Genomic DNA, 57,671 nt, shown 5'->3' with positions numbered 1-57,671 from the left:
CCAACCCAACAGTGCAAGAGCTGCTCAACTACAGGCCATTGAACCATATAAAACAGTTGAACCAGGTAGACCAAGAGCTATACCAGCTCTTTCAAAAATTAGAACCCTTTGAAAATAGAATCTATCAACTTGGAAATGAACGGGGAAAACGGGATTTAAGTATTAAATGTACCCCATTGACCATTGAAGGACAAGATTTATTATTGGTTGTGGTGCACGATATACATCGGGAATTGGACGAAAAGGAAACGGATTCTTGGGTAAAACTGATTCGGGTTCTCACCCACGAAATCATGAACACCATTACTCCTATCACCTCAATTTCGGAATCCATCCTTAAGTATTTCAAGAAGGGAAGTTCCAATACCCATCCTACCGAATTTAGCAAAGACCAAATAAAAAATACGGCAAAAGGATTGGAGGTAATCAAGGACCAAGGGAATGACCTTATGAGTTTTGTTCAATCCTACCGTAAATTCCTTAGTGTACCAGAGCCAGAAAAAGAGCTTGTTTCCGCCAAAAAACTTTTGGAAAGGGTAAAGCTTTTGTTAGAGGAACAGACGGATGAAAATCCGGTAAAAATAGAAATTGGGGTCCACCCGAAAGAACTGGAACTTTATATTGATTCCCAACAAATATCGCAAGTGTTGCTAAATCTGGGCAAGAATGCCAAACAATCCATGGAAGGTCAAGAAAATGGAAGGATAAAATTCATTTGTGGTATCAACGAAATGAACAAGAAGTATATACAGGTCTGGGATAATGGAGCAGGAATCCCTCCTGAATTGTTAAATGAAATTTTTGTTCCCTTCTTCACTACAAAAAATTCCGGAACAGGTATCGGGCTAAGTCTTTCCAAACAAATCATGCGATTGCACGGGGGAAGCATACAGGTGCTTTCAGATGAAAACACAGTATTTACCTTGATCTTTGATTAATTGGTTTCTCTCAATTCTTTCCAAGGATCCCAAAAATGTTTTTCCAAATCCTGTATCTGGTTGTCCCTGACCTTAACACCTTCACTTTCCAACAATTGCTGCATGAGATTTGTTCCCTCAAAATGGTGCTTTCCCGTTAAAAGTCCCGCTTTGTTGACCACCCTATGGGCGGGAATGTCGTCCCTGGTATGGGAAGCGTTCATGGCCCACCCTACCATTCTGGCACTGCGGGCGGCCCCTAGATATTTGGCAATGGCACCATAGGAGGTAACCCTACCATACGGAATTTGCATGGCGACCTCGTAGACCTTTTCAAAAAAATTATCGTTATCTGCCATATCACTGCCTGTTTAGCACCCGTACCACGGTGATGATCAACAAAAGTACCATGAGAAAGGAAAGGATGTAGTTCGCATTTTTTTCAAACCGATTTGTCTTGTGCTCCAATTTGTCAAAGTAAAAAACGTACAGGTACAGCACCGAAAACGTGCCCAAACCGGCCGCCAGAACAAAAATGGCAATATCCAAAAACATGAACTTGATCCAGCCCGATGCATTCCACATAATATTGAGTCCGCTGTAGTAGGGAATGGTCAAAAAATTAAGGGTTGCCAAAAACATACCCTTGAGGTAGCTGTTTCGCTTACTGATTTTGATGGCCTTGATCTTGGTTTTTTTATTACGTTTTCCCGCTACAAAAAAATAGACCGCCAAAGCTGCAAAGACAGCAATGGCAACTTCCAAAAGACGGGAAACAACTTCAGGATTCCTATCCAAAAATTTAGAGATGAATACCGCAATGGTGGCCTGCAACATAATAACGGTGGACACGCCCAAACTAAAGATAACACCGTTCAATTTATCCTTTTCCACACTGGTCTTGGCGGCATTTAAATTGAGAAGCCCCGGCGGTACCGTGGCCATAAAGGCCGCCGAATAGGTAGCGAAGAAAAGAATGAGTAAATGTTGCATCTACTTAGTGTATCCTAAATTGGATATAGGTTATGGGTTTGCCTTTCTCAAGATACTGATTTTCATAGAATGTCTGAATTTCCAGAACATCCTTGGGACTGCCCTCATTTTTATACACATCGTGATTGGCGTAGACAACCTCCAGTCCCAAACCATGCAGGAGTCCCAAGGTATACCCGTGCATGAATTCGCTATCGGTCTTTAGGTGCATCAATCCATTGGGTACCAAAATACGCTTGTACTTTTCCAAAAAGGCCGCGTTGGTCATCCTATGCTTGGTCCTTTTGTACTTTATTTGGGGATCGGGAAAGGTGATCCATATTTCCGAGACCTCTTCCTTACCGAACAAAAGGTCCACCAGTTCTATTTGGGTCCGTAAGAAAGCGACATTTTGCAAACCTTCCTCCAAGGCGGTTTTGGCTCCCCTCCAAAATCGGGCTCCCTTAATATCGATCCCTATGAAATTTTTATTGGGATTTTTTTTTGCCAGTCCTACCGTATATTCGCCCTTACCGCAGCCCAGTTCCAAAACAATTGGGTTATTGTTTTTAAAGTGTTCCTTCCAATTTCCTTTTAGTACAAAACCATCGGTAACTTCTTGCCGAGTTGGCTGTATCACATTTGAAAAGGTTTCGTTCTCCTTGAATCTTTTTAGCTTGTTCTTGCTGCCCACTTGGTTCCTTTTATAATGGCAAAGCTAAGAAAATTGATTCCGGTCACTATTTTTTGGGGTTGGTATTTTCGGTTTTACTTTTCTCCAGGGTGAAGGAAAATTCGGAGCCCACATCCTCAGAACTTTCCACGTAGATTTTTTCACCGTGTGCCTCTATTACATGCTTTACGATAGATAGACCCAGGCCACTTCCTCCTTCCTTTCTACTTCCACTAGGGTCCACCCTATAGAAACGTTCGAACAATCTGGGCAGGTGATTCGCCGGGATGCCCTCGCCGTTATCGGTTACCCGAACTATAACTTTATTCTTGACCAAATTCTCCACACTTACCTCCGTAGTACCGTTCTCGTTACCATATTTAATGGAGTTTACTAAGAGATTGGTCAATACCTGCTGGATTTTTTCCTTATCGGCATATACCATGATCGGATTGGGATAGGCCATATCAAAGGTGAGGACAATTTTCTTTTTGCTGGCCTTCATTTCCAAGAGGTCGAACACATTTTGAATGAGCTCCACAATATTGAAATTCTCCTTTTCCAAACGCAGATCGCCCACTTCTAGTTTGGTGATCAAATCCAGGTCCCGTACAATGTAAATAAGTCGCTCCACTGCCTTGTTGGCCCTGGAAATATATTTTCTTCGGATATTTTTGTCCTCTATGGCCCCGTCCAAAAGCGTTTCCAGATAGCCCTGTGCGGTAAACAATGGAGTCTTTAGCTCGTGCGACACATTGCCCAAAAAATCCTTACGATACTCTTCCCTGATCTTAAGCGTATCGATTTCTATCTTCTTGTCCTTGGCGAATTTCTCAATTTCCGCGGTCAAGGTGCGCATGTCGGTAGTTACGGGGTTGGTTGCCAAGGGCGTGGACTCCAACAGTTCCACATCGTCATATATTTTCTTGATACGGCGGTATATGAAGCGTTCAATTCTGAACTGAAGGGCCCCGAAAGAAAAAATAAAAATTAGCAAGGAGGCAATGGCCAAAAACATCCAGTTCATCATATTGAAGAGCCACAGCAGACTCCCAATAACAAAAAAGGAAATAACGCCTATATAGAAAGCAGACCTGAAGGCAAATCTATAGGACTTTTTGGATCGAATGGCCATTATAATACAAACTTATAGCCTACCCCTTTAACGGTCTTAAAATGATCTTCACCTATTTTTTCCCGTAGCTTACGGATGTGTACATCGATGGTCCTTCCGCCAACGACCACCTCATTGCCCCAGACCTTATCCAAAATTACCTCGCGTTTGAAGACTTTATTGGGCTTTGAGGTCAACAGGGCCAAAAGTTCAAACTCCTTGCGGGGTAGGATTATTTCCTCGCCCTGATTAATGATCTTGTATTCTTCCCTGTTGATAACAATGTCACCAACTTTTGTAATATCCTCCCTGGGACCCTCCTCTTTGGATAACCTTCTTAAGAGCGCATTTACTTTGCTCACCAATACCTTTGGCTTTATGGGCTTGGTAATGTAGTCATCGGCCCCGGCATCAAAACCGGCCACTTGGGAGTAATCCTCTCCGCGTGCGGTCAAGAAGGTAATTATGGTATTTTCCAATCCGGGTGTCTTCCGCATGATTTCACAGGCCTCAATACCGTCCATTTCGGGCATCATAACGTCCAGAATAATCAGATCCGGTTGCTTCTTTTTTGCTTTGGATACGCCCTCCGCACCGTTTTTGGCCGTGATTATCTCATATCCTTCAGAAGAAAGGTTATAACTCAAAATCTCCAAAATATCCGGTTCGTCATCCACTAAAAGTATGGTAATATCCTTTTTCTTCATCTTTTCCTTTGGTTTGGTCTTTTTAGGTCCGAGTCAACTAAAAGTATTAAAAAGCAACGGTTTAGCAGTATCCCCGATCGATTTTTGGACGTGTTAATTTTTCAAAAGTACAGATTAAACCCGTATGACAAAATCGCTTAACGTTGATTTAATATAGTAACGTTTAGGTAACATTTTTGCAAAACACATTTAACTTGACCGTAACCCGACTTTTACAACCCCTATCGTTCTTTGCGACGTAAATCAAATTAAACTATTATGAAAATTAAAAACGTAAATTCTATGAAAAAGCTCTTGGGTCTTTCCCTTATATGTTTTTCATTGGCCTTTGTTGCCTGTAGCGACGATGATGGTCCTATTGATCCTGTCGTTATTACAGATGAGGATTTTGACAATGATGGTGTAAACAACGATGTGGACAACTGTCCAGGGACAGCGAATCCAGACCAGGCCGATTCTGATGGTGATGGTATAGGTGATGTTTGTGACCCAACCAATAATGGTGCCACTGACCCTGTTGGACAAACTGTTGTAGTGGATAGCGATATTACAGAAGACACTACCTGGAGTGCCGATAATCTTTATAATTTGGATGGTAGGGTATTCGTTACCAACGGTGCTACTCTGACCATTGAAGCTGGTGTTATCATCAAAGCAAACGCAGGTTCCGGTGTAAACGCATCTGCGCTTATCGTAACAAGAGGAAGTAAGATTGAAGCGGTAGGTACTGCCAACGCTCCAATTATTTTTACATCTGCGTCAGACAACATCGCTTACGGCGAAACTGCTGGTACTAACTTAACCGAAAATGATAGAGGTCTTTGGGGAGGTTTGATCGTTTTAGGTAACGCTCCCGCTTCTTTTGATGGTGATGCCGTTGCAGCACAAATTGAAGGGTTGCCAACAGATACGGATGGTGATAAAGGTTTATATGGCGGTACTGATCCAGCCGATGATTCCGGTACGCTTCAATATATCTCTATTCGTCATGGTGGCGCCTTGATCGGGGAAGGAAATGAAATCAATGGTCTTACTTTGGGAGCCGTTGGTACAGGAACTACTATTGACAATATTGAAGTTGTAGGTAATGTGGATGACGGCATCGAATTTTTTGGTGGTACGGTAAACGCTACTAACCTTTTCGTTTGGGCACAAGGCGATGACGGTTTGGATATTGATCAAGCCTATTCCGGTACCATCGATAATGCCATGGTCGTTCAGGGAGCTATTTCCGATCACGCCTTGGAAATTGATGGTCCTGAAGGGTCGCTACAGGGAGCTTATACATTAACAAATGCTACTTTGGTTGGTCTATCCAACAATGTTGAAAATGGAGAAATAGCTGACTTCCGTTCCAATGCACAAGGTACCAATAGTAATATTTTGGTTACCGGTTTTACAGGAATAGGTACAGACTTACAACTTTCAGATGTAGAATTGGATAACGCTGGTGTTGCCGCCAACTACACAGCTGGAACTTTAGTTTTCACTAATTGGGAAATCGTATTGCCCACAGGTGTAACTACCTCTGCTGAAATCTTCAATGATACTACGGATAGTACAACGTTTGAAGCTGATGCCGCTACCTTCTCTTCGGCTGTAACCGAGGGTACAACCGGAGCGGATACTTCTGCTTTTGCTTGGACATACTCCAATGCCAAGGCAAGTTTAGGCTTCTAACAAATACATAAAATCAAGTATATATACTTTAAATTAAACAGTTGCTCGTCTTACGATTTTGGTAAGACGAGCAACTTAATTTCTATAAGAATACCTGTTATAACTCAACTCACATGAAAATTAAATCGCTTTTAGTTTTACTTGCCGCATTTTCCATACAGTCCATTTTTGCACAAGATGGCATTATTTCGGGAACAGTGATGGATGGTGAATTTAATGACGTATTGCCTTTTGCGAATATTACCATAAAAGGCACTACCAAAGGAACGACCTCGGATTTTGATGGAAAATACGCTTTGGAGCTAGAGCCCGGAACATACACGGTAGTATTTTCGTTTTTAGGATATGAGACCAAGGAAATCTCCGAGGTAGTCATTGCCCAAGGTGCGGAGGAAATAATCGACGTTACCTTGAACCCGCTTCCAAACGCTTTGGACGAAGTGGTGGTAACCACTACGATTTCCAAAAACACGGAGGCCTCCGTTCTGAATCTACAAAAGAACTCGGTAGCCCTTCTGGATGGTCTGTCCATTCAAAGTATTAAAAAATCAGGTGCGGGAGACATCGCCAGTGCCATAAAGGCCGTGCCCGGTGTATCCGTACAGGGAGGAAAATTTGTCTATGTTAGGGGTTTAGGTGACAGATATACAAAGTCCATTCTTAATGGTGTGGACGTACCCGGATTGGATCCAGATAGGAACACTCTTCAATTGGATATCTTCCCTACCAATATCTTGGACAACATTATTGTGGTAAAATCCGCAACGGCTGACCAACCGGCCGACTTTACGGGAGGTGTTGTGGATATTGTGACCAAAGATTTCCCTTCAAGGGCCGAGTACAGCGTGTCAGCAGGTCTTGGGTATAATTCTTCCATGCATTTTAAGGACAATTATTTGACTTATGATGGCAGTGTTTCAGACCCCTTGGGATATGATGGAGGAAAGCGGGATTTGCCCATTTCACAAAATTTTGAAACCCTATTGCCACAACAAAATGGACAGGTTGCTAGAATTACCACACAATTGTTCGACTCCAACTTAAAGGCCCTACAGGAGCAAAGCGGTATGGATTTCAGTTTTGGCCTTACGGCCGGAAACCAATACAATGCGAATGAGGATGGCACCAAAAAAATTGGCTATTTGGCATCCCTATCCTATAGAAACAATACGGAGTTTTACGAAAACATTGTCAACGGTCAAGTCTTTCGCAAACAAGATCAAGACCCCTCCGTTTTGGAATTGATTGACGATAGAACACAGTCCGGCGACGTGGGTGTCAATAATGTACTGATTAGTGGTTTAGCTGGTGTTTCCTTTAAAGGCAGGACATCCAAATACAAATTGAATGTTTTACACATACAGAATGGGGAATCAAGCGCAGGCTATATTAGGCAAGATAATTTCAGTGTAAATTCCAATACGATTTTTAAGGATGTACTGACCTATACACAACGATCCATTACCAACGCATTATTAAATGGCGAGCATTCAAATGAGGATGGTTCTTGGAAAGTTTCTTGGAAATTGTCACCAACCTTCTCAAAAATATACGATAAAGACCTAAGAACAACACCGTTCAGGTTCAATACAGAAACTGGAAACTTTTCCATCTCTCCCAGTGAATCTGGTGAACCTAGCAGGATTTGGAGGGATTTAGAGGAAATCAATCTCGCAGGAAAACTGGATTTTTCTAGAAGGCATCAATTTTTTGGTAGGGAGGCGAAATTAAAGTTTGGGGGAGCCTACACTTTGAAACAACGGGAGTTTGTGGTTGATCAGTTTTCTCACCCCGTACAATCAAGACAAGGTAATTTCAGCTTGGGCTTTGGCGGCGATGCGGACCAGGTATTGGCCCCTGAAAATATCTATGACCCAAGTACTGGCGAAGGAACCTTTGTGCGCAGGGATTCCAATATTTCTGATTCCTTTGACTCCGAAATGTCCGTAGCCGCCGGATATGTTGGTGATGAATTTAAACTATCGGAAAGACTGAACGCCATACTGGGCGTACGTTTTGAGAAGTTCGACCTTTATTATTCTGGCATTAACCAGGACGGGGAGGTTTTTGACAATGTGAACCTTTTGGACAAGGCAGATTTCTTTCCATCGGCCAACCTGATTTACGACCTTAACGAAGAGGCAAGTAGGAAATTTAGGGCTTCCTTCAGCAGCACCACGGCAAGACCTTCTTTCAAGGAAGCTTCCAATGCCCAGATTTTTGATCCTGTTTCCAGTACCTTTTTTATTGGAAATATCAATATCCAGCCTACCTATATAAATAACTTTGATTTACGGTTTGAAGCCTATGGCGAAAGGACCAATTTCTTTGCTGCTAGTGCCTTTGCAAAGACCTTTGATGATCCCATTGAACTTTCTTTCATCCGGGAGGCACGGGGTCAGTTCATTCCCCTGAACTTGGGAGATGCCGTGGTTTTTGGTGGTGAGCTGGAATTTAGAAGAAGTATGGACTTTATTCCTGGCTGGCAGGATTTTTCCTTTAACGCCAATGTTTCCTTAATCGAGTCCCGTCAATCCTTTAGTGAAGATGAGGAGGAGGCAAGAAGGGACAACTTGAGGGAAGGTGAGGAATTTAAGGATTATAGAACATTGCAAGGCCAATCACCCTTTCTGTTAAACGTTGGATTCAACTATGACAACAATGACAATGGATGGCAAGGTGGCCTAGTCTATAATGTTCAAGGGAAAACCTTGGAAATTGTAGGAAATGGGGATATTCCAGATGTATTTACCCTGCCCTTTCACAATCTTAAATTCAATTTGAGCAAAGAGTTTGGCGAGGAGAAAAACAGCAAACTGACCCTTCGTTTTGAAAACGTGCTAAATGACAAGATTGAAAGCGTGTACCAATCCTTTGGTGCTACGGATAGGCTATTTTCATCTAGATATCCAGGTCAGGCCATCTCCTTGGGATATAGCTATCAATTTTAATATTGATTAAAGAATTTAAAAAAGCCCGTCCCGATACCATTCGTGGACGGGCTTTTTGCATTTCATCGAAAAATTTAAAGAAAGAGTCCTATCCTATTGACGTCCAGAGGCTATAATTCCTATATTTGTGGCATAGCATTTGTAACCTGCTATATATGAAGCAACTTTACCTTGTTATTTTCTTTCTTTTTTGTGCTGTTGGTTTTGGACAAAGTCCAAAAAACCAAGGGGATATAGAAGGTTTTAGCATGTATCCAAACCCGGTTACGAATGGTAAGGTCTATATTACAACGGCCAACAATAGTCCTAAGGAAATTTTTATTTATGATGTTTTTGGAACATTGATATTAAAAACGACCATTCTAGGGAAGGAACTCTCCCTAAACGATATGGATGCCGGAGTATACGTTCTACGCGTATTTGAAAAGGACAAAATGGCCACCAGAAAGCTTATCGTCAAGTAAGTTTTACTCTTATATCTTATTTATTTCTTGTCGATAATCGGTATGAAAAATCCGATGTATTGCAAGTGCTATCTTGTTGACATACAAAATAATATCGTTTACAACATTTTTATATTGAACATAGCGGATTGAAGTAACTTTAGGGTGTTGATCCCAAATCGATGCCCAATGAAAAAAATCTACTTTATCCTCTTAATGGGATTTTCCTTCATGGTATATGGCCAGGACTCCATTGATTTTCGAAATTTAAAAAATGAGGAAATCTCCGGTTTTAAACTATATCCCAACCCTGCAACGGCAGACATGGTTTATGTGACCACGGAGAACAACGACACCAAGGAAATACGAATCTATGATGTCTTTGGTGAGTTGGTTTTGACCGATCGTATCTCGAACAAGACCTTGGACATCTCCAGACTTTCACCTGGTGTTTATGTTATCCAAGTAACCGAAAACAAAAAAACGATCAATAGGAAATTGGTGGTAAAGTAACCGTTTTAGAACTCGATTTACCCTACTTTTCAAGATACATTCTATAGGGTTCTTTACCTTTACGGGGAATTGAATATTCCATGGGCCCAAAAGGTATTTTTGATATTTCATCCAAAACTGAATTTGAAACCAAATGTTTGGAAATATTTCAGTTTCAGTATCAAAATAATGGGGTTTACCAAAGGTTCTGCGATTATTTAAATGTAAAACCGGAGCGTATTGATACCCTAACCAAAATTCCATTTCTACCCATTCAATTCTTCAAGGAACACAAGGTTGTTAGTACTTTGGATGAAGAAGAAATCATTTTTACCAGTAGTGGAACCACGGGCTCGGTCGCGAGCAAACACTATGTAACGGACCTAAGCCTATACAAACAAAGTTACCTCAAAGGCTTTGAAAGTAGCTACGGGCCTATTAAAAATTATTGTGTTTTAGCGCTTTTACCCTCTTATTTGGAGCGCGATGGTTCTTCCCTGATTTACATGGTGAACGATTTAATCAACAAGAGCAAACATCCCTTTAGCGGATTTTTTCTCAATGACCTACCCAAATTGGAATCCGTTCTTAGGGAACTGGAAGCCCAAAAACAAAAGACCCTTTTAATTGGTGTTTCCTTTGCCCTATTGGATTTCGCCGAAACGTTCAAATTAGAACTGGAACATACCATTGTGATGGAGACTGGCGGTATGAAGGGACGTAGAAAGGAATTGATACGTAAGGAACTGCACGAACAACTAAAGCGGGGATTTGGTGTAAAACAAATTCATTCCGAATACGGTATGACGGAACTCCTTTCACAAGCCTACTCCCTAGGGGATAGTCTATTTAATTGTCCCCCGTGGATGAAAATTTTAGTAAGGGATACAGAAGACCCTTTATCCTTACTACCAATAGGAAAGACTGGAGGCATCAATGTAATCGATCTTGCCAATGTGAACTCCTGTTCGTTTATAGCAACCCAGGATTTGGGGAAATTATATGAAAGCGGAAAATTTGAAGTCCTGGGGCGTTTTGACCATTCGGATATCAGAGGGTGTAATTTGATGGCGCTTTAATCATCTTCCTTTTCATAGAAGAGACCAGGTCCGTCACATGCCATCCATGAACTTTGAAGCCTATCCTCGGCAACATATTGCAAGGTTTCCCTGCCAAATCCATAACAACCGCCAGCCAACTCACCTCCTGTCTCGAAAAGTAGCTCCAAATAATCCGCATCATCATTATCGTACTCGACCATCTCAAAGGTTCCTGTAGCTTCCAAAACGGCTCCATCCCGCTCCCTGCTTTTAATAAATGAACCATCTGGATTGAAAATATAGTATTCCTGCCAATCCATAGCCTCGCCCACAGTTGTTGAATTAACAAAACTCCCAGTCATTTGAACCAATCTCCATTTTTGACTTGAGAATTGCAAATCCTTTCCCTTTAGCACCAGATCATCGCTGGTGCATCCTGTCGTAAAAAGTAGGATAATCGTAATTAAAAACAAAAATCGGTTTTGCACAACTACCAGGGGTTAACTAATTCTACCTTAAGATACTACAAATCAAAATGGGTTCCGTTAAGGGAATGTGAAGTATTTAAAAATTATCCTGTTTAAGACCGTCTAAAAGAGTACACCACCTCATCATCCGCAATCTGAGGGTTGTCCAAGTAGACCAAAGTCAATTGGTTTTCGGCAACTTCGAATTGATAGCTGGTATTATCGGTAAAATCTAGAACATTGTTCTGACCGCCATACCGGTATACCCCCGATTCCTTGAAAAACCGATCGGTACCCTCATTAATGACGGTAAGGGTATTTGTATCGGTTTCGAAAATCAGCCTTGTTTCCGAAAAATCAACATTGGCATCAAACGCGCAGAAACAGCTCACTTCCTGTAATATCCATTCCCCGTTCAAACCGGTGTCCTGTATAACGGGGTCATTGTCCGAATCACAGGAAATCAGATAAACCAACATCATCAGCCCTAAAAATCGTTTCATAAAACCATTTTTTCTGTAGATGTCAAAATGCTGCAAAGGTTGCCTATTCCGTTACCGTAAGTACGAAATAATTCTTTTTGCCGCGCTGAAGCAGCACAAACTTTCCGTTGATAAGATCTTCCCTTCCTATCAAATAGTCCTCCTGCACCTTTTCCTTGTTTACGGAAATGGAATTCTGTTTCAATTCGCGCCTTGCCTCTCCATTGGACCCTAAAAACCCCGTCTGTGCGGATAGGGCCGCGATCATATCCAAACCGCCTTCCAAAGAGGCCATGGGAACCTGGGCCTGTGGAACCCCTTCAAAAATATCCAAAAAGGTTTTTTCGTTCAACGCTTTGAGGTCTTGGGATGTGGACTTACCAAAAAGAATCTCACTGGCCTTCATTGCATTCTCCAGTTCTTCCTTTGAGTGTACCATTTCAGTTATTTCCTCGGCCAATTTCTTTTGTAACAACCTTAGATGGGGGGCCTGCGAATGCTCCGCGACTAGATGCTCAATTTCTTGCTTGGAAAGAAAGGTGAAAATCTTGATGTATTTTTCCGCATCGGCATCAGAGGTATTGAGCCAGTATTGATAAAATTTATACGGGGAGGTCCGCTCTGCATCCAACCAGACGTTTCCGCTTTCGGTCTTTCCAAATTTGGAACCATCGGCCTTGGTTATTAAAGGACAGGTAAGGGCATAGCCCTTGCCTCCGCCAATTCTACGAATCAGTTCCGTGCCTGTCGTTATATTCCCCCACTGATCGCTACCGCCCATTTGTAGGGTACAATTATGGGTTCTAAAAAGATGGAGGAAATCGTACCCCTGCACAAGCTGATATGTAAATTCCGTAAAGGACATTCCTTCTTTGGCTTCGGCGGAAAGTCGCTTTTTAACCGAGTCCTTTGCCATCATGTAGTTTACCGTAATGTGTTTACCAACGTCCCGGATAAAATCCAAAAATGAAAAACCCTTCATCCAGTCGTAATTATTCACCAAGACCGCCGCATTATCGGCATCGCTTTCAAAATCGAGAAATCTGGAAAGTTGGTTCTTCAAGGCTTCCTGATTATGTCTGAGCGTAGCTTCGTCCAATAGATTTCTTTCCGAGGATTTTCCGGACGGATCCCCGATCATACCGGTTGCTCCACCTACTAGGGCAATGGGTTTATGTCCTGCCAATTGGAAGTGTCTCAACATCATGACACCCACCAAATGACCAATGTGCAAGGAGTCTGCCGTTGGGTCGATGCCCACATAGGCAGATTGCATTCCCTCCATAAGGTATTCTTCCGTTCCGGGCATTGCATCGTGCAACATGCCCCTCCATTCCAACTCCTTTACAAAGTTTGAAGCCATTTTTATCTATTTCATTTTAATTCATTGCAAATATAAAAGGAAATACACCGCAGATCATACCTATCCAAGGAGGAATTTATCCGAGTCTATTTCCTACATTTGAAAACTCATAAAGGAATTTGGCAGGACAACCTAAGATATCCAAACAAAGGTAATTGTTTAAATATCAGTTTGTTGAATTTGCTTTAAACACATGGAATATGGTTTTAGTTACCGGAGGTACAGGCTTGGTGGGGTCCCACTTACTATTAAGATTGGTCCTGTCAAAGGTAAAAGTCCGAGCTATTTATAGGTCCGAAGAAAAACTGGGGGACGTTAAAAAAGTCTTCTCCTATTATGAGGAAACTCCAGAAACCATTTTTAATCAGATAGAATGGGTACAGGGAGATATTCTCGATGTGCCCTCCTTAGAATCGGCCTTTTTAGGCATTGAACAAGTATACCACGCTGCGGCACTTATTTCGTTTGACCCAAATGATTTTAAAAAATTACGAAAAGTGAATGTGGAGGGAACGGCGAACATTGTAAATCTCTGCATTCACCATAATATAAAAAAACTCTGTCATGTAAGTACCATTGGAACAATTGGAAGAAGCATTGCGGGCAAGGAAGCTACTGAGAGCAATGATTGGAACGAATTGCACACGAACGTCTACGCCCTTACCAAATATTCCGCCGAAATGGAGGTGTGGCGGGGTTCCCAAGAAAACCTGGACATGGTAATCATAAATCCTGGGGTAATCATAGGTCCGGGATTTTGGAATAGCGGCAGTGGCAAGTTGTTTACCACGGTAAAAAAGGCCTATTCCTATTACCCGCCGGGAGGAACGGGATTTGTATCGGTTTCCGATGTTGTTACCGTTATGACGCGTCTCATGGAGAGCACTATTAAAAATGAACGATTTATCCTTGTAGCGGAAAATCGTACCTACAAGGAAATAATGACCTCCATAGCCACTGCCCTAGGTAAAAAGCCACCCCGGAAAGAACTTAAAAAATGGCAGTTGGAGATTGGCAGGTATTTTGATTTCCTCAAAACCCTGTTCACTGGAAAACCAAGGACCATTACCAAAAATGCGATCTATTCCCTCTTACATCCTGAAAGTTATTCCAGCGAGAAAGTAAGGACGTTGCTTCACTACGAATTTGAACCGCTGGAAAAATCCATCGTATTTGCTTCCAAAAAGTTTATGGAAGACTATCCTTGACAGTAGCGGGTTTAGTTTTCAAACTGTCCAGAACCCCTTCCTTATTTCGCTTGCTTTCAAGAAGTTTCAGACTATCGGTTATTTTCTTTTCCTGTTCCAGGGCGATTCTTTTGGCTTCCAACGAAGCTTCCACTTCGGTGTAGATGGTCTCATACTCCGCTGGCAAGGAGGCATAGTATCGGTCACTTATCACAAATTGTGCGCTATCTATCCCAAACTTTTCAAAAACATAGGTGGTAGGCTCCACACCGTTATCCTTTAAAATACCCAAATTCACGCCCTTGGCGGCATTTATCAATGCCATCTCCTGTAAAATCAGGACCATCTTATCCTTTGGGATAAGGTTCTCCGGCTTTTCTATGAGTTTTTCACCACAAGCAGCTAAAAATAACACTACGAGTATGGCAATCCTAAAACTTTTCACACGTTTAAAATTAGGTTAATAGTTTGATTCTTAATCATTTCCTTTTGTATAGGCATTAAACTTACCATAAATAATCCCTCGATGAGGGTTTCATCTGTTTATATTTAATATTATTAAAAGGTCAGATGCAATTATTCACATCGCTGTTTATTGTATTTTCAAAAGGTGTTCATGAATCTTTGATTTCGCCAATAACCATCAAGGTGGGTATTAAGACTTGTTATGGCTCATTTCATGGGGTAAATAATTATAATTGCTCCTTTATCTATTGAAAGTGAGCCTTTTGGCATTTCTTTTATCCGACAATTTTCCGTTTTCATACGCCAAATGTCCGTTTACAAACGTATGGGTAACACGGGCCTTGAACGAACTTCCTTCAAATGGTGACCAACCACATTTGTACACGATATTCTCCTTGGAGACCTGCCATGGGTCGTTTAGGGAAACCACGGCCAAATCGGCAAAATATCCTTCCTTGATATAGCCCCTTTTGTCTAAATCGAACAATTTGGCCGGATTGTGGCACATTTTTTCTACGATTTTTTCCAAACTGATAACACCTTCCATATGTTTCTCCAATATGGCGGGCAACGCATGTTGCACTAAAGGACCACCACTGGGGGCACTCGTATAAGGATTTTCTTTTTCCGACAGTAAATGCGGGGCATGATCTGTTGCGATTACATCGATCCTGTCATCCAACAAAGCTTTCCAAAGTGTATCCCGGTCCTGCGCAGTTTTTACCGCCGGGTTCCATTTGATCAAGGTTCCCTTGTCCAAATAATCGGCATCTGAAAACCAAAGGTGATGGATACAGACCTCCGCCGTAATTTTCTTCTTTTCCAGAGGGATGTCATTTTGGAACAAATCCGTTTCCTTCCCAGTTGAAAGATGGAAAACATGCAATCGTGCTCCCGTCTTTTTAGCCAGGGCAATCGCCTTTGAAGAGGATAGATAGCAGGCTTCCTCACTTCTGATCAAAGGATGGTACTGAATTGGAATATCCTCACCGTATTTTTCCTTGTATGCTTCCAAATTCCGACGGATGGTAGTTTCATCCTCACAATGGACGGAAATGACCATCTCAGTATTACTGAAAATACCTTCGATTACGGCCTCATCATCCACCAACATGTTTCCGGTAGATGACCCCAAAAACAACTTGATTCCGGAACAGGCATTTTTGTCCAAACGTTTCAGTTCTTCTAGATTATCGTTGGTTCCCCCAAACAAAAAGGAATAATTGGCATAGGAAGTTTCCCTTGCCATGGCATGCTTTTCCTCCAATTTGACAATAGTTGTGGTCTGTGGGTTGGTGTTGGGCTGCTCCATATAGGTGGTGATACCCCCGGCCACGGCCGCCCTGCTCTCCGATGCAATAGTGCCTTTGTGCGTAAGGCCCGGTTCCCTAAAATGTACTTGGTCGTCAATGATTCCCGGTAGTATATATTTCCCATTTAAATCGATGACTGTTGCTTCCGCATCGGATATATCCTTGGAAATTCGGGAAATATAATCCCCCTCCAAAAGAAGGTCTAGTTCCTCAATGATACCTTCATTTACGACCCTCGCGTTTTTTAATAATGTCTTACCCATTCTAAAATCTATTTTTTTGGAAAAGGCTGCGGAGTTTCATCACAAAAACACCCCAGATAGCTTCGCTGATGATGGAGGAACTCATTTTGGACTTACCCTTTACCCTGTCCTTAAAGATAATGGAAACCTCCTCTATTTTATAATTCTTCAGGTAGGCCCTGAACTTCATTTCTATCTGAAATGCATACCCCACAAATCGAACGGAATCCAGATTGATACTTTCCAAAACATACCTTTTATAGCAAACAAACCCGGCAGTTGGATCATGCACCCGCATACCCGTAATCATTTTCACATAGAATGATGCCCCATAGGACAACAACACCCTATATAACGGCCAGTTGACCACGTTCACTCCTTTTTTATACCGAGAGCCAACGGATACGTCCGCACCTTTTTCACAGGCCTTGAGCAATCGTAAAAGATCGGTTGGGTTGTGGGAAAAATCAGCATCCATTTCAAATATATAATCATATTTTTTGCCGATGGCCCATTTAAATCCATGGATGTAAGCAGTGCCCAACCCCGATTTCTCCTGCCTCACTTCCAAAAACAGGTTGTCCTTGAACTTTTGTTGCAAGTCACGTACACTCTGCGCCGTACCATCGGGTGAATTGTCGTCCACAATGAGTACATGGAAGTCTTTTGGCAATTCAAAAACAGCATTGATTATCGCGTCAATATTCTCAATTTCATTGTAAGTAGGAATGATAACAACACTGTTGGACATCGGTATATGCTATATGGGCACAAAAGTAGTGTTTTAATCCAAAAGATTTCGGGGAAGCTGGGGATAGGGGTTTTCCTTTAAGATGTCATTTCCCCAGGTTCGGAAATTATTAATACAGTTTCAGTACCTAACGGAAATGTTTTAAATCAAAGAGTTGTGAACAGGACGAAAATTATGTAATTCAACAACAAGAAGTGATCATCAAGACCTGGGAGGTTTTGAAAACCTGTCAGGTCTAATTCCTAAAAATAGGCCCTTCTACATCTTACATCTTTGGACCAATTATTTCTCCTGTACTAAAATCAAAGAATAAAAACGAAAACCATCGGAATTTGTAATTTTACGGGCATAAAAACCGCCCATGTCCGAAAAAATCCCAAGGCAATTCTATTATTTTCTTACGGCATTTTTTGTTCTCAACCTTATACAATCCGCGTTTACGGAATTGATTTTTGATGAGGCCTATTACTGGTACTATAGCCAGAATATGGCCTGGGGGTTTTTTGACCATCCCCCTTTGGTTGCGCTGCTTATAAAAATTAGCAGTCTGTTTTTTAACGGGGAACTTGGGGTGCGCTTTATGAGCTGTGTAATTTCCGCACTGAATCTTGTGATTTTATGGCTGCTGATCGATAGACCGGAAAAGAATCGATTTATCCCCCATTTTTTCATACTGGTGTTTTCCATGACCTTGTTGAATGCCTATGGTTTTTTTACCCTTCCGGATACTCCATTGCTGTTTTTTACCTCCTGTTTTCTACTTACGTATAAGCATTTCCTAAAAGACCCGAAATACTCTACTGCTATCCTATTGGGTATATTTATGGCGGCCTTGATGTACAGTAAATACCACGCCGTCCTGGTCATCGTTTTTGTGTTGCTATCCAACCTAAACCTTGTTAAGAGCAAGTATGCCTGGCTTAGCGTTTTGGTTGCCTTACTCTGTTATGCCCCACATTTTTACTGGCTGTATGAAAATGATTTTGTCAGTATCAAATACCATCTTTATGAACGACCCAACGATGCCTATCAGTTCGAGAAATATACGCTGGGCTTCTTTGTAAACCTGATTGCACTGTTTGGGCTTACTTTCCCGCTTATTTATTATGCCTTATTAAAAACCAAGGGCAAGGACTTGTTCAATAGGGCGCTCTTGTTCTTGACATATGGCGTAATCCTGTTTTTCTTTATTTCCAGCTTCAACAGAAGGGTACAGACCCAATGGATCATTATTATCTGCATTCCCCTGGTGGTCATCGTATATAATTTCATGTTGGAACATAAACAGGTCCTCAAATGGATGGTTCGCTTGGGCATCATCAACGCTTTCCTGATTCTTTATTTACGAGCCGGACTCATTTACCAACCTTTACTTTTTGATTTCCATTACGAAAGTCATGGCAACAAGACCTGGGTCGATGGAATTCGCGAGGAGGTTGGGGAAATTCCCGTGGTTTTTGAGAATTCTTATCGTAACGCACCCATGTACGAATTTTATTCGGGAGGAATACCTACCTTCTCCCTGAACAATGTGATGTACCGGAAAAACCAATATTCCATTGATACCTCGGAAGAACGGGTACGGGGGAAAAAAGTGGCTTATCTTTCCAAATATATCAATGACAACACCTTTTCCTACACCAAGCCCGATGGCTGGGTATATAAAGGCAAGTATATTTCGGATTTCGACTCCTACAGAAAACTTGAATGCACACTGAAGGAGGAAACTGTTTCCTTGGATGGTTCCGATTATCATCTACAGGTATTCAATCCCTACAATTTTGACATTGAACTGTCCAAACTTAAATTTTCTGTAGCCTATTTGAGTCCCTATAAAAATACCTTGGGCCTAAAACGGATTGCCCCGAAGCCCGTGGAGGAAAACCTGCCCTTCCTAACCAAAAAGGACACAACCCATTTTTTAGTGGAAATACCTCAGTACGATACCGAAAAAGTAGGTTATATTAGAATCGTGATTTCGGAAAACGGATTGTATCCGGGCTTGAATTCAAAACCAATTCCCGTAAACTAATGGAGCCAATTAACAGGTTTACCGAAAACTTGGACTGGATTACCCTCATTTTGTTTGGCAGTCTCCTGTTGGTCGCTATTGCCAAAAAAATATTCTATGCCAGATTTTTGAATTTTATCATTCTTCCCTTCAACAACAAGTACATCATCATGTACAACAAAAAGGAGAAGCTTTTCAATTGGTTCCATATACTACTCACCGTTTTCCAGATCATCAATACCTCGCTGTTCGCCTTTCTAGCATGGAAAAGTTATGCAAGTCCGGAAATATCCGTGTCCAATGTCACTTTTTTGGCGATCATTGGATTCCTTTTTCTTTTTGTGCTTATAAAGATGTTCCTACAACTGGGGAACGGTTTCATTTTTGGATCCTACGCTACCATTAATGAACTACTGTTCAAAAAAACGTCCTATTTGAATTACAGCAGTATTGTTCTTTTTCTGGCCAATATTTTTTTGACTTTTGTATTTATTAACTCGATTACCGTTGTTTTGGCAGCGTTTGGGCTCTTTCTGCTAATTAATATTATAGGCTGGGTTTCAGTGATTAGGATTCATCAAAAATACATTAGTTCCTACTTTTTCTATTTTATTTTGTACCTTTGCGCACTCGAAATTGCACCCCTAATCATATTGGGAAGCTTTCTAAAATAGTGTAACCTATGAAAGTAAAAACAATTTTGGTCTCTCAGCCCGAGCCAAAAATGGAAAATTCTCCCTATTCCAGGCTCATCGACAAGGAAAAAGTAAAGGTCGATTTTAGACCCTTTATTCATGTGGAAGGAGTAGATGCCAAAGGTGTCCGTCAACAGAAAATCGACCTAAAGGATTTCACCGCCATTATTCTTACAAGCAGGAATGCGGTGGACCATTTCTTTCGAATTGCGGAGGAGATGCGTTTCAAGGTGCCGGATACGATGAAATACTTTTGTCAGTCCGAGGCTGTGGCATACTATCTTCAGAAGTACGTGGTATATAGAAAAAGAAAGATTTATGTGGGTAAACGCTTGTTTTCCGATTTGTCCCCGATGATCAAAAAATACAAGGATGAAAAGTTCCTGTTACCATCCTCTGATGTTCTTAAACCCGAGGTTCCCGAGACCTTAAACGCGCTCGATATAAGCTGGAAACGGGGTATTTTCTACAAAACGGTCATCAGTGATCTATCCGATTTAAGGGATGTATATTATGATATTTTGGTATTCTTTAGTCCATCGGGTATTGAATCCCTGTTACATAACTTTCCGGATTTTAAGCAGAACGATACTAGAATAGCGGTTTTTGGTAATTCTACCGTAGAAGCTGCTACAGGTGCCGGACTTAGAATTGACATAAAGGCGCCCACTCCAGAGACACCGTCCATGACCATGGCACTCCAAAAATATATTACGAACGCAAACAAATAAGAGTTGCTTCTGAATCTATAACAAAAAGGCCCTTCAAAATGCAGGGCCTTTTTTCATGTTTAATGGTGCATTTAAAAAGCGTACCGTTGCGGTCCACCACGTCTAATTTCCTCATTGGCATATTTTTCGAACTTTTTGAAGTTTTCCCTAAAGGCATTGGAAAGCTTAAAAGCCGTGGTGTAATATTTTTCGTCATTGTTCCAAGTCGCCCTTGGACTCAATACACTGGTAGGCACTCCGGGACATTCCCTAGGTTGCGCCACCCCAAAAACGGAATGAATGTGGTAGGTATCATAGGAGTACAAACCTAGATCGCCATTGAGCGCCGCACTGATCATGGCACGGGTGTACTTTAACTTCATACGGGTACCAACACCATAAGGGCCGCCGGTCCACCCCGTATTAACCAACCATACGGCCACGCCAGTCTCCTTCATTTTTTTGCTCAACATCTCCGCATATTTTGTGGGATGCAAGGGCATAAAAGGTGCACCAAAACAGGCCGAAAAGGAAGGTTGTGGCTCAACGACCCCGGCTTCGGTTCCGGCAACTTTGGCCGTATAACCCGAAATAAAATGATAGGCCGCCTGACTAGGAGTTAGCTTGGAAATTGGAGGCAACACCCCAAAGGCATCGGCCGTTAAAAAGAAAATGTTCTTTACGTTTTTCCCAATGGAAGGCTGCTGAATGTTATCTATATGGTAAATAGGATAACTTACCCGGGTATTTTGTGTTATGGAGGTATCCGCATAATCCACATTGCCGTCCTTGTCCAAAATCACATTTTCAAGAATAGCTCCAGGTTTTATGGCATTGTAGATTTCGGGTTCCTGTTCTTGGGATAGGTTGATGACCTTGGCATAACACCCTCCCTCAAAATTGAACACTGTATTTCTGCTGGTCCAGCCGTGCTCATCATCGCCGATCAATTTCCTATTGGGGTCTGTGGACAAGGTTGTCTTCCCGGTCCCTGACAACCCGAAGAATATCGCGGTATCCCCGTCTTCCCCCACATTGGACGAACAATGCATGGGCAAGGTTTCCTTAAATACAGGCAATATAAAATTGAGCGCCGAAAAAATTCCTTTTTTTATCTCGCCGGTATAGCCTGTGCCACCAATTAGGGCGATTTTTTCAGTAAAGTTCAGTATGGCGAAATTGTGTTGCCTTGTTCCATCTTCTTCGGCATTGGCCATGAAGCCAGGTGCGTTTATAACCGTCCATTCCGGACTGAAATTCTCCAATTCCTCGTCGGTTGGCCGTAAAAACATATTATAGGCGAACATGTTGGACCAAGGGTATTCGTTTATGACCCTGATATTGAGTTTATACTCCGGGTCCGCACAGGCATAGCAGTCCCTCACGAAAAGTTCCTTTGTGTTCAAATAAGCAATAACCTTGTCATACAACGCCGTAAACTTTTCCGGTTCAAAGGGAATGTTTACCGAACCCCACCAGATTCTATCCTTGGTAATAGCATCTTTTACGATAAAACGGTCTTGTGGAGACCTACCCGTAAATTCCCCCGTATTGACGGCAAGGGTACCATTTTTGGTCTCCGCTCCCATGCCAAGGTCGATCGTAGCCTTCTGTAGTGCTTGAGGCGATTCCTGATAATGAAAATTATCATGGTCAATTCCATAATTCTTTAAAGATATCATCTTCGATTGGTAGGATGAACTATGCATAACTCGAAATTTTATTTCTCCAAAGCTATTAAATTTAACCTTGAAGCCCTTGGAAATCAAGAGGTATTCATGTATTTATCGGCAAGAAATATGAAATCTACGATGAATGATTGGATTTTCAACAAATAATCATCGGTTTAAACACTGTTTAGTAAACAAATTGCAAATTACTAGGTGCTAAACTATTAAATCGATAAAATAATATGGATTTACTGCCGATTACATAATTAAAAACGAGCGACTTTCCAAAATGTATGAACCTAGATTAAGGATTTAAAATACTCATATACCCTTCTTTGAAGCAGGTCCTTGGCATTTTGCATATTGTATCCCAACGATTTGTTGGGGTCCCCAATTTCAATAACATCTTGAACGCCACTTGAAGTAAGCCTTTCTAGGGGAACGTCCAATTTGCCACAAACGGCCAGCACTGGAATATTGTAACTGTTGGCAAGTTCCATAACCCCTTGAATCAATTTTCCCTGAAGGGTCTGATCGTCGATTTTGCCTTCACCGGTCACGATGTAATCGAATTTTTGGGTATCCAACACTTCTTTTATACCGGATAGTTCCAAAATAAAAGTGATTCCACTGAGAAAATCGGCCTTAAAAAAGGCCTTGAGACCAAATCCGGTTCCCCCGGCAGCTCCTGAACCTGGTACTTCGGAAAAATCGGAACCAAATTGTCTTACATAGACTTCCGATAAATTTCGCAATCCTTTGTCCAACTCCGATATCATGGCAGCATCGGCACCTTTTTGGGCGGCGTATACAAATGCGGCCCCATCTTTTCCGAATAGCGGGTTTTTGACATCGTTGATGGTAAAGAATTGTATCCCTTTGATTTCCATATAATTATAGGATTGGGTAATCCTTTGAACCTCACTTAAATTCTTTCCAATGGGTTCCAGCGGATTGCCATTAGAATCCAAAAATTCAAATCCTAAGGCATTTGCAATGCCAATTCCCCCATCGTTGGTTGCACTGCCCCCCAAACCGACATATATTTTTTTGGCACCTTTTTTTATGGTGTCCGCAATTTGTTGGCCGCTGCCAAAGGTCGAGGTCAAGGAGGCGTTTCGCTCCGAAGGTTCCAAAAGTTCCATACCAGAGCTATTGGCCAGTTCTATGTAGGCCGATTTTGATTTCGCATCCAACAGATAGTACGAGGAAATTTCCCTACCCAAGGGATCCAAAGTTTTCATTGCTACCCTTTTGCAGTCCTTGTACATTGAAATAGCCTCCAAGAAACCATCGCCCCCATCCGATGCCTTTACAAAGTGAAAGGACGCATCGCTTAGGACTTGCTCCACTCCCGTTCTGAACGATCGGTATACCTCTTCGCTCGTCATGGAACCTTTAAATTTATCGGGGATGATTAGGAATCGCATACGTTTAAATACATGTTAACAATTTGATTATTAAATATTTATATTCATAGAGGTATTAAACTTGCCATGATAAATCCCTCGATGAGGGTTTCATTTTTTTAGATTTTCCGGAAATCCATTAATGACAATGTCCCACAGTTGGGGCAATAAAAAATAAACGAAAAGGCTCAGCACTATGATGGACATGATGTTCATAAAAAAGCCTTTTCGGACCATATCTGGAATCCGTAGGTAACCGGAACCAAAAACCACCGCATTGGGCGGGGTGGCAACGGGCAACATAAAGGCACAGGAGGCTGCCACGGCGGCACCCACCATTAACACGAACGGATGTACATCTATGGAAAGGGCCATGGGCGCCAAAACAGGCAACAGCATGGCCGTTGTGGCCAAATTGGAGGTAATCTCGGTCAGAAAATTTACCGCAGCGATCAATACCAGCACCAAAATGAAAATTGGTAAGCCGGACAAGGAGGTCATCTGCCCACCGATCCAAACGGCCAAACCACTTTCGTCAAAACCCTTGGCCAGCGCCATTCCACCTCCAAAAAGCAGAATGATTCCCCAAGGCATCGTAACGGCCTCGTCCCAATTTAGCAACTGTTGCCCCTTTTTTTTGGCCGGAATCAGGAAAAGTAAAATGGCAAAAAAGATGGCGATGATGGTATCGTCCAGACCCGGAAACAGTTTCTGCAGCAGAAAGGAGCGTGTAATCCAACAAAAGGCCGTGGCCCCAAAGACGAGGGCTATCAATTTTTCCTCATACGTGATTTTCCCCAGGCCATTCTTAAGTCTTTTTATTTCTGCCCTACCTCCGGGAAATTCGACTTGTTTGAAAGAAAAAGCAAAGCGCGTCAAATATTTCCAACAGATGAAAATCAGCACTACGGAAATTGGCAGTCCGAACATGAACCACTGCATGAAGGTAATTTCATAACCGTAAGTATCCAATACCACCCCTGCCAACACCAGATTGGGCGGGGTACCTATCAAGGTTGCCATACCGCCAATGGAAGCACTGTAGGCAATGGCGAGCATCAGGGATTTTCCAAATAACAGATTCTCGTCCTCCACCGTAGCCGGATTATCCTTTAATTGTTTGATGATGGCCAGACCAATGGGAAGCATCATGACCGAAGTTGCCGTATTGGAGATCCACATGGATAAAAAGGCCGTCGCCACCATAAATCCCAAAATAATTTTACGGATATCCGCACCTATCAAATGAATAATGTTCAGGGCGATGCGTTTGTGCAGGTTCCATTTTTCGATAGCAATGGCGATAACGAAACCGCCCATATAGAGAAACACGTATTTATGCCCAAAAGACCCTGAGGTAGCGGTAAGGTCCAAGCCGCCAGAAAGTGGGAAAAGCACGATGGGCAGAAGTGCGGTAACGGCAATGGGAATGGCCTCCGTAATCCACCAAATGGCAATCCAGGCCGTGGATGCCATAACGGCGTTCGCTTCCTTGGACAATCCCTCAGGATGAAAAAAACTAAGGATCAATATAAACGAAACGGGACCTAATATGAGTCCCAAAAGCTTTGTATTGTTCATAATCTATATGTCATTTTAGGGTCGATGTATAGATTTGAAATCCCAAAAATCCCCAAGCTGCCAACAAAAGTGTTCCGCCAATAGGCGTAATAAATCCAATGGTCGTAAAATCGAAGGCCGTAATACTGTTTATGGCCAACAAATAGATGGAGAAGGAAAAGAACACAACGCCAATAAGGATCAGCCAATATGTTAGTCGTTGGGACTTAGGGGGTATTCCCGGCAATACACCTAAAATGAACAGAAAAAAGGCATGGTACATTTGGTAGCGGACACCTGTTTCAAAAGTAGTCACGGCATCCGGGGGAACCAATTTCTCCAATCCGTGGGCTCCAAAGGCGCCCAGGGCGACCGCTAAAAACCCAAAAATACATGCAGTAATCAATATTGTTTTCTTCATAACACCAAATCTACTGGAAATACATGATTTACGTTATAGTTTATTTAATTGTTGGACAGTCATTCAAAGTTGATAATATAACTTTATCGATACATATTCTTACATATGTAACAAATTGATACCTTAGTAGCAACATTCAAACTTAAAAGTACGCAATAAGCATGGTGCGAAAAATTTTGATCATAGGGGCAGGCAAATCCACTTCCTTTTTGTTGGATTATTTATTGGAAAAATCGGATTCAGAAAATCTAAAAGTGACCATTGGCGACCTGGATACGGCTTCCATCCCAGAGCATATTAAATCGCACCCCAATTGCTCGGTTCGCACCTTGGATATCTTTAAGGAAGATGAGCGAACATCGGCAATACAGGAGTCGGATTTGGTAATTTCCATGCTACCCGCACGCTTTCACATCAAAATTGCGGAGGACTGTCTAACGTACAAAAAGCATTTGGTAACGGCATCCTACATCAGTCCGGAACTAAAAAAACTCAATGAAAAGGTCACAGAAAGCAATTTGGTCTTCATGAACGAAATAGGTCTAGATCCAGGCATTGACCACATGAGCGCCATGCAGGTCATTGACCGTATACGGGACAAAGGCGGAAAAATCCTATTGTTTGAATCTTTCTGCGGTGGACTTGTCGCGCCCGAATTCGATAACAACCTATGGAACTACAAGTTTACGTGGAACCCCAGAAACGTGGTGCTGGCCGGCCAAGGAGGTACGGCGAAGTTCATACAGGAGGGAACGTATAAATACATTCCCTACCATAAATTGTTTAGGCGTACGGAATTTTTTGAAGTGGAGGGATACGGCAAGTTTGAGGGCTATGCCAACAGGGACTCCCTAAATTATAGGGAAGCCTACGGTCTACAGGACGCGCTCACCATTTACAGGGGCACAATGCGACGTGTTGGCTTTTCAAAGGCTTGGAACATTTTTGTGCAACTGGGGGCCACGGACGACACCTATACTATCGAGGATTCGGAAAATATGACCTATCGGGAATTTATCAATCTCTTTCTTCCCTACTCACCTACGGATTCTGTGGAACTGAAACTGAGGCATTATTTAAAAATAGATCAGGACGATAGTACTTGGGAAAAGCTTGTGGAACTGAACCTTTTCGATAAAACGAGGACTATTGGTATCCCTGATGCTACTCCGGCACAGGCTTTACAGAAAATTTTGGAAGACAAATGGACCTTGGGCGAAACCGAAAAGGATATGATCGTTATGTACCATAAGTTTGGATACGAATTGAACGGCGAAAAAAAACAAATCGATTCCAAATTGGTCGTGATTGGTGAAGATCGGGTGCATACCGCCATGGCCAAAACGGTAGGCTTGCCCGTAGCCATCGCCGCCTTAAAAATCCTGAACGGAAAAATCACCACGCCCGGAGTTCAAATGCCCATTTCCAAGGAAGTCTATCAATCCATCCTCAAGGAATTGGAGACCTTGGGCATCAATTTCAAGGAATACGAAGTTCCCTATTTGGGCTATAATCCCGATTCCGTAGCGAGTTAAACTCACATATTCATGGTGTTTACGTATTTTTGATTTCAATTTGAAATTGTAATCATGAAGTCCGATAACAAAAACACTAAGATTGACGGAATAGACAAGAAAATATTGCGCTTTTTAATGGAGGATGCCCGGAAACCGGTATTGGAAATCGCACGAAGCATCGGTATTTCTGGGGCGGCCATTCATCAACGATTGCGAAAGCTGGAAGCATCGGGATTATTGAAAGGCTCCAAGTTTATTATAAACCCAAGGGCCATGGGCTATACTACGATGGCCTATATCGGTATTTATCTGGACAAGGCGATGAGCAATCCCGCTGCCGTAAAACAATTGGAAAAAATCCCAGAAGTTTTGGAATGCCATTATACTACGGGCAACTGGTCCATCCTAATCAAAATTCTTTGCAAGGACAACGAACATTTGATGCATGTCCTCAACAAGGAAATCCAACAAATAGAAGGGGTTTCCAGAACGGAAACCTTCATATCATTGGCACAGCAAATAGACCGACAGATTACCATATAAAACCCTCATCAAGGGATTGACTATCACAACCGAAACAATTTCACAAAAGGAAATGGTTCATAATCCAATGTCTGCCTAAAATTTGAACAAATAAAAAGCCTTCCCAATCTTGGAAAGGCTTTGAAAATTGTATCGAGAGAAGTTAATCCCTTCCTCCAAAAACCTGAAGTCCCCAATAGACCAAGGTAGCCAAGGAACCAATGGCCGCTACCAAATAGGTCCTAGCGGCCCATTTTAGGGCATCTTCAGAACCTGCATATTCTGACTGAGTCACCATATTCCTATTCTTGAGCCATGCCAAAGCGCGGTTACTGGCATCATATTCTACCGGTAGGGTGATAAAACTGAACAACGTGGCCATTCCCATCATGATCAATCCGGCCACGGCAACCCAATATCCAAATCCTACTCCTGCAGCGGCACCTAGGGCCAATCCGCCAAAAACGACCCATGTGGACATTCCTGATGTTACACTGACTACTGGCACCAGTTTCGAGCGCATGGTCAACCACTCGTAGGCCTGTGCATGTTGTACAGCGTGGCCTACCTCATGCGCTGCAACCGCCGCTGCTGCGGCATTTCGCTGATTATACACACCTTCACTCAAGTTCACCGTTTTATTTTTTGGATTGTAATGGTCTGATAACATCCCAGGTGTAGAAACCACCTTTACATCGCGAATACCATGATCCGCCAACATTTTTTCGGCTATCTCGGCACCGCTCATGCCATTTTGTAAATGGACTTTAGAGTAATGTTTGAACTTACTTTTTAATCGGCTACTTACAAGCCAACTTACCAAGGCAATAGCACCGATCAATATATAATATCCCATCATAACGTTTCAATTTTTAGTTTCAATAAATATACATAAGATTCCTTTGTTTACGGGAATCGAATACTGAAAAGCAAAAACCCCGCCAAACCCGTAAATTAGTCGGTACGGGCTGTTGGGGTCTTCAAAAACTGACAATTTGTACGATTAGGCAAAGGCCTCCTTCCAACCAAAGGCCTCTATGATTTCTTCATACACCACCTTACCGGCCACAATGTTCAATCCCTTTGCCAAGGAAGCATCTTTTTTACATGCGGCTTCCCAACCCAAGTTTGCGAGTTTGAGCGCATAAGGCAAAGTAACATTGGTCAATGCCATGGTAGAGGTATATGGAACTGCACCGGGCATATTCGCGACGGAATAGTGAACCACATCATCTATGATGTATACCGGGTCTTCATGAGTGGTAGGTCTTGTAGTTTCTACACATCCGCCTTGGTCTACGGCCACGTCCACTATTACGGTTCCGGGTCGCATGTCTTTCAACATGTCCCTAGTGATAAGGTTCGGAGCTTTTGCTCCTTTTAATAGCACCCCACCAATAATTAAGTCGTGGGTTTTTATATGCTTTCTGATATTAAACTCGTTTGAAAATTCGGTGACCACATGCGGAGGCATCACATCGTTCACGTAACGCAAACGCTTCATATTGATATCCAAAATGGTGACGTGTGCGCCCAGACCGGCTGCCATTTTAGCAGCTTGTATCCCAACGACACCCGCGCCTAGCACCAATACCCTACCCGGAGCAACCCCGGGAACGCCCCCCAATAGTACACCGCGACCTTTAACAGGTTTTTCCAAATATTTTGCCCCTTGCTGAATGGCCATTCTACCCGCCACTTCAGACATTGGGGTCAACAACGGCAATGTCCCATCTTCGTCCTCCACGGTTTCATAGGCGATGCAGATGGCTTTCTGACGGATCATGGCCTTGGTCAATGCTTCGCTCGATGCAAAATGGAAATAGGTGAACAAAATCTGTCCCTCTTGAATCAGTTCATACTCTTCTTCTATGGGCTCCTTGACCTTGACAATCATTTCACTCATGGCATATACCTGTCCGATGGTATCCAAAATGACGGCCCCGGCCTGTTGATAATCCTTATTGAAAAAACCGCTTCCCTTCCCTGCGCCAGATTGCACGTACACGGTATGGTTGTTCTTTACCAATTCAAAAACGCCGGCCGGTGTCATCCCAACCCTGCTTTCGTTGTTCTTAATCTCTTTTGGAATACCCACAATCATACTAGTCTATTTTATAATTATGGGGTAAAGGTGCGATAATTTTAATTTTTACAGAGCAATTATTCGATAAAAGGAGGGGTTAATCCGAATTAAATACGTTTTTTGACTATATACCCTTAGTTTTTATAGGGGTATATCAAAATAAAATATACATTTAACAAAACACCCTCCCTCTTTAGTATACCTCTAAAGAAGGAGGGTGCGAATATTAAAAAAACCGATGGAGGCTAGTAAATTATAACTTATTATCTACTAGAATATAGTTCAGAGGTTACCCAAGTTTACCACCATAAAATGAGGTCTCGAATTGAAGTTTATCTTGAGCGTAGTCGAAAGACTAGACCTGACAAAAATTGTCATGCTTCGCTCCGCTTAAAAATGGGCTAGCCTACAATGTTTACAATTTTTCCCGGAACTACGATGACCTTCTTTGGGGTTCTCCCTTGTAATTGTTGTTGGGTTTTTTCATGGGCCATTACGGTAGCTTCAATTTCCTCCTTGGTCATATCCATAGGCAGTTCCAATGTAAACCGCATCTTCCCGTTGAAAGAAATGGGGTATTCCTTGCTGCTTTCTACCAGGTACTTTTCCTCGAATTTGGGAAAAGACGCTTTGGAAATGGACTCCGTATGGCCCAATTGCTCCCAGAGTTCCTCCGCAATATGTGGTGCATAGGGGGAAACCAAAATTGCCAAAGGTTCCAAGATGGCCCTGGAATTGCATTTCTGCGAGGACAATTCGTTCACACAGATCATAAACGTGGATACCGATGTATTGAAACTGAAGTTCTCGATATCCTCCTCCACTTTTTTTATGGTTTTGTGCAAGGTCTTGAGGGCCTCCCCCTGCCCCTCCGAGGGAGGGGCGTCCGACACGTAGAATTCTCCGTTAGGACCGGAGTGATAAAGCCTCCAAAGTTTTTTCAAGAAGGAATGCACGCCTGTAATTCCTGCCGTATTCCAAGGTTTGGACTGCTCCAAAGGCCCCAAGAACATTTCGTACAACCGTAGACTGTCCGCCCCATATTCCGCACAAATGGCATCTGGATTGACGACATTATATTTGGATTTGGACATTTTTTCGATTTCGCGGGATACTTTGAACACACCCCTTACTCCCCCCTCAAGGGGGGAATTGGCATCGTGTATCTCGCCATTTTCCAAAATGAAAACGGCATCAGCATATTCTGGACGCCATTTTTTAAAGCCTTCTATGTCCAGTTCATCGGAGGCATTGACTAGAGAGACATCGGCATGTATTTTTAAAAGAGAATTAGGACTGTCAGAAATAGTCAAAAAGCCCCTTTTATTTTGGTCATTTTTATGAAAACTCGTGATTAGTATTCGAAGATTTTCATAATTTTCAAAAACATCTTCAAGAAAAACCGATTTCTTGGACATTTCTTGTACAAATCCCTCAGTTACAAATACTGATAATCTTTGTGCTTTTTTATTTTCCAAAATTTTGTAGTCCCATCTATATACAAACGCACTCGTCCCCGTAATCATCCCCTGATTGATCAACTTTTTGGCAAACTCGTCCTTGGGCACCAAGCCTTTATCGAACATAAACTTTTGCCAAAAACGGGAATACAGCAAATGGCCGGTGGCATGTTCGCTACCGCCTATATATAGATCCACATCCTGCCAATAGTTGATGGCTTCTTGGGAGAAAATGGCCTCGTCGTTATGCGGGTCCATATAGCGATTGAAATACTGGGAACTCCCCGCCCAACCCGGCATGGTGTTCAGTTCTAAAGCCCCTCCCTTAATTTCGCCACTTCGACTACGCTCAGTGTCCGAAATGGCCTTCTCAAACTCTTCTTTGGATACAACTTTTCCTTCATCACCATACTGCAGCCAATGCCATTTTTTGGCATTTCCCAAGGGTGGTTCACCGGTTTCGGTGGGCAGGTATTTGTCTACCTCGGGCAGTTCCAAGGGCAGGAATTTTTCGTCCAACATCTGGGGCATCCCATCCGCATCATAATAGACCGGAAAGGGTTCGCCCCAATAGCGCTGGCGGCTAAAGACGGCATCGCGCAAACGGTAGTTCACCTTTCCTTTTCCCTGTTCTATTTTTTCCAACTCGGCTATTGCCTTTTTGGTAGCTTCCTTATACGCCAATCCGTTCAAAAACCCGGAATTCTTCAATACAAACCCGGATTTTTCGGCATAGGCTCCATTTTCCAACAGCGTATCAGCATCCTCAGTTCCCCCTTCGGGGGTTAGAGGGCTGAATATATTAGGAATAGCTATCCCAAAATGGGTCGCAAAATCGTAATCACGCTGGTCTCCGCAGGGCACGGACATTACCGCACCGGTTCCATAACCCGCCAATACATAATCGCCGATCCAAATAGGTACAGGTTCCTTTGTAAAAGGATGCTCCGCATACGCCCCAGTAAAGGCACCGGTGATGGTCTTTACATCGGCCATACGGTCACGTTCGGAACGCTTTGCCGTGGCCTCGATGTAGGCCTGAACCTCATCTCTTTGTTCAGGGGTGGTGATTTTGGACACCAATTCATGCTCCGGTGCCAAGGTCATGAATGATACACCAAATATTGTATCGGGACGAGTGGTGAAGACCTCAATGTAGAGTGCAGAATTATGAGTGTTGAGTGAGTTGTCTATTTTATCAACTTTTGATTTTGAACTTTGAACTTTGAACTTAACGGAAGCTCCCTCACTTCTTCCAATCCAATTGGTCTGGGAATCCTTTAGAGGCTGCGGCCAATCGATTTTGTCCAGCCCGTCCAGCAAACGTTGGGCATAAGCGGTGATGCGCATGCTCCATTGCGTCATTTTTTTTCGGATGACCGGATGGCCACCACGCTCGGAAACCCCGTTCACAATTTCATCATTGGCCAATACGGTTCCCAAAGCGGGACACCAGTTTACCTCACTTTCCGCAAGGTAGGTCAGCCTATATTTTAACAACATCGCCTGCTTATCCTTGGGGGAAAAAGAATTCCAATCCTCCGCGGAAAATATCGGGGTGTCGTCGTCACAAACGGCATGTACGCTTTTGTTACCTTCGGTTTCAAAAATTTTGGTCAGCGTCTCTATATCCTCGGCCTTATCGGCATCGGTATTGTACCAGGAATTGAACAGTTGAATGAAAATCCACTGGGTCCATTTATAATAGCTGGGGTCCGAAGTACGCACCTCCCGGCTCCAATCGAACGAAAAGCCTAATTGGTCCAACTGCCTCCTGTATGTCTTGATGTTCGCCTCTGTAGTAATGGCAGGATGTTGCCCAGTCTGAATAGCGTATTGCTCTGCCGGCAGACCAAAGGAGTCATATCCCTGCGGATGCAACACGTTGAACCCCTTATGCCTTTTATAACGGGCATAGATATCACTGGCGATATACCCTAACGGATGTCCCACATGTAGTCCTGCTCCTGAGGGATAGGGAAACATATCCAACACATAGAACTTCTCCTTGTCCGATACATTTTCGGCTTTAAAGGTTTGATTATCCTCCCAATATTTTTGCCATTTGGCCTCAATTTCGTTGAAATTGTAATTCATTCTTTCGATACTAATACAGAGGTCCAGCCAGATTTTAGCCACATAACTATCACATTCCAGACCTTTATTTTGTTAGGCCACAAAAATAGACCTATTCGACGAAAGTTGAAAAGATATTGACGAATTACCCCTTTAACTTCATTGAACCAAAAAAGCGCTGCTTTCTTTTCCAAAAACGTACCTTTAGTACCGTGAATACCAAAAGTCCCAAATACTTTCTTTGTTTTGTCCTCTTTCTGGTTTTGGCGGCCGTGAAAGGAAGGGCGCAGTTAGGTTTTTGTACGGGCAGCTCTGGAGACCCCATTTTTACGGAGGATTTTGGTTCTGGTACGGTGGACGGACCTGAACTTCCGCCCGGGACCACTACCTATAATTTTACCACGGGAACGCCCAACGATGGCGACTATACCATTTCCAGCACTACCAATTATTTTGATTGGCAGAACGTACAGGACCACACTCCCGGAGACACCAACGGAAAGGCTTTTATAGTAAATGCCAGTTTTACGGCCGGAGAATTTTATCAGCGTACCGTAACAGGTCTGTGTGAAAATACCACCTATGAATTTTCCTCTTGGCTCATAAATCTGCAGCGTACGGGTGGTTGCGACGGAAACAATATTCCCATCAACGTTCGCTATCAGATCTGGGACGAAACCGACACCAATCTTTTGGTCCAAGGGGATACTGGAAATATTCAGGCCATGACCACGGCAGCCTGGCAACAATTTGCCTTGGTATTCCAGACCCTGCCCGGGCAGACCTCCGTCATCCTCAAAATGCGGAACAATAGCAATGGTGGGTGCGGTAACGATCTCGCCATTGACGATATTGTCTTTAAATCCTGTGGCGATAGCGTAAGCGTGGCCACGGACCAAGCCGAGGATTTCATTGTAACCTGTGAAAATCAAGGTTCGGTATCTGCAATATTGGTGGCCAATCCTGATAATTCCATTTTTTCTACCCATGCCTATCAATGGCAGGAAAGTACGGATAATCAAGTTTGGACCGATGTACCCGGTGAGACCTCAAACACATTTACCACCCCACTGATAAATTCGACCCGTTTTTACCGCGTAAAAGTAGCGGAGGACCCGATCAACGTATCCAATGACCTTTGTAATGTGCTATCCGATGTTTTTGAAATCAATATCGTGCCCATACCGCCGCCACCCACAAACAATGGCGACGTGTCCGTATGCGAGAATGAAACCGCCACTTTAATCGTGGATAGTGCTGATATTTATAGTGTAAATTGGTATGATGCCCCTACTGGGGGAAACCTACTTTTGGAAAACAACAGGGAGTTTTCCCCCACCGAAGCAGGCACCTACTATGCGGAGGCGAATTCGAGTGAAGTCGATTGTCCATCCGCTACCAGAACGGCAGTCACCCTGACCTTTAATCCTTTGCCCCAAGTTTTTGACAGCACTGAAACTTTTTGCGAGGGGGATACGGCCTTTTTATCGGCTGAAATTGACAATGTTAGTTATACCTGGAGTACAGGAGAGACTACACGCGATATTTCGGTTAACGCTCCCGGGGAGTATTCCGTGACCGTCACTGATAGCAATGGATGTTCCAGTACACGGACCATTACATTGAACCAAATTGATGCACCAAGATTGGATTCGATTACTTCCAACGGACGCTCCATCATCATTACGACCCAAAATTCAGGGGATTTCGAATACTCTTTGGATGGAAGTAGTTTTCAGGACAGCCCCGTTTTTGAGGCCGTTACGGGAGGGCCGTATACCATATCCATTAGGGACAAGACCAACTGTGGCATCGTCACGACCGATTATCTGCATATTGTTGTCCCCAATTTCTTTACACCGAACGGCGATACCTCCAATGACTTTTTAATTCCGGAAGGCATCGAGTCCTTTAACAATGTGGAGCTTTCCATCTATGATCGGTATGGGAAATTATTAAAATTTGGCAGTGGTACAAATGCCTCTTGGGATGGAAACTTCTTGGGCGCTCCCATGCCGGAATCGGATTATTGGTACCGGATAAAATTGGACACCTTGGTCCGTACCGGGCATTTCACCCTAAAGCGGTGAGTGTTCCTATTTTTTATGATTCAATTCACATTACTTTTCTATTTTTACATGCCGATACGTTACTATGAGCAAAGCATTTGAAAGATATCAAAGAAGGAAATTGATCTCGTCCTATTTCTCAGTCGTATTGAGTATCGCCTTGGTACTGTTTCTTTTGGGCATTTTGGGATTGCTGGTCCTAAATACCAAAAAAATGGCGGACCGATCCAAGGAGCAGATTACCATTTCCATTTTTTTAAAGGAAGATGCCAAGGATATGGAGGTGGAGCAATTGCAGAAAACATTGGCAATGTCTGAATATACGAAGTCGGCCACCTATGTATCCAAAGAAGAGGCCGCAGCCCAGCACAGCAAGGAAATAGGGGAGGATTTTGTGGATTACTTGGGCTACAATCCGCTTAAGAATTCCATAGACGTTAAATTGAATGCCGATTTTGTCACGGCCGAAAAGGTCGCGGAAATAGCCGCCACCCTGGAAGAGAAAAGTTATGTGGACGAGGTAAGCTACGATCGGGTATTGGTAAGTATGGTCGCCAAGAGTGTAGAAAAAATAGGATTTTGGATTTTGGTGGCTAGTGCCATTTTTACCGTAATCGCGGTATTATTGATCAACAGCTCCATACGGTTATCCATCTATTCCAAAAGGTTCATTATCAAAACCATGCAAATGGTAGGGGCCACAAAAAGCTTTATTCGAAAGCCCTTCCTATGGCAGAACATCAAATTGGGTATGTTGGGGGCGCTCCTTGCGCTTTTGGCCATTGCAGGGGTAATTTATTACGTGAACACCAATTTTCAGGACTTGGGACTTTTGGAAGACCCTATCATCCTGGTTATTCTCCTGGTTGGTGTGTTTCTTTTGGGAATTGTTATCTCCCTCCTCAGCACCTACTTTGCCACCCAGCGTTTCTTAAATCTCAGAACAGACGAATTATATTACTAAATTTGCCAAATGAGTAAGAAGGACAAAGTAAACCAGAACCCTAGAGGGGAATTTATTTTTCAGAAAAAGAATTACCTTTTCATGTTCATTGGCGTTGCGTGTATCGCCTTGGGATTTATACTGATGAGTGGCGGTGGTAGTGATGACCCAAACGTTTTTAACCCGGAGATCTATAATTTTAGAAGAATCCGCCTGGCACCTACCTTGGTATTGATTGGCTTGGGAATAGAGGTCTACGCCATATTATTGAATCCTCACAAAAAGAAAGACTAAGTTGGATATTTTAGATGCAATCATACTCGGAATCGTTCAAGGTTTGACCGAGTTTCTTCCAGTTTCCTCTAGCGGACATTTAGAATTGGGCAAGGCAATTTTGGGCGACAATTCCGTTCCCGAGGAAAGTTTGCTGTTTACCGTGGTGCTGCACTTTGCCACGGCTTTGAGCACCATTGTGGTGTTTAGAAGGGACATTGGGGAAATCATTAGGGGACTATTTCAATTTTCATGGAACGAGGAAAGCCAATTCAGTTCCAAAATCATCGTTTCCATGATTCCCGCAGTTTTGGTGGGCCTGTTTTTTGAAGAACAGTTGGAGGCTTTTTTTGGGGGTAACGTTATGTTCGTTGGTTTTATGTTGTTGATTACGGCCGTATTGCTCTATTTTGCCGATAAGGCGAAGGACACGGATAAAAAGGTAGGCTTTGGGAGTGCCTTTGTCATAGGAATTTCCCAGGCCATTGCCATGCTGCCCGGGATATCAAGGAGCGGGGCCACCATTTCCACATCGGTACTTTTGGGCGTGGACAAATCAAAATCTGCCAGGTTTTCCTTTTTAATGGTGGTACCCCTGATATTCGGTAAAATCGCCAAGGACCTGTTGGGGGGCGAACTTACGTTTAACGGCGAAAACAATATGGCCATGGTAGCCGGATTCTTGGCCGCCTTTGTTGCAGGACTGGCCGCTTGTACCTGGATGATTCAACTGGTGAGAAAAAGCAAGCTTTCCTATTTTGCCATCTATTGTCTAATCGTGGGCCTAATTGCTATCATCTTCGGACTTGCAAATCCGTAGACCTTAAATACAAAACTTTAATGGAGACCTTGACCAAGGAAGATTATTTGAACGGTCAGCTATTACTTATAGACAAGCCTTTGGGCTGGTCCTCATTTCAGGCGGTGAACAAGTTAAAATGGGCGATTCGGAAGAAATTCGGGCTTAAAAAAATAAAAATTGGCCATGCCGGTACGCTGGACCCATTGGCCACAGGACTACTTATTATCTGTACCGGAAAGTTCACCAAAAGAATTCCGGAGTACCAGGGTCAGTCAAAGGAGTATACCGGCACTATTACCTTGGGCGGTACCACACCTTCCTACGATTTGGAAACGGAAATTGATGAAAAGTTTGCCATCGACCATATTACGGAAGCGCAAATCATAAAAACAACTTCAGGGTTCATTGGGGAAATCGAACAGGCGCCGCCTGTTTTTTCGGCCATAAAAAAAGATGGTAAACGCTTGTATGAATACGCAAGGGAAGGAAAAGATGTCGCCATCAACAAAAGAAAAGTGCACATCCATTCCTTTGAAATAACGGATGTTCGATTGCCTGAGGTCGACTTTAGAATCTCCTGCAGCAAAGGAACGTATATCCGTTCCATAGCGCATGATTTTGGCAAGGCCTTGGGCTCTGGCGGGCATCTCTCCGAGTTGAGAAGAACCAAAATAGGCGATTTTAACGTAGATATATCCCAGGACCCATCGGATTTATCGGAACGGATTTTGCAGTAATCGTTATATCGATGAATTTTTAGTAAATTCCCGTTCGTCGATTTACTGAAATATTTTTGGGAAAAATCGGTTATATACACATGAATTTCAACAGACAACAACTCTCTTTTTTGATTACCCTGTTTTCCATGGGTATCGTTGTCTTGACATTGTACAATATCCATTTGGGCGGCCAAGAGGAAGACGATGACGACTACGTGGTTGAGATGGTATTGGAAGAACCCGAAGAACTTACTGAGGAAGAGGAAAAAATGCTGGAAGAACTTGCCAATACCGAAGCCATAAAAAGTCATATGGCCTTCAATGAAACGGCCAAACCGAGTGTTGGCAATCCGGAGCCTTTGCAAACTCTAGAGGAACTCATGGAGGAAAGGGCCATGGAAAATAATGGGGAACTGGCCGAAAACCTTATGTCTGACGGCGATTTTGTTGAACGTGTTAAGGAACTCGCAAAGAAAAGAGAAGAGAAAAAGCAACTATTGGGTGAAAAAGAGGCTAAAAAAGAGGAATACACCAACTACCTAGCGGAAAGGCGTACCTCCATTTCCTTTTCCTTGATCGATAGAAACGGATACCGTTTACCTCCCCCTATTTATACGTGTATCGAAGGCGGAAAAGTTGTGGTGAATATAGAAGTCAATAACCTGGGTCAGGTAACCGATGCCAGTTTTAACGAAAAAAGCTCCGGCACTTCAAACGGCTGCTTGGTAGACAATGCCATTGCCTATGCCTATAAGGCACAATTTAGCGTTTCCGATAAGCCAAGTCAGAAAGGCACGATCACGTATCTATTTCAAGGAAAGTAGGAGTAAAAGGTCCTCCAGTATACTCTGTCCCTTATCCTTATTGTACCACATCTGAAGATACTCCCTAAAGGCAATGGTCAAAGTACCATGCTCCTTTTTAAAGGCCTCTACCAATTGGGTCGCGTTGGACGAACGGGGACCCCAGGTACCAAGAACCCTATTGGATTCAGGTTCAAGTTGTACCAGTTTTGGAATGGACCACGCACCATTGGTCAAAAATTGCTGCATGAGCTGCGGATGTTCGTCCCTTAAAATGATTTTAAGGGAAATGTTGGGATTGATTTTTCCAATCTTGTTCATAACGGGCAATGCGGGCGATGCGTCCCCGCACCAACTTTCCGTAAACACCAACCAATTTACCTTATTTGGGAAGGATTTCAAGAGGCTCACAGATTCCTCGGAAAATTTTAAGGTCTTATCCCATCGCTGCATGCGCTTTGCGTTCAACTTGGTATAATTTATATAGGCCTCTGTAGCATCCTCTCCCGTAGATTTTCCCTCGTTAGCCAAGCTTTGCACCAAGTGCAAATATTCATCATATGTAAAAGCGAGTTCAAGTGCGTTGGCCAAAGATGTCTTTGTAAATACTTTCACCTGTATATTTTTATTGTTTTTCATAGGTCAGATGCAATTATTCACATCGCTGTTTATTGTATTTCCAAAAGGTGTTCATGAATCTTTGATTTCGCCAATAACCATCCCGGTTGGTATCAAGACTTGTTATAGCTCATTTCATAGTATCTTAAATTCAAAATTGATTGGTTGAAATTATTTACCATACCTTACATATTATTACGGACAAAAAAAAGGGCCGGTCTTTAAAGAAGAAACAAGACCGACCCAAACTAACCAAACCAAACAAAACTCACATTCCCAAATAAGGATTAAAATTCTTTGGCAAATAAAGTGAGGTATCAAAATCCAGGATAACCTCATCCTCATCCTCCATAAGTATTAACGAATCAATGTTCAATTCCATCCCAAAATAAGGGTCGAAATCCGGGGACAGAAACAAGTAGGGGTCAAAACCAAGGTCTACCTCATAGTCCACCTCTATTAATGACGGCCCCTCATTTATTAACAACTTGGGGGTGCTAAGGGCTCTACAATCCAATAGTTCGCATTCCTTGGAGACCTTGCTATGTATAGGTTCAACGTTTTGATCTAGCTCTTTGGCATGGACCATTGAAAAAGTTAAAAACGAAATCAACAAAAAATAAAAATTATTCTTCATATATATTATTAATTAATACTGTGCAAAGATACTGACAGCAAGAAGAATTTAAAATATATACTATGTTAATTGAGTGTTAAACTTTCTTTTTTAATAGTATTACTATTATTTTATATTTCTCTTTTTAATCATCCCACCCCGTGTGTCGTTTATTTTGCTCATAACTACGAAGGCCTTTGGATCTATTTTGGAAATTTCAATATTCAATTTCCGAATCTCCAACCGCGTAATTACCGTAAAAAGCACATCGTATTCGTTATGAGCGCCATTCTTTCCATATCCTCCCTTTGCGGGATAAATAGTCACTCCCCTTCCCAAAACATTGATGATCATATCCCGAAGCTGTTCGCTATAATCCGAAATTATGGTAACCCCTGTGTATTCCTCGATACCTTCTATTACAAAGTCCAAGGTTTTGGATGCCGCCAAATAGGTTAACATGGAGTACAGGGCGGACTCCACTGAAAGCAAATACGCTGCGGCCATAAAAACCAAAACATTGATGAGTATGATGATGTCCCCAATGGTCGTTCCCATCTTCCTACTCAAGTAGATGGCCAAGATTTCGGTTCCATCCAATACACCACCACCCCGAACGGAAAGTCCTATACCTGCACCCAGAAAAAAACCACCGAAAACGGCTACCAAAAGTTTGTCTTGGGTAACTTCTGGGAAATCCAATGTTACCAAAACAAAAGCTAATCCCACAATGGCTATGGTGGTCTTAATCGTAAATTGTCTTCCTATGACCTTATATCCCAAAAAAATGAAAGGTATATTGACAAGAATAATCAGTACATACAAAGGTATTTCATAGACCTCCGCCAAGAGTAAGGAGATACCCGTTGCACCACCATCAATAAATTGATTTGGCAATAGGAAACTTTCCAATCCAAATGCGGCAGCGAGAATTCCGCTCAACAAAAAAAAGGCGTCCTTGACAAATTGCTTAAGATTTGGGCCTATATGTACATTTGATATTGCCATAAACGGGAAAATTAAAGATTCACGGGGTTCACGGCCAAACTGTTGAAAAGCTTTGCCTTGGCCGTATAATATTTATTCTGGACTTCATTCTGTTTCAGTACCGCATCGATAAGTTTACTTTCCCTTGAATTTATTAGGAAAAGAGAGCTCTCACCAAAACTAAACTTTCGTTCTTCGGCCGTCAATAGACTTTGATAGTTTGTAACAATATCCAAAATCAAACGGTTTTGATCTTCAAATGAATCCAACTCATTATAGATGGCTATTACCTTATTTTGTATGGCCATCTCTGCATTGTCATATTCCAACCGTGCATCCTGTAATTTGATTTTCGCCAATCGTAAATCGCCGCGTTCCTTTCTAAGGAATAAAGGCAACTGAAAGGTTACCCCTCCTTTGTAATAATCAGTCTGAAGTGAATTCGCCAATTCCGGAGTTTCCGTTAGCAGATTATAATCTACATCAATGGTAGGCAGGAGTTTATTTGTTTTCAATCTTTTGTCCACAATGAGTCCATCGACCTTAAACCCCAGACTTTTCAATTTTGGGTGGTTTTCCAAGGAAAAGCTGTCCAAGGGTTTGCCTAAAATTTCAAAAGTTTCATCGATTTCCAAGTCCAGATTGTCCTCTGGGATTACATTGGACTGCAAATTCACTGGGATATTATCGCCCAACCAAAGGAAATTAGAAAGTTCCATAGATTTGTTCACCAAAGTAACCCGTGCCTGTTCCAGTTCCAAGGCCCTATTCTGTACCGCAATTTTCGCTTCTACCGTATCAATGGCGGCGATATCACCTGCAAGGGCACTCTTTTTTATTCCAGTAAAACGGATTTGGGCATTTTCCAAAAAATTCGAATATACTTGACTATCCCTATAGGCCTGTAACCATTTAAAGTAAGCTAAAGAAGCATCGAACAATATTTGGTTCACGAGCAAATCCCGGTCTGCTTTACTTTGTTCCCTGAAAAACTTGGCTTGTTTTAGGGTTGCCATACGTTCGTTTATCCAAGAACCACGTCCAAGTGATAGGGAGATACCAGCGCTATACAGTCCGTTTTCCGGTACGGATTCCTCGGGGTTTATAAACTCGCCCTCATTCTGCTCAAAATTACCCTTGAGTTCTATACCATACCATGTGGGTATCTTGAAGGTCGCGTTTAAACGGTCATAATACTCCGTACCCTTAAAATCCTTACGTTCGTAGTCCACATCCAACTTGGGGTCAAAACCGCCCCTTGCCTTTAACAAGTTTGCCTGACCCGTACTTAAGGCAAGTTCCGCCTGCTTGGCAATAGGATGAAATCTTTTGACATATCCAAGATATTCGTTGAACTTAAGGACCAACGTATCGTTTTGCTGCCCGTTTACCAAAAAACTACAGAAAAATAGTAGTATTAGGATAAAATACTTATTCATAGTTATTTTTTGACCGGTTCCGCTTTCGCCCCCTCCGGTTGGTAATAATTTGGAGGGAAGCCATTCAATTGTCTCCATAGTTCAAACCAAATAGGAACATCATCCAATAAGGCTATAGTATTGGCACCTGAACCCACTCTAAGATCTTTCGGCCATGGATGGTCTTCAGGATCTGGGGCCAACAAAATTCTGTATTTTCCATTTTCGCTGATGAACGTTTCAATGGCAACGACAACCCCTCCATAGGTACCGTAGGATACATTTGGCCATCCGCTGAAAATAATGACGGGCCATCCGTCAAATTCTATTCTTGCTTTCTCTCCTAGGTGCATCAATGGCAAATCTATGGGCTCTATAAAGGTTTCCACCGCCATATCATATTTTGCCGGCATAATGCCTACCAAACGATCTCCTTCTTTAAAGGTCTCTCCTATACCAGCTTGAATGGCCTTGTTTATAAATCCGCTTTGCGGTGCCCTAATATAATAGAGGTCGTTGCGGATGGAATAATTGGTAAACTCGTTCTCTAACTTGGTCACCTGTGCCTCAGAATCGAACTGACTGGACTGCGCAGTAAACTTATCGCTACGGGCCTTTGCAATCTTATCAGCATATTCTGCCTGTACCCTTGTGATTTCCACTTGGGCATTCAAAACTTCGTTTTTACTGGCCAACAACTTATTTTCCTGTGAGATCAGTTTCGCTTGGGTTTCCTGCAACTTCAATCTTTTTTCCTCTACATCGGTTACGGCCTTAAGACCTTCAGACTCCAATTGGGTGGTACGGTCAAATTGTCTTTGTGCAATGGTGATGTTAGTCTTTGCCGCTTCCAAGTCAATACTATCGCTCTGTACTTTCAACCTTGCCTGAAGCAATTTGTTCTGTGCCTGTTCCAATTTCAAGGAGAGTTCCTTGTTCAAGGCACCTATCTGGGTTTCTAGTGCCTTCACTTTTTCCTGATATGAGGTGACAGACATTTCCTTTGCTTTGATCTGCATTCCAGTTCGCTCCACCAACCTTGGATCAAAATATTCGTTTTTTACTTCGGATATATGTAATATGGTATCCCCTTTTTCCACAAAGTCGCCCTCTCTTACAAACCACTTCTCTATACGCCCAGGAATTGGTGATTGTATGGTCTGAGGCCTTTGATCGGGTGTTAGGGTGGTCAAAAAACCCCTTCCGCGAACGTTCTGGGTCCATGGTAAAAAGAGCATGATAATAAAGATTACCGCAAGCACAATCAGAAAGCGGTTGAAATGTTTATTGTACTTGTGTTGGCTGACCCTTTGCACAGCTTTGTAACCCGATAGGTCCACGCTTCTATTTAATACGGTTTTAGATATATTCAACATAGCGCTATTCGTTGTTTATAATTTTACCATCGGCCAAATTGATTATACGGCCACACCTAGTTACCCATTTTGGGTCATCACTTACGACCATTAGACTCCATGGCCTATCCGGATGTGTGAGATAATCCATGATGCGATCCGCCTCTTCAGCATCGAATTGATCCAAGGGATCGCGAAGAACCAGTAGCTTGGGCCGTTTGACCAAACTTCTGGCCAACACAATTTTCTTGGCAACGGTATAGGAAATTTGCTTGCCTTCGGGAAAAATCATGGTATCCAGGCCATTGTCCATTTCCCTAACGATATGGCTAAGTCCCGTAACCTCCAAGGCCCACAAAACATCCTCCTTAGGTATGGTAGTGTCATTAAAGGTTATATTGTTCAACAGTGTACCTTCAAAAGGAGTCTCCAACTTTAAGGATTGCCCCACTTTTGACCTAAAGTGATTTAGGTTTTCTGCCTTTAGTCGTACACCATTTACAAAAATATTGCCTTTAGTTGGCTCTATGAGTCCGGAAACAAGATGTAAGACACTGGATTTTCCGGCGCCATTCGTACCTCTTATCAATATTCTGTCCTTTGAATTTATCTGAAGGGAAATACCATCCAAAATGGGCTTTTGCCTGTCCGGTACCGAGTAGGTAATAGTATCGAGCTCTACTTTAAAATCCTCTTGGTCCAGAAGTTCAAGGTCCTTCTGCTGGGGTTCCACTTCCATATCGACCACCTGCCCCAATTTTTCAAGAGCGGTCAACACATCATAAAAGGACTCGAGACCAAGAATGAGCTTTTCCACGGAACTAATAACCAGTAGGATTATAATTTCCGCAGCTACGAACTGACCAATATTCATTTCCTGATTGAGTACCAAAAGTCCACCAATGATCAATAGTCCCCCAGTAACCAAAATTTTGAAACCTACCATTTGGATAAACTGAAGCACCAAAATTCTAAAGTGGTTTTCCCTTGCTTTTAGGTAACCTTCGGTCAGATAGTCGTTCTTTTCAAGGGCGTGACTTGTCTTCCCCGATAATTTAAAGCTTACGATACACCTGGCCACTTCCTGAATCCAATGGGCCACCTTGTACTTTTGTTTGGATTCCAGTAAACTTGTTTCAAGACCCTTTGTAATGGTGTACTTAAAGACCACATAGATCAAACCCAACAATAGAATTCCGTAGGCGATAAAAAACGGATGATAAAGACTTAACAGCAATAGACCGAAAATAATTTGAAGTAATGCTGTGGGAAAGTCAATCAATAATTTTGAAATTCCTTTTTGTATGTTCAGTGTATCGAAAAAACGGTTGGCCAGTTCCGGTGGATAAAAATTACGTAGTTCTGACATTTTTATCTTTGGAAAACGATAGGCAAATTCAAAGGAACTTCTAGTAAATATTTTTTGTTGGATATTTTCAATGATACGTATCTGCATCAATTGGAGCGCTCCTTGAAATGCCACGCCCAAGGTTACCAAAATCACGAGGATAATCCAGGAGGTAGTTACCTGTGCCCCCTGAATCAAATTGATTATGGCCTGTATTCCCAAAGGCAAGGTCAAACTGACCAAACCGGCAAAAATTGCATAATAAAATACTTGGCGGACATCCTTTTTGTCCAATTTTAGCATCCTTATTAAGCGTTGCCATGCGGTAATTATTTTTTTAGCCATTAGTGTGATTTAAAACGTTAAAGACTAGGTCGGTCAAATATTCTGTAGGTGTAACTTCATCACCACAATCCGTCATCGATGAAAAATGATCTTTTAAGAAGTGTTGGTGCAGGGCACCTCCTAATATGGTACTCGCCAAACTGGATGGGTACTTGTAGCTTGGATTGTACTGCTTTATCATTTCACTTAACCTTTTTGCCAATCTCTTATAGCTGGCAAAATAACCTTCCTTATCTTCCTCGTCCACCTCTTTGGTCAAGTAGGATTTTGAATACTCGTTAATGACGATTCTATTTAGAAGAACCTCATTGATATGGGAAAAATTGGAGTCCTCCGTGATTTCCCTGGAGATCATATAAATGGCCTTGGTCAGTTTTTCGCCAGGCTTTGGAATGTTATGGGTAGCAAAAACAAGTTGGTATTCCATCCATCCCCAGTACCATGAAGTGAGATACAATAAAAGCTTGTGCTTGTTCTCAAAGTAGCGATAAATGGAACTCTCATTGGAACCTATTCTTTCGCCCAATTTTCTAAAATTGAATTTTTCGAATCCAAGCTCTCCCATCATAACGATACTCATCTTTACAATGGACTTCCCAAGCTCAGACGATTCCGGGTCTTTGACAAATAACTTATCGTTCACACGAATTTTTACACCTTGAAACAGCTCTTCCATTCCATAATTTTAATAGTTATTACTGGCGAATATAATAGCAATACTATTACAAAATAAAAGTTTAACTTTTTTTAACAGAAGTAATGCTTTTATGATAATTGGATCTTTTATTTTTGAAATAAGAAATAACAGGTGTTATTTTATGGATATGATAATTTGAAAAGTTTATAATTTCGAATTTCATATAGTTCATGGAAAATAAACTGTTTTAACAACCTAATTTGTGAACCTTAAATTGATTGTATTATGAAACATTTAGTATCATTTTTAACATTGTTTTTAGTGTCATTTGGTGTTTTTGGACAAACCGAATCTGCCGACGTTAAGGTTGGGGATATTTTTACCATACAAAAAAGTACGAACCTACCTTTTGACCATATTCATTTTCCAAGGGCAAATTTCATCATAAAACGTGGTGGCGTTGCCAATTACAAAAGCCTGGATGATGTAAAGGTCAAAGTGGTAAAGGTAATGGAGGATGACATGGTCCAACTTACGGCCGTTGATGGCAAGAAATTCTTTAACTCCTATAAATTTGTAAAGGCCGATATGGCGAAAGCACTGGAAGCAGGAGAATTGGAATATCTTGATTTGAGAAGCAAAACCACCGTAGCGAACAATTAGTCCTGCTTTAAAGAAAGTAACATTTGTTTACTTCCCTTAAAATAAAAGGTAATAAAAACAAAAGTCCCGCCGCAAAAATACTTGTGGCGGGATTTTTTACTTTTGTCCCTCATGTATTTTTGATATGCACAGTGATAAAACAGAAGTAAAAAGGTGTGGGTGGTGCTTGGGAGATGCCTTATACGAGGCCTATCACGACACGGAATGGGGCGTTCCGGTTAAGGATGATGCCACCTTATTCGAGTTTCTCATATTAGAAACATTTCAAGCCGGCCTAAGTTGGATAACCGTTTTAAGAAAACGTGAAAATTTCAGGATTGCCCTGGACAATTTCGACTATAAAAAAATAGCCCGGTACGATCAGAATAAAATAAACGAACTTTTAGAAAATCAAGGTATCATAAGAAACAAACTGAAGGTATATGCCACTGTTTCCAATGCCCTTGCATTTATTAAAATACAAGAGGAATTTGGAAGTTTTAGTAATTATTATTGGGGGTTCGTAGCCAACAAACCCGTTAAAAACAAAGTCGAAAATTACAGGGAGGCCCCTGGGACGACACCGCTTTCGGATACCATTAGCAAAGACCTCAAAAAAAGGGGCTTCAAATTCGTTGGAAGTACCGTGGTCTATGCCATGATGCAAGCTACTGGGATGGTCAACGACCACGAAAAAAGTTGTTTTAGATATGAAGAGCTATAGTTTACTTACATTATTGATTCTTATTGGATGTTTTGTGAACGCCCAAAATAAATATGAACGGGAATACCGGATCAGAAAAAGCCAATTTCCTTCAACGGCAATGGACCTTATCGATGACACGTTAGACGATGCTAAAAGAATCCGTTTCTACAGGGAAACGGACAGTACCAAAATCAGCTATGAGGCAAAGTTCAAGAAGGACAGGTTATGGTACAGTGTTGAATTTGATGAAGACGGAACCTTGGAGGATGTGGAAATACTTATCAAAGAAGTGGATATTCCATCGGACCCCTTGGAAAAAATATTGAAATATCTCGATAATTCCTTTACCAAATATCGTATCAAAAGAATTCAACAGCAATATCCTATTTCCAAAGAAGAGCCTACGGAGAAAACGATTCGGAATGCGTTTCAAAACCTGATCCTGCCCAGCATAAACTATGAATTCATCGTCGCGGGAAAAAAGGATAAGGAATACTTTGACTACGAGCTGCTTTTTGGGTCCGATGGTAGTTTTAAGAAAATGAGAAAGACCCTACCTCCCAACTACGACCATGTCCTGTATTAAACGCATTTCCATACTACATGTTCTGATTGTTTTTATGGCCCCTTTCGTAAACTTGGCCCAGGACAACCTTACGGGCTATTGGAATCCACAGGTGGCCCTGAATTATGATGTAACGTCCAATTATTCCCACAACTTTTCAATTGAAAACCGGTCCTTTCTTTATAGGGACTCCAATGTTCAACTTACGGTCCGGCAAATGGACATCAACCATTTTTCCAATCTTAAAACAAGGGACAACCAAAGTGTTGGTTTTGGCATAAAATATAGGATCCGAAATTCCTTTGACAACAACGCCTACAATGAACTTCGGCTCACCCAACAGTTCAACGTCACCTTTAAAAATGGAAGTATCCGGTACGGAAACCGATTTAGATCTGAACAAAGGATTTCCAGTGATAATACAGTACATAGATTTCGGTATCGGTTTGCGGCCGATTTCCCTTTGATGGGGGAAAAACTGGATGTTGGCGAACCTTATCTGGTAATCTCTACAGAATCCCTTTTAAGCGTGGGCAGATCCATGACCCCGGAATATGACCAAAGATTTACACCCAAACTGGGATGGGTGCTTACTCCAACGACCAAATTTCAGATAGGAGGTGAATACCGGGCAGAAAACTACACTGGGAGTATAGAATACGAACTGTTCCTTTTAACCGAACTTGTTCTAAGCCTTTAACTGTTCCATAAAGGATTCCCTAGAAATTTCCCTTGCCCCCAAACTTGCCAGGTGATCCGTGTACAATTGGCAATCTATAAGCTTGTAGCCCTTTTCCTGTAGATCCTGTGCCAGCCGTATAAAGGCGACCTTTGAAGCGTTCGAAACTTTACTGAACATACTCTCCCCGCAAAAAATATGGCCCAAATCTACCCCGTAAAGACCCCCTACCAGACTGCCCTCTTCCCATACCTCGTAGGATTTGGCAATTCCCCTTTCATGTAATTTTAGGTAGGCCGATTTCATTTCCCGGGTAATCCACGTTCCGTTTTGCCCTTCCCGTACAATCGACGCGCAGTTTTCAACCACGCTTTCAAAACAGGTGTTTACGGTAACACTAAAATTATCGGATTTAATAACCTTTCGCATGCTTTTTGAAATACGTATCTCTTCCGGGTAAAGTACCATTCTGGGATCTGGGCTCCACCACAAAATCAGGGAATCCTCGTTGAACCAAGGAAAAATTCCACTGCTATAGGCCAGTAGCAATCTTTCCGGGGAAAGGTCGCCGCCAACGGCCAATAAGCCTTCTGAATTTGCCTTCTCTACAGGTGGAAAATACAGTTCCTGGTCCAAAAAATAAATAGCATTTTGTCCTCGCTGCACTATAAATTCTTTTTTTTCAAATTACACAATAGACCAAAAAGGCGAAAACTTGTTTAACCTTTTCAGGTCGAACAAGTTCCCGTATATCGAAGTAATTTTAAAAAATAGCTTTCGTAAATCTACTTAAAAAGGTAGATCGTCATGGTCCTCCTCGTTAAGACTGTCGGCAGGCTCAAAGGCTTCCATGGGCGGTACTGGAGGCATTCCTTCCGGTTGGGAAGGTGTCAGGTTTTCAATTCTCCAGCCTTGAATGGAATTGAAATATTTGGTTTCGCCTTGGGGATTTGTCCATTCCCTACCTCTTAGATTGATACTGATCTTTACATCCTGTCCAACCTTGTAGTTGTTCAACAAATCACATTTGTCCTGTACAAACTCAACCATAAGATGTTGGGGATATTGCTCGTCTGTAGTGACTACAACTTCACGCTTTCTAAAACCGTTATTACCAAATGTTTGGGTATCCCCAATCATTTTTACCTTTCCTTCTATTTCCATCTTAATGCTCTTTTAATAAAATAGAAATCAAAAATAAACAAAATGAACGGGGAATAAAACTGTAGGACAATCAATACACAACAAATAATCGCATTTTGGGTTATCTTTAGTAGTACAAAATTTCTGGATGAATTTTAGTCCTAAAAACAAGATGTCCAATATATTCCTAGTTGTTGGCTCCTTTATCGTTGTGAGCCTGATACTCTGGAATACTAATAGCTTTTTTAAGACCTTTAAGGAAGAGGAACGTCTAAAGATGGAGATTTGGGCCACGGCCCAATCAGAATTCCTACAATCTGCGGAGGATGTTGATTTGGGCAGCCTGCATTTAAAGGTTTTCCAAAACAATACATCAACGCCCATGATCCTTATCAATAAGGACAGCTCCATTAGAACGAACAATATACCCACGGAACTGGCCAAGGATTCCCTTTACATTTCAAAAAAACTAAGGCAGTTCCAGGACGAGAACGTACCCATTTCCATTGATCAGCAGGGCGAACATTTGGCCACGCTCTATTATGGAAATTCTGAAGTTTTGAACAAATTGAAGTTTTATCCTATTGCCTTACTTCTCATCATTCTGCTATTTGGGGCGGTAATCTATTTCCTGTTCAAAACGAACAAGGCATCGGAACAGAACAAATTATGGGCGGGCATGGCGAAGGAAACTGCGCATCAAATAGGCACCCCACTTTCCTCATTGCTAGGATGGAACGAACTGTTGAAAACCGAAAATATCAATCCGGACATCACCAAGGAAATAGAGAAGGATATTGCCCGACTGCAGACCATCACGGAACGGTTCTCAAAAATTGGCTCCCTTCCAAAACTGGATGCGAGCGATATTGTCGTTGAAACCAGGAATGCCTATGATTATCTTAAAAGGCGGAGTTCAAAGCTTATCCATTTTTCCTTCAATTCAAAAGTGGAGAATGCCCAGGTCTTATTGAACAGGTCGCTGTATAATTGGACCATTGAGAACTTGGTGAAGAATGGCATCGATGCGATGAAAGGCAAGGGAAGCATCGCCATAGAGATCGTTCCCAACGGAAAATATGTGAATATCCTTGTGGCCGATACCGGTCACGGAATCCCCAAAAGTAATTTTAATACTATTTTTAACCCCGGCGTGACCACAAAAAAACGAGGATGGGGCTTAGGGCTATCCCTCGTTAAACGGATCGTGGAGGAATACCATAAAGGTAAGATTAAGGTACTCTCTTCTGGTAAAGAGGGAACCATCATGCAAATTACGCTTAAAGTACACCATTAGTCATGGCAAAGGAAAAACTGAAAGTAATCAAGGAAGCGGACTTGACCAATAACTGTCCGGAGTGTTTTAACCAGGACCTAAAGTTGACCTTTTATCAAAAACATACCTACGGACGTTTTTTCCACAAAACAACGAACGAAATAAGCAACCAGATTGTCTGCAGAAAATGTAGCTCGATGATCTATCCCGTTAAATGGACCGATGATATTGAACGTCTGTTCGATTACTACCAGAAGACAGTCGTGCCTGAAAAGAAATCCACCAAACCTACCTTCCTATTTTTTATAATCCTTTTACTGATGATCGCGATTGTAGGTATTGGGGTCTACTTCTTTTTGGGAGGAACCATTAAAGTTTAGCAGCGATCGCTTTGGCTACCTGCTTGAATTCCTCTTCCGATAGTTTCACCTTTTTTTGAAAGATAGCGTCCTGCATGGAGTTCAAAGGAATCAAATGTACGTGCACGTGCGGTACTTCCAAGCCAATGACCGTTATCCCCACCCGTTTACATTCCACGGCCTTTTCAAGAGCCTTTCCAACCTTTCTAGAAAACGCCATAAGCCCCATATAGGTAGCCTCGTCCAAGTCCAGAATTTTGTCTACCTCCACCTTGGGGATGCATAAGGTATGGCCTGTTGCATTTGGGTTGATATCCAAAAATGCCAAGAAATTTTCATCCTCCGCAACTTTGTAGCATGGGATTTCTCCGTTGATGATTTTAGTGAATAGGGTTGCCATGGTTTTAATTCTTAAATAAAAGTATGATAGTTTAATTTAACTTTTAACGATGGCGCTATGATCTTTGGTCCTTTTTCAGGCTCATGCTTTTGGGCCATTGATCATAACGCGTGTTGGTCGTAATTTTTTTAATTTTATTTTCTCCTAAAATTAGGAATAAAAACTACGGATAGTTTGCCATAAGACAATGACAAGGTCTCTTTTCTTCAAGATTTCCGTTTTATATTGATGTATACATTGCGTGTATGATCAGTCTAAAACGGAACTAAAACTCCCCTAAATGAATGAAAATGAACAACAAAGAGTATTGTAACAAGTTACTATATTCCTATTTTAGGTGTAAGATACTTATTTTCTAATGTTCATAAAGGATACCAAAAGAACAGCATAGTATTTCCTTTGAGTCACTAAACTAGTTCTCCATACTGGTCCAGAATAGCATATAGCAAAACAAAAATCCCACCATGGTTGCCATGATGGGATTTTTGTTTTGCTATATGGAAACTACTATTCCCGCGTGATTTCCAGAATATCAAATTTCATGGTGCCATTGGGTACGGATATTTCTGCCACTTCACCCACGCTCTTTCCCAACAACCCTTTACCTATAGGAGAATTCACGGATATTTTCCCGGATTTTAAATCGGCCTCACTTTCCGCGACCAGTTTGTATTTCATCTCCATGCCATTGGTCTGGTTCTTTAACTTTACGGTAGAGAGTACCAAAACTTTTGAGGTATCCAATTGGGATTCATCTATCAATCGGGCATTTGCCAAGGTCGCCTCCATTTTGGAAATCTTCATTTCCAGCAGTCCCTGGGCCTCCTTGGCGGCATCATATTCCGCATTTTCAGACAAATCCCCTTTATCCCGCGCATCGGCAATGGCTTGGGAAGCCTTTGGCCGCTCCACGTCCCTTAAATAATTCAATTCCTCCTTTAACTTTTTAAGTCCCTCAGCAGTGTAATAGGATACGTTACTCATTAGTTCATCGTTTTATAAATAGCAAAATCCTCTATAACAGCCATATACCCATGACTTTTTTAGAGAGGATTTCCCACAAATATATATAATTTTGTACAAATTTAAGTATCGAATCCCCAAACATTCTTACAGCATGAAACGTGTATCCCTTCTTATTCTTTTTCTGTTTTTTCTGGCCTGCGACAACAACACCACAAACCGTAACCCGTTTCTACAGGAAATCAATTTTAGGTTCGATGCCAATCTAAATCTACCGCTTTATAGTCCCCTGACCAATACGGGGAGTGCGGTCTTAGTAACACAGGATGGCGTGGGTACCCGTGGAATTTTTATTATCAATGCCGGATTTAACCAGTTTCGAGCCTTTGAGGCCAGTTGTCCCAATCATGCGCCTAATGAATGTTCAACCATGACCTTGAACGGTCAGGTAGCGACCTGCTCCTGCGAGGACTATGAATACAGTCTTTTTACGGGACAGATGCTCAACAGACCGGACGATGGCAATCGCTACTATGACATGTTGGAATATAGAACCAGTTTTGGGGGCAATACTGTTTCCGTGACGAATTAAGCCTTTTTTACAAATAATCAAGACCCTATTTGGAATAATAATCCATACTTTCTGTTTCATCCTTTTTTTGTGATGGCCCAACAACAAAATAAACTAGAGATCCTATAATTGGTAGGAATAATACTATTAGTACCCATATCAACTTACTATTATTTTCCTTGAACTCACTCCTTACAATATTTATTATTGCAATCAAGGGTAGAACAAAAGATGAAACAATTAATAAGAGTAAAAAAGTCTGCCAAATTCCCATGCTCATTTTGATTTTGTTTTAGATTATTCTAATAATTCACAATATAATTAATTTCGATACTAGGTCGACTTCTTAAAAATTCACCGTAGCTCCCAATAAAAAGTTGATGCCTGCCTGCGGATAATATCCTGCTCCCTCTATGGTGGTAATCACTCCGGGATTGGAAAAATCATCATCAAACGTAAAGAAGTAGCCATTCGATACAATATCCGCATCGAACAGGTTATTTACCAACCCTAAAAACACGATACTCTTCAAAAACCCATTGAATGGGAGTTCGTACTGAAAATTCAGGTCGGTTTGGGTGTAGGCGTCCAATATGGAACTTTCGACATCTATATTCCCCATATATTGTTTGCCTACATACTTGGACAGCAAGGAAATTTCAAATGCTTCCACCGGACTATAGGTTATCAGGTTTCCGGCTATGATATCCGGGGAATAGGCGATATTGGTATTTCCCAAATTTTGCAACACTCCATCCCTCTGGAACACAAAATCCCTGTTTTTATTGGTACTCAACGTAAGGTTAGGTCCCCAGGTAAATGTGTCGCCAAATCGTACTTGGGCATCAATTTCCAACCCTAGGCGATAGCTATCGCCTACATTGGCCCTTAAGGGGGCGCCCACATCATTGAGTTCCCCGGTAAGCACCAATTGATCCTGATACTTCATGTAGTACAGGTTCGTGTTCACTTGAACATCTGGAGAAATGTAGCGCCACCCCAATTCCCAATCGTCCAATTTTTCCGGTCTGGGACTACCATTTTCATAATCGTTCCTATTGGGTTCCCGGTTGGCCCGGGCATAGGAGAAGTAGAAATTATTATTTCGGTTCATATCATAGGTAATCCCCGCTTTGGGATTGAAAAAGTTGAAGGTATCATCTACCAAACCCGTGTCCTCGCCATTGGCCCGGTACCCTACCGTTCTATATTGTAAATCACCGTAGAGCGACCAATGGTCGTTCAGCTTATAATTTGCCTTGGAATAGATATTAAAATCGGATTTTTTTGAGGTGTCATCATAGTATCGGTCCCTGTACTCACTATTGCTGGCGAACCTTGCCCAGATGACTTCGCCAAAGTGGTCTCCTTCGTAGTTGTTCCATCCGCCCCCAAAAATCAGGTTCAGGTTTTCCCTATCATACGTTGTGGAAAAAACGGTGCCGTAAAAATCATTATCCAGCCAACGTCGGCGGATCAGGTCAGTGGTGTTTACTTCTTCCCCGTTCACGTTGAGGGGTTCAAACCCGTAGGTTTCAAAAGCATCGTCCTCCCTAAACTGCTCAAAAAATCCCCTACCTCTGGTATAATGCAGAGCGATGTTGGTACTCCAGGAATCAGACCATTGTTCGTTCCATAAAAGCTGCGCATGGTCCTGTTTGTAGTCGTCCACCTCGTTCTCATAGAATTGAATGTTGCCATTTTCATCTGTATAAATTCCTGACGGATTAAAGGTGCGGTCCGTCCGTAGAGACTCCGCATCGATACCGTACCAAGCTTGATAGGTGATTTCATGCCCCCCAAAAAGCAAGGCCTTGATCAACGTATTATCATCTTTGTAGGCCCCTTGTAAAAAATAGGAATCCAAATCAGATGCCGCCCTGTCGATATACCCATCTGAATTTATACGCGAAAGCCTCCCGGAAATTTCCACCATATCGTTTAGAAGACCCGTGCTGAATTTGATATTCCGTCTAAACGTATTGAAACTGCCATACGAGGAAGAAACTTGCGCATAGGCATCTTCGGAAAATCCATCGGTCAACAAATTGAGACTGGCACCAAAGGCTCCTGCCCCATTGGTAGAGGTTCCCACGCCTCGCTGTAACTGCAGACTCTCGGTAGAGGAGGCAAAATCGGGCATGTTGACCCAAAAGGTTCCTTGAGATTCCGCATCGTTGTAAGGAATTCCGTTGATCGTTACATTTACCCTTGTGGCATCACTACCACGTACCCGAATACCGGTGTAGCCTACTCCGGCCCCTGCATCGGAAGTAGTAACCACCGAAGGCAAAAAGTTCATTAAAACAGGAATATCCTGACCCAAATTTCTGGGCTTGATTTCTTCCTTTGTCAAATTTGAAAAGGTCACCGGGGACTCCTTGGTAACACGTACCGCTGAGACAAAGACCTCGTCCAGTACTACTTTCTTCCCTTCAAGGGAATCCGTTTCCATTGGTTGTTGTTGGGCGTAAGCGCCCATGGTTAGGCCCAAAAAGGCCATTGTTGCGAACATAGAGTTTTTCATTCGTAAAAGTGTTACGAATAAAAGGGGCTATTATTCTAAATTAAACATGAATTTTGTCCAACTAAGGACCTTGATAATCCTAATGTGGCGATTGCCATCCCTTGGCAGCATTACCTGCCCAGGTTCATTGGGTATAATCTCAGCTTCCTCCTTGTTAGGATTCGGCACCCCTTTGAGATGGCGCAAAAATACACCGCTTGATTCAATAAATCGATATGGGACAACAAAAAAATTGGCCCAATAAAAAAGGGAGCCGACTGTCCAGCTCCCTTTACCACCATCAAGATCAATTTCAGGACCAAAACTAGGGTACAACAACCAAAACCTTATGAAAACTCCCAAAACACAACTACCACAATTTGTAATAGCCTGTTTTTGTTGAATCGTCCTGAAACTTAATGGCCCCTTTACAGTTAACGGTTAGTGTTTGACTTTCGAGGGTTCTTAAATTTCTTTACATCTTATAGGACACAGGTATCGGCCGTAGGTCACCCCATTCCATAAAAAAATTGATGCAAAAATTTTATATTCTGATAATCAACAATTTAAGCTTTAGGATTTTTGAACATTTAACACCTATTTAAAATGAATTGCAGCCAATTGTTCGTAACTAGTGTCCATGGAAAGGTCCAAAAACAAGTTTACCTTCAAGATTGTCTTCAGTTATCTCCTGCTATTGGTTTTGGCCGGAATAGCGAGCTTTTACATTTACTCTGAAATTGGTACGTATATCAATACAGGGAAAACCGAAAAAGAAGACGCGAAGCTACTCAAGACAAGTGCCCTCATTACCCAACTTTATGAGGCAGAAAGTCTATCCAAAATTGCACTACAGTCCAAATCAACAAACGATTTCAACACCTATTTGACCAAAATCGATTCTACCTATACGGATATCGAACACTTAAAAGGAGTTACAAACAGCGAATATCAAAACCAATTGTTGGACAGTCTAACGCTTTTGTTGGAAAAAAAAGTGGATAATTATAAGTCCCTTAGGACACTTAAAACAAGGGACCAAACCAAACAGGCAATAGACAAGGCCTTGGATGAATTTGACCAATTGGAGGAATCTTTGGGGGTCATTACCCCAGAAGGTATCGCTCCAAATATACATGAGCTCTCCCCAAAAGCGCAGCAGGTAATAAGGGACGTGGCAAAATATTTAAACGAAAACGTGCCAGAGGACACGAGCAATGAAAAAGCTATTAAGGCAGATAGTATTTTAAAAGTATCCAGGGAACTGCTTAAGGAAGTTCAAAAAGAAAACTCTTTGAACGAAAGTAGCCTAGCCTTGAAGGAAATCGCCTTCAATAAGACGGATATCGAGCTCTCACAACAGCTTCGCACTATAATTTCATCTTTTGAACAGGAGATTCTAATAAACTCTATCAATGAAAACATTAAAAAAGAAACCGCGCTCAATCGCAGTGTGCGCTTATCCATCATTGCTGCACTTTTGGGTTTTTTGGTAGTTGGAATATTCATATTTATCCTGAATAAGGATTTTT

The 57,671-nt window shown here is 42.1% G+C and carries 57 protein-coding genes (2 of these 57 only partly in view); 26 read left to right on the top strand and 31 right to left on the bottom strand.

All coding sequences use genetic code 11. The features are described 5' to 3' along the window. On the top strand, positions 1-938 hold the 3' portion of the coding sequence (locus PP181_RS04550) for a sensor histidine kinase (protein WP_272636130.1). 409 nt of this gene lie to the left of the window's left edge; 938 of the gene's 1,347 nt are visible here — the last part of the coding sequence; the start codon falls outside the window, past its left edge; its stop codon occupies positions 936-938. On the opposite strand, the gene PP181_RS04545 is transcribed toward PP181_RS04550, so the two are convergent. The 5 genes from PP181_RS04545 to PP181_RS04525 all read right to left on the bottom strand — a co-directional run bounded on the left by PP181_RS04545 (position 935) and on the right by PP181_RS04525 (position 4,383). Further along, positions 935-1,276 carry an MGMT family protein gene (locus tag PP181_RS04545; RefSeq protein ID WP_272636129.1) on the bottom strand — a complete coding sequence of 114 codons (342 nt, stop codon included), beginning with the start codon at positions 1,274-1,276 and terminating at the stop codon, positions 935-937. The two genes, PP181_RS04550 and PP181_RS04545, sit on opposite strands and share 4 nt — an antisense overlap. 1 nt (position 1,277) lies before the next feature. Then, positions 1,278-1,910, bottom strand: coding sequence for a LysE family transporter (locus PP181_RS04540; RefSeq protein ID WP_272636128.1), 633 nt, complete (start codon positions 1,908-1,910; stop codon positions 1,278-1,280). A 4-nt stretch (positions 1,911-1,914) separates the two neighbouring features. Then, a complete protein-coding gene (gene trmB / locus PP181_RS04535) occupies positions 1,915-2,583 on the bottom strand; it encodes a tRNA (guanosine(46)-N7)-methyltransferase TrmB (RefSeq protein ID WP_272636127.1) in 669 nt (222 codons plus the stop codon). Positions 2,584-2,629: 46 nt separating this feature from the next. Then, the gene (locus tag PP181_RS04530) at positions 2,630-3,580 is read right to left on the bottom strand and encodes a sensor histidine kinase (RefSeq protein WP_419776369.1); all 951 of its coding nucleotides are present in this window, start codon (positions 3,578-3,580) and stop codon (positions 2,630-2,632) included. 116 nt (positions 3,581-3,696) lie between these two features. Continuing rightward, complete coding sequence (locus PP181_RS04525; RefSeq protein ID WP_138256970.1) at positions 3,697-4,383, bottom strand: response regulator transcription factor; 687 nt, start codon at positions 4,381-4,383, stop codon at positions 3,697-3,699. Positions 4,384-4,665: 282 nt separating this feature from the next. On the opposite strand from PP181_RS04525, the gene PP181_RS04520 reads away from it, so the two are divergent. The 5 genes from PP181_RS04520 (at position 4,666) to PP181_RS04500 (ending at position 11,028) form a co-directional block, all read left to right on the top strand. Next, positions 4,666-6,063, top strand: coding sequence for a thrombospondin type 3 repeat-containing protein (locus tag PP181_RS04520; protein WP_272636125.1), 1,398 nt, complete (start codon positions 4,666-4,668; stop codon positions 6,061-6,063). A 113-nt stretch (positions 6,064-6,176) separates the two neighbouring features. Next, a complete protein-coding gene (locus PP181_RS04515) occupies positions 6,177-9,014 on the top strand; it encodes a TonB-dependent receptor (protein ID WP_272636124.1) in 2,838 nt (945 codons plus the stop codon). A gap of 155 nt (positions 9,015-9,169) precedes the next feature. Continuing rightward, positions 9,170-9,478, top strand: coding sequence for a T9SS type A sorting domain-containing protein (locus PP181_RS04510; RefSeq protein ID WP_138256967.1), 309 nt, complete (start codon positions 9,170-9,172; stop codon positions 9,476-9,478). A gap of 168 nt (positions 9,479-9,646) precedes the next feature. Beyond that, on the top strand, positions 9,647-9,970 hold the full coding sequence (locus PP181_RS04505; RefSeq protein WP_154918003.1) for a T9SS type A sorting domain-containing protein: 324 nt from the start codon (positions 9,647-9,649) through the stop codon (positions 9,968-9,970). A gap of 80 nt (positions 9,971-10,050) precedes the next feature. Beyond that, a complete protein-coding gene (locus tag PP181_RS04500) occupies positions 10,051-11,028 on the top strand; it encodes a LuxE/PaaK family acyltransferase (protein WP_154918002.1) in 978 nt (325 codons plus the stop codon). Here PP181_RS04500 and PP181_RS04495 read toward each other — a convergent pair. The 3 genes from PP181_RS04495 to tyrS form a co-directional block, all read right to left on the bottom strand. Then, entirely contained in the window at positions 11,025-11,462 is a 438-nt protein-coding gene (locus PP181_RS04495; protein ID WP_154918001.1) for a hypothetical protein, read from the bottom strand. The two genes, PP181_RS04500 and PP181_RS04495, sit on opposite strands and share 4 nt — an antisense overlap. 107 nt (positions 11,463-11,569) lie before the next feature. Continuing rightward, positions 11,570-11,959, bottom strand: coding sequence for a hypothetical protein (locus PP181_RS04490; protein ID WP_154918000.1), 390 nt, complete (start codon positions 11,957-11,959; stop codon positions 11,570-11,572). A gap of 43 nt (positions 11,960-12,002) precedes the next feature. After that, positions 12,003-13,301, bottom strand: coding sequence for a tyrosine--tRNA ligase (gene tyrS / locus PP181_RS04485; RefSeq protein ID WP_272636122.1), 1,299 nt, complete (start codon positions 13,299-13,301; stop codon positions 12,003-12,005). Between the two features lie 200 nt (positions 13,302-13,501). Between tyrS and PP181_RS04480 the strand changes: the two genes are divergently transcribed. Then, positions 13,502-14,509, top strand: coding sequence for an NAD-dependent epimerase/dehydratase family protein (locus tag PP181_RS04480; protein ID WP_272636121.1), 1,008 nt, complete (start codon positions 13,502-13,504; stop codon positions 14,507-14,509). Here PP181_RS04480 and PP181_RS04475 read toward each other — a convergent pair. The 3 genes from PP181_RS04475 to PP181_RS04465 form a co-directional block, all read right to left on the bottom strand. Next, positions 14,490-14,933, bottom strand: coding sequence for a DUF4296 domain-containing protein (locus PP181_RS04475; protein WP_272636120.1), 444 nt, complete (start codon positions 14,931-14,933; stop codon positions 14,490-14,492). The genes PP181_RS04480 and PP181_RS04475 overlap by 20 nt on opposite strands. 261 nt (positions 14,934-15,194) lie before the next feature. After that, the gene (locus PP181_RS04470; protein WP_272636119.1) at positions 15,195-16,529 is read right to left on the bottom strand and encodes a dihydroorotase; all 1,335 of its coding nucleotides are present in this window, start codon (positions 16,527-16,529) and stop codon (positions 15,195-15,197) included. A 1-nt stretch (position 16,530) separates the two neighbouring features. Further along, positions 16,531-17,259 carry a polyprenol monophosphomannose synthase gene (locus tag PP181_RS04465; protein ID WP_272636118.1) on the bottom strand — a complete coding sequence of 243 codons (729 nt, stop codon included), beginning with the start codon at positions 17,257-17,259 and terminating at the stop codon, positions 16,531-16,533. Positions 17,260-17,620: 361 nt separating this feature from the next. Here PP181_RS04465 and PP181_RS04460 point away from each other — a divergent pair, with 361 nt between their 5' ends. The 3 genes from PP181_RS04460 to PP181_RS04450 are packed head-to-tail and all read left to right on the top strand — an operon-like array spanning position 17,621 to position 20,696. Further along, a complete protein-coding gene (locus PP181_RS04460; protein WP_272636117.1) occupies positions 17,621-19,291 on the top strand; it encodes an ArnT family glycosyltransferase in 1,671 nt (556 codons plus the stop codon). Continuing rightward, positions 19,291-19,944: a DUF4271 domain-containing protein gene (locus PP181_RS04455; RefSeq protein WP_154917994.1), complete on the top strand. Its 654-nt coding sequence runs from the start codon at positions 19,291-19,293 to the stop codon at positions 19,942-19,944. Before PP181_RS04460 ends, PP181_RS04455 begins: the two co-directional genes overlap by 1 nt. 8 nt (positions 19,945-19,952) lie before the next feature. Next, on the top strand, positions 19,953-20,696 hold the full coding sequence (locus tag PP181_RS04450; RefSeq protein ID WP_138256954.1) for a uroporphyrinogen-III synthase: 744 nt from the start codon (positions 19,953-19,955) through the stop codon (positions 20,694-20,696). Between the two features lie 71 nt (positions 20,697-20,767). Here the strand turns inward: PP181_RS04450 and pckA are convergent, their stop codons facing one another. The 4 genes from pckA to PP181_RS04430 all read right to left on the bottom strand — a co-directional run bounded on the left by pckA (position 20,768) and on the right by PP181_RS04430 (position 25,735). Beyond that, a complete protein-coding gene (gene pckA, locus PP181_RS04445; RefSeq protein WP_154917993.1) occupies positions 20,768-22,384 on the bottom strand; it encodes a phosphoenolpyruvate carboxykinase (ATP) in 1,617 nt (538 codons plus the stop codon). 260 nt (positions 22,385-22,644) lie between these two features. Next, complete coding sequence (locus PP181_RS04440) at positions 22,645-23,775, bottom strand: glycerate kinase (RefSeq protein WP_272636116.1); 1,131 nt, start codon at positions 23,773-23,775, stop codon at positions 22,645-22,647. Between the two features lie 90 nt (positions 23,776-23,865). Then, a complete protein-coding gene (locus tag PP181_RS04435) occupies positions 23,866-25,335 on the bottom strand; it encodes an SLC13 family permease (protein ID WP_272636115.1) in 1,470 nt (489 codons plus the stop codon). 10 nt (positions 25,336-25,345) lie between these two features. Continuing rightward, complete coding sequence (locus PP181_RS04430) at positions 25,346-25,735, bottom strand: DUF423 domain-containing protein (protein WP_154917990.1); 390 nt, start codon at positions 25,733-25,735, stop codon at positions 25,346-25,348. Between the two features lie 161 nt (positions 25,736-25,896). On the opposite strand from PP181_RS04430, the gene PP181_RS04425 reads away from it, so the two are divergent. Both PP181_RS04425 and PP181_RS04420 read left to right on the top strand, forming a co-directional pair. Beyond that, positions 25,897-27,270 (top strand): saccharopine dehydrogenase family protein, encoded by a 1,374-nt coding sequence (locus PP181_RS04425; RefSeq protein ID WP_272636114.1) that lies wholly within the window; start codon positions 25,897-25,899, stop codon positions 27,268-27,270. A 54-nt stretch (positions 27,271-27,324) separates the two neighbouring features. Beyond that, entirely contained in the window at positions 27,325-27,795 is a 471-nt protein-coding gene (locus tag PP181_RS04420) for an Lrp/AsnC ligand binding domain-containing protein (protein ID WP_154917988.1), read from the top strand. A gap of 142 nt (positions 27,796-27,937) precedes the next feature. On the opposite strand, the gene PP181_RS04415 is transcribed toward PP181_RS04420, so the two are convergent. The 3 genes from PP181_RS04415 to PP181_RS04405 form a co-directional block, all read right to left on the bottom strand. Next, positions 27,938-28,633 (bottom strand): zinc metallopeptidase, encoded by a 696-nt coding sequence (locus PP181_RS04415; RefSeq protein ID WP_154917987.1) that lies wholly within the window; start codon positions 28,631-28,633, stop codon positions 27,938-27,940. 144 nt (positions 28,634-28,777) lie between these two features. After that, the gene (gene ald, locus PP181_RS04410; RefSeq protein ID WP_138256946.1) at positions 28,778-29,878 is read right to left on the bottom strand and encodes an alanine dehydrogenase; all 1,101 of its coding nucleotides are present in this window, start codon (positions 29,876-29,878) and stop codon (positions 28,778-28,780) included. A 383-nt stretch (positions 29,879-30,261) separates the two neighbouring features. Beyond that, positions 30,262-33,417 (bottom strand): leucine--tRNA ligase, encoded by a 3,156-nt coding sequence (locus PP181_RS04405; protein ID WP_272636113.1) that lies wholly within the window; start codon positions 33,415-33,417, stop codon positions 30,262-30,264. Positions 33,418-33,608: 191 nt separating this feature from the next. Here PP181_RS04405 and PP181_RS04400 point away from each other — a divergent pair, with 191 nt between their 5' ends. The 6 genes from PP181_RS04400 (at position 33,609) to PP181_RS04375 (ending at position 39,026) form a co-directional block, all read left to right on the top strand. Beyond that, the gene (locus PP181_RS04400) at positions 33,609-35,486 is read left to right on the top strand and encodes a T9SS type B sorting domain-containing protein (protein ID WP_272636112.1); all 1,878 of its coding nucleotides are present in this window, start codon (positions 33,609-33,611) and stop codon (positions 35,484-35,486) included. Positions 35,487-35,550: 64 nt separating this feature from the next. Next, positions 35,551-36,429 (top strand): cell division protein FtsX, encoded by an 879-nt coding sequence (locus PP181_RS04395; RefSeq protein ID WP_138256943.1) that lies wholly within the window; start codon positions 35,551-35,553, stop codon positions 36,427-36,429. Between the two features lie 9 nt (positions 36,430-36,438). Further along, positions 36,439-36,702: a DUF3098 domain-containing protein gene (locus tag PP181_RS04390; protein ID WP_272636111.1), complete on the top strand. Its 264-nt coding sequence runs from the start codon at positions 36,439-36,441 to the stop codon at positions 36,700-36,702. Between the two features lies 1 nt (position 36,703). Beyond that, positions 36,704-37,501: an undecaprenyl-diphosphate phosphatase gene (locus tag PP181_RS04385; protein WP_272636110.1), complete on the top strand. Its 798-nt coding sequence runs from the start codon at positions 36,704-36,706 to the stop codon at positions 37,499-37,501. A 20-nt stretch (positions 37,502-37,521) separates the two neighbouring features. After that, the gene (truB, locus tag PP181_RS04380) at positions 37,522-38,220 is read left to right on the top strand and encodes a tRNA pseudouridine(55) synthase TruB (RefSeq protein ID WP_272636109.1); all 699 of its coding nucleotides are present in this window, start codon (positions 37,522-37,524) and stop codon (positions 38,218-38,220) included. 80 nt (positions 38,221-38,300) lie between these two features. Continuing rightward, positions 38,301-39,026, top strand: coding sequence for an energy transducer TonB family protein (locus tag PP181_RS04375; protein ID WP_272636108.1), 726 nt, complete (start codon positions 38,301-38,303; stop codon positions 39,024-39,026). Here PP181_RS04375 and PP181_RS04370 read toward each other — a convergent pair. From PP181_RS04370 to PP181_RS04340, 7 genes are all read right to left on the bottom strand, one after another. Then, the gene (locus PP181_RS04370; protein WP_272636106.1) at positions 39,009-39,620 is read right to left on the bottom strand and encodes a thioredoxin family protein; all 612 of its coding nucleotides are present in this window, start codon (positions 39,618-39,620) and stop codon (positions 39,009-39,011) included. The two genes, PP181_RS04375 and PP181_RS04370, sit on opposite strands and share 18 nt — an antisense overlap. Before the next feature lie 271 nt (positions 39,621-39,891). After that, positions 39,892-40,260 (bottom strand): hypothetical protein, encoded by a 369-nt coding sequence (locus PP181_RS04365; protein WP_272636105.1) that lies wholly within the window; start codon positions 40,258-40,260, stop codon positions 39,892-39,894. A gap of 105 nt (positions 40,261-40,365) precedes the next feature. After that, the gene (locus tag PP181_RS04360) at positions 40,366-41,247 is read right to left on the bottom strand and encodes a YitT family protein (protein WP_272636104.1); all 882 of its coding nucleotides are present in this window, start codon (positions 41,245-41,247) and stop codon (positions 40,366-40,368) included. Between the two features lie 11 nt (positions 41,248-41,258). After that, positions 41,259-42,665, bottom strand: a complete 1,407-nt coding sequence (locus tag PP181_RS04355) for a TolC family protein (protein WP_272636103.1) — start codon at positions 42,663-42,665, stop codon at positions 41,259-41,261. 2 nt (positions 42,666-42,667) lie between these two features. After that, complete coding sequence (locus PP181_RS04350; protein ID WP_138256934.1) at positions 42,668-44,020, bottom strand: HlyD family secretion protein; 1,353 nt, start codon at positions 44,018-44,020, stop codon at positions 42,668-42,670. Between the two features lie 4 nt (positions 44,021-44,024). Then, positions 44,025-45,692, bottom strand: coding sequence for a peptidase domain-containing ABC transporter (locus PP181_RS04345; RefSeq protein WP_272636102.1), 1,668 nt, complete (start codon positions 45,690-45,692; stop codon positions 44,025-44,027). After that, positions 45,685-46,368, bottom strand: coding sequence for a TetR/AcrR family transcriptional regulator (locus PP181_RS04340; protein WP_138256932.1), 684 nt, complete (start codon positions 46,366-46,368; stop codon positions 45,685-45,687). The genes PP181_RS04345 and PP181_RS04340 overlap by 8 nt, the downstream gene beginning before the upstream one ends. A 246-nt stretch (positions 46,369-46,614) precedes the next feature. Between PP181_RS04340 and PP181_RS04335 the strand changes: the two genes are divergently transcribed. The 4 genes from PP181_RS04335 to PP181_RS04320 all read left to right on the top strand — a co-directional run bounded on the left by PP181_RS04335 (position 46,615) and on the right by PP181_RS04320 (position 48,942). Then, positions 46,615-46,992, top strand: coding sequence for a hypothetical protein (locus tag PP181_RS04335; RefSeq protein ID WP_138256931.1), 378 nt, complete (start codon positions 46,615-46,617; stop codon positions 46,990-46,992). Between the two features lie 124 nt (positions 46,993-47,116). Continuing rightward, a complete protein-coding gene (locus PP181_RS04330; RefSeq protein WP_138256930.1) occupies positions 47,117-47,695 on the top strand; it encodes a DNA-3-methyladenine glycosylase I in 579 nt (192 codons plus the stop codon). Then, on the top strand, positions 47,682-48,263 hold the full coding sequence (locus tag PP181_RS04325) for a hypothetical protein (RefSeq protein WP_272636101.1): 582 nt from the start codon (positions 47,682-47,684) through the stop codon (positions 48,261-48,263). The genes PP181_RS04330 and PP181_RS04325 overlap by 14 nt, the downstream gene beginning before the upstream one ends. Further along, a complete protein-coding gene (locus tag PP181_RS04320) occupies positions 48,250-48,942 on the top strand; it encodes a DUF2490 domain-containing protein (protein ID WP_272636100.1) in 693 nt (230 codons plus the stop codon). The genes PP181_RS04325 and PP181_RS04320 overlap by 14 nt, the downstream gene beginning before the upstream one ends. Here the strand turns inward: PP181_RS04320 and aat are convergent. Continuing rightward, positions 48,931-49,566, bottom strand: a complete 636-nt coding sequence (gene aat, locus PP181_RS04315) for a leucyl/phenylalanyl-tRNA--protein transferase (protein WP_272636211.1) — start codon at positions 49,564-49,566, stop codon at positions 48,931-48,933. The genes PP181_RS04320 and aat overlap by 12 nt on opposite strands. Before the next feature lie 144 nt (positions 49,567-49,710). Beyond that, complete coding sequence (locus PP181_RS04310) at positions 49,711-50,085, bottom strand: DUF3127 domain-containing protein (RefSeq protein ID WP_138256927.1); 375 nt, start codon at positions 50,083-50,085, stop codon at positions 49,711-49,713. Between the two features lie 127 nt (positions 50,086-50,212). Here PP181_RS04310 and PP181_RS04305 point away from each other — a divergent pair, with 127 nt between their 5' ends. Then, positions 50,213-51,361: a sensor histidine kinase gene (locus PP181_RS04305; protein WP_272636099.1), complete on the top strand. Its 1,149-nt coding sequence runs from the start codon at positions 50,213-50,215 to the stop codon at positions 51,359-51,361. A gap of 2 nt (positions 51,362-51,363) precedes the next feature. Further along, the gene (locus tag PP181_RS04300) at positions 51,364-51,720 is read left to right on the top strand and encodes a hypothetical protein (protein WP_138256925.1); all 357 of its coding nucleotides are present in this window, start codon (positions 51,364-51,366) and stop codon (positions 51,718-51,720) included. On the opposite strand, the gene PP181_RS04295 is transcribed toward PP181_RS04300, so the two are convergent. Together PP181_RS04295 and greA are read right to left on the bottom strand one after the other, a co-directional pair. Continuing rightward, positions 51,710-52,099, bottom strand: coding sequence for an HIT family protein (locus PP181_RS04295; RefSeq protein ID WP_272636098.1), 390 nt, complete (start codon positions 52,097-52,099; stop codon positions 51,710-51,712). The two genes, PP181_RS04300 and PP181_RS04295, sit on opposite strands and share 11 nt — an antisense overlap. A gap of 507 nt (positions 52,100-52,606) precedes the next feature. After that, complete coding sequence (gene greA, locus PP181_RS04290; RefSeq protein ID WP_138256923.1) at positions 52,607-53,083, bottom strand: transcription elongation factor GreA; 477 nt, start codon at positions 53,081-53,083, stop codon at positions 52,607-52,609. Positions 53,084-53,216: 133 nt separating this feature from the next. Between greA and PP181_RS04285 the strand changes: the two genes are divergently transcribed. Beyond that, positions 53,217-53,654: a Rieske (2Fe-2S) protein gene (locus tag PP181_RS04285; protein WP_272636097.1), complete on the top strand. Its 438-nt coding sequence runs from the start codon at positions 53,217-53,219 to the stop codon at positions 53,652-53,654. A gap of 25 nt (positions 53,655-53,679) precedes the next feature. On the opposite strand, the gene PP181_RS17725 is transcribed toward PP181_RS04285, so the two are convergent. Both PP181_RS17725 and PP181_RS04280 read right to left on the bottom strand, forming a co-directional pair. After that, complete coding sequence (locus PP181_RS17725) at positions 53,680-53,907, bottom strand: PLDc N-terminal domain-containing protein (RefSeq protein WP_419776368.1); 228 nt, start codon at positions 53,905-53,907, stop codon at positions 53,680-53,682. Positions 53,908-53,979: 72 nt separating this feature from the next. After that, positions 53,980-56,160: a TonB-dependent receptor gene (locus tag PP181_RS04280; protein ID WP_272636096.1), complete on the bottom strand. Its 2,181-nt coding sequence runs from the start codon at positions 56,158-56,160 to the stop codon at positions 53,980-53,982. Between the two features lie 619 nt (positions 56,161-56,779). Between PP181_RS04280 and PP181_RS04275 the strand changes: the two genes are divergently transcribed. After that, positions 56,780-57,671, top strand: the 5' portion of a protein-coding gene (locus PP181_RS04275; RefSeq protein ID WP_272636095.1) for an ATP-binding response regulator. Its footprint extends 1,544 nt past the window's final position; only the first 892 of its 2,436 coding nucleotides appear in the window; the start codon lies at positions 56,780-56,782; its stop codon lies off the right edge, out of view.

Origin of the sequence: Maribacter sp. PR66 (genome assembly GCF_028464205.1) — a bacterium.
In the GTDB taxonomy this organism is placed as follows: Bacteria; Bacteroidota; Bacteroidia; order Flavobacteriales; family Flavobacteriaceae; genus Maribacter; species Maribacter flavus.
The sequence above is the reverse complement of the archived record's forward strand: the minus strand, read 5'-3'. Positions and strand labels throughout refer to the sequence as shown.

Bases quoted from the DNA above. Each gene is read 5' to 3' on its own strand.
- PP181_RS04545 (WP_272636129.1), bottom strand. From the start codon at position 1,276: ATGGCAGATAACGATAATTTTTTTGAAAAGGTCTACGAGGTCGCCATG.
- PP181_RS04540 (WP_272636128.1), bottom strand. From the start codon at position 1,910: ATGCAACATTTACTCATTCTTTTCTTCGCTACCTATTCGGCGGCCTTT.
- PP181_RS04530 (WP_419776369.1), bottom strand. From the start codon at position 3,580: ATGTTTTTGGCCATTGCCTCCTTGCTAATTTTTATTTTTTCTTTCGGG.
- PP181_RS04525 (WP_138256970.1), bottom strand. From the start codon at position 4,383: ATGAAGAAAAAGGATATTACCATACTTTTAGTGGATGACGAACCGGAT.
- PP181_RS04520 (WP_272636125.1), top strand. From the start codon at position 4,666: ATGAAAAAGCTCTTGGGTCTTTCCCTTATATGTTTTTCATTGGCCTTT.
- PP181_RS04515 (WP_272636124.1), top strand. From the start codon at position 6,177: ATGAAAATTAAATCGCTTTTAGTTTTACTTGCCGCATTTTCCATACAG.
- PP181_RS04510 (WP_138256967.1), top strand. From the start codon at position 9,170: ATGAAGCAACTTTACCTTGTTATTTTCTTTCTTTTTTGTGCTGTTGGT.
- PP181_RS04505 (WP_154918003.1), top strand. From the start codon at position 9,647: ATGAAAAAAATCTACTTTATCCTCTTAATGGGATTTTCCTTCATGGTA.
- PP181_RS04500 (WP_154918002.1), top strand. From the start codon at position 10,051: ATGGGCCCAAAAGGTATTTTTGATATTTCATCCAAAACTGAATTTGAA.
- PP181_RS04490 (WP_154918000.1), bottom strand. From the start codon at position 11,959: ATGAAACGATTTTTAGGGCTGATGATGTTGGTTTATCTGATTTCCTGT.
- tyrS (WP_272636122.1), bottom strand. From the start codon at position 13,301: ATGGCTTCAAACTTTGTAAAGGAGTTGGAATGGAGGGGCATGTTGCAC.
- PP181_RS04480 (WP_272636121.1), top strand. From the start codon at position 13,502: ATGGTTTTAGTTACCGGAGGTACAGGCTTGGTGGGGTCCCACTTACTA.
- PP181_RS04470 (WP_272636119.1), bottom strand. From the start codon at position 16,529: ATGGGTAAGACATTATTAAAAAACGCGAGGGTCGTAAATGAAGGTATC.
- PP181_RS04465 (WP_272636118.1), bottom strand. From the start codon at position 17,259: ATGTCCAACAGTGTTGTTATCATTCCTACTTACAATGAAATTGAGAAT.
- PP181_RS04460 (WP_272636117.1), top strand. From the start codon at position 17,621: ATGTCCGAAAAAATCCCAAGGCAATTCTATTATTTTCTTACGGCATTT.
- PP181_RS04455 (WP_154917994.1), top strand. From the start codon at position 19,291: ATGGAGCCAATTAACAGGTTTACCGAAAACTTGGACTGGATTACCCTC.
- PP181_RS04450 (WP_138256954.1), top strand. From the start codon at position 19,953: ATGAAAGTAAAAACAATTTTGGTCTCTCAGCCCGAGCCAAAAATGGAA.
- pckA (WP_154917993.1), bottom strand. From the start codon at position 22,384: ATGCATAGTTCATCCTACCAATCGAAGATGATATCTTTAAAGAATTAT.
- PP181_RS04440 (WP_272636116.1), bottom strand. From the start codon at position 23,775: ATGCGATTCCTAATCATCCCCGATAAATTTAAAGGTTCCATGACGAGC.
- PP181_RS04435 (WP_272636115.1), bottom strand. From the start codon at position 25,335: ATGAACAATACAAAGCTTTTGGGACTCATATTAGGTCCCGTTTCGTTT.
- PP181_RS04430 (WP_154917990.1), bottom strand. From the start codon at position 25,735: ATGAAGAAAACAATATTGATTACTGCATGTATTTTTGGGTTTTTAGCG.
- PP181_RS04425 (WP_272636114.1), top strand. From the start codon at position 25,897: ATGGTGCGAAAAATTTTGATCATAGGGGCAGGCAAATCCACTTCCTTT.
- PP181_RS04420 (WP_154917988.1), top strand. From the start codon at position 27,325: ATGAAGTCCGATAACAAAAACACTAAGATTGACGGAATAGACAAGAAA.
- PP181_RS04415 (WP_154917987.1), bottom strand. From the start codon at position 28,633: ATGATGGGATATTATATATTGATCGGTGCTATTGCCTTGGTAAGTTGG.
- ald (WP_138256946.1), bottom strand. From the start codon at position 29,878: ATGATTGTGGGTATTCCAAAAGAGATTAAGAACAACGAAAGCAGGGTT.
- PP181_RS04405 (WP_272636113.1), bottom strand. From the start codon at position 33,417: ATGAATTACAATTTCAACGAAATTGAGGCCAAATGGCAAAAATATTGG.
- PP181_RS04395 (WP_138256943.1), top strand. From the start codon at position 35,551: ATGAGCAAAGCATTTGAAAGATATCAAAGAAGGAAATTGATCTCGTCC.
- PP181_RS04390 (WP_272636111.1), top strand. From the start codon at position 36,439: ATGAGTAAGAAGGACAAAGTAAACCAGAACCCTAGAGGGGAATTTATT.
- truB (WP_272636109.1), top strand. From the start codon at position 37,522: ATGGAGACCTTGACCAAGGAAGATTATTTGAACGGTCAGCTATTACTT.
- PP181_RS04375 (WP_272636108.1), top strand. From the start codon at position 38,301: ATGAATTTCAACAGACAACAACTCTCTTTTTTGATTACCCTGTTTTCC.
- PP181_RS04365 (WP_272636105.1), bottom strand. From the start codon at position 40,260: ATGAAGAATAATTTTTATTTTTTGTTGATTTCGTTTTTAACTTTTTCA.
- PP181_RS04360 (WP_272636104.1), bottom strand. From the start codon at position 41,247: ATGGCAATATCAAATGTACATATAGGCCCAAATCTTAAGCAATTTGTC.
- PP181_RS04355 (WP_272636103.1), bottom strand. From the start codon at position 42,665: ATGAATAAGTATTTTATCCTAATACTACTATTTTTCTGTAGTTTTTTG.
- PP181_RS04350 (WP_138256934.1), bottom strand. From the start codon at position 44,020: ATGTTGAATATATCTAAAACCGTATTAAATAGAAGCGTGGACCTATCG.
- PP181_RS04345 (WP_272636102.1), bottom strand. From the start codon at position 45,692: ATGGCTAAAAAAATAATTACCGCATGGCAACGCTTAATAAGGATGCTA.
- PP181_RS04340 (WP_138256932.1), bottom strand. From the start codon at position 46,368: ATGGAAGAGCTGTTTCAAGGTGTAAAAATTCGTGTGAACGATAAGTTA.
- PP181_RS04335 (WP_138256931.1), top strand. From the start codon at position 46,615: ATGAAACATTTAGTATCATTTTTAACATTGTTTTTAGTGTCATTTGGT.
- PP181_RS04330 (WP_138256930.1), top strand. From the start codon at position 47,117: ATGCACAGTGATAAAACAGAAGTAAAAAGGTGTGGGTGGTGCTTGGGA.
- PP181_RS04325 (WP_272636101.1), top strand. From the start codon at position 47,682: ATGAAGAGCTATAGTTTACTTACATTATTGATTCTTATTGGATGTTTT.
- PP181_RS04320 (WP_272636100.1), top strand. From the start codon at position 48,250: ATGTCCTGTATTAAACGCATTTCCATACTACATGTTCTGATTGTTTTT.
- PP181_RS04310 (WP_138256927.1), bottom strand. From the start codon at position 50,085: ATGGAAATAGAAGGAAAGGTAAAAATGATTGGGGATACCCAAACATTT.
- PP181_RS04305 (WP_272636099.1), top strand. From the start codon at position 50,213: ATGAATTTTAGTCCTAAAAACAAGATGTCCAATATATTCCTAGTTGTT.
- PP181_RS04300 (WP_138256925.1), top strand. From the start codon at position 51,364: ATGGCAAAGGAAAAACTGAAAGTAATCAAGGAAGCGGACTTGACCAAT.
- PP181_RS04295 (WP_272636098.1), bottom strand. From the start codon at position 52,099: ATGGCAACCCTATTCACTAAAATCATCAACGGAGAAATCCCATGCTAC.
- greA (WP_138256923.1), bottom strand. From the start codon at position 53,083: ATGAGTAACGTATCCTATTACACTGCTGAGGGACTTAAAAAGTTAAAG.
- PP181_RS04285 (WP_272636097.1), top strand. From the start codon at position 53,217: ATGAAACGTGTATCCCTTCTTATTCTTTTTCTGTTTTTTCTGGCCTGC.
- PP181_RS17725 (WP_419776368.1), bottom strand. From the start codon at position 53,907: ATGGGAATTTGGCAGACTTTTTTACTCTTATTAATTGTTTCATCTTTT.
- PP181_RS04280 (WP_272636096.1), bottom strand. From the start codon at position 56,160: ATGAAAAACTCTATGTTCGCAACAATGGCCTTTTTGGGCCTAACCATG.